Raw genomic sequence first — 48,758 nt, forward strand, 5'->3', positions numbered from 1 at the left:
CTTTCGTACTGTCCCAGGGAGTCGTAAGCATTGCCTAAATTGTTTAAGGAAATACTTTCCCCCTGAATATCCCCTATCTCCTTTTTTATATCCAAAGACTGCTGGTGGAATGCGATCGCCCTTTCGTACTGTCCCAGGGAGTCGTAAGCATTGCCTAAATTGTTTAAGGAAATACTTTCCCCCTGAATATCCCCTATCTCCTTTTTTATATCCAAAGACTGCTGGTAGAATGCGATCGCCGTTTGGTACTGTCCCAGGGAGTAGTAAGCATTGCCTAATGAAATCAGAGAAGCTGTATAATGCCAATTTTCTTTATCATTCGTTTTCGACCATTTATTTACCAACTGCCTATATAATTCCACTTGGTTGGCATAATAACCCCCCAAAGTCAAAAAATCATCGCAATGGCGAATTGCCTCAAATGCTGAATCATAATCTGCTAATTGGTAAAAATGATAAAAGATTTCTAAATATTCCTGAATATCATCTTTAGTTTGCCAAGGTTGTTGTTTAGCAATTGACTGATAATAATTAATGGCTTTTTGATGTGCTTCTGTCTGATCACCTGCTTTATATCGCACATATTCCAACACCACAGGCTGAAACTCAAACCATCTGCCATCATCAATCAATTTTTCTGATAAAAAAGAACGCTTGACAAGATTTCTTAATTCTCTCTCAATCTCTGTTTCTGAACTTCCTAAACATACAGCCATTGCGGCTTTAGCATTTACGACCCCACGATAAACACTAATATTTTGTAATAGGGACTTTTGCAACTCATTCAAACGCTCAAAACTGGCATCTAATACCAACACCATCCCCACATTTTCCAGACGGTGCTGGCCAACCACTTTTTTATCTGTTAATAATTGCTGCAAATTTCCCAAACCTAAATTTTCCAATCTTTTTAAATTCGGGTCTTGGGGATATTCTTCTATTAATAAATCTGCTACAAATCTCAACAGCAACGGATAACCGTCTACTAATTTGACAAATTCCTCTAAATTTCCTTGAATACCTAAAGCTGTTAATAGTTTGATGCCATCTTCTATTTTTAAACCTGATAAGGGTAGCCATTCCCATCTTTTCGGTAATTTTGGTCTTTCTCTCGTGGTGACAATTACCTTACTTTTACCCCCACATTCTACCCAAGTTGTAAAAAATTCCTCATAGAATTGACTTGCCCAAATTCCATCTGTTGTTAACAGACTTTCTAAGTTATCAATAATCAATAAATATTCACCTGACTGCAAACATTTCACCAAAGCTTGTACTAATTGTGTTTCTTGTTCCGGAACTCGAAAACCAAATTCTTGCAAAACTTGAGTAGCCACATCAGTAAAAATTGCCCCATAACTCACATCAGCCAAAAATCGTTTTGTCAAACCTGCTATTGTTTCATCTTCATAAAGATAGGCTGATAACATAGATTTGCCTATACCACCAATACCTTCAATACCAATTAGAGGAATATTTGGATTATTTAACCATTGTTTTAAATTGGCAATTTCTGCTGTTCTTCCTTGCCAATAAGCCAAACTTTTATGAGGATTCCCAGCTTTGAGAATCCCCGGTGATTCTAGTTTAGCAAGTTGTTCAATTCGTTCTATAGCAGGATTTATTCTGTCAACAATAATCTGTACCTGCTGGGCATTTAATTGTCCGATTTGAGTCGCTTTACCATCACCAAAAGCCGTAACATTCATTTTAATATTATTTTGGTGATTGGGGTTAGATTCATTTGTCATAGCTTACAGCAGGTAAATGGTTTATAGCTGCGAACTCGAAAGATAGCGCGACATTGTATAAATTGTATTTAGCCCCGGCGAATGGAATTCACGGCTACACAAACGAAGTCCGCCTGCGCGGACTAATGAAAAATCAAGGCTTTGAAACCCACGCAGGTGGGTTTTGTCTGTGTAGACGCGGTTTCTAACCGCCCGTTTAACTAAGGAAAATCAAGGATTTGAAACCCACGCAGGTGGGTTTTGCCTGTGTAGACGCGGTTTCTAACCGCCCGTTTAACTAAACCCCTACCTGTGAAATGTGACTGATTAAAAAGTTACACTATCAGCTTCAATTTTACCCACCTGCTTCACCGTGCTGTTATCGTAAGCGTTAGCAATCATTTGAATATTGTCACCAGGTTTATCAATCCCTGCTTGTAAAATCTTGGCTATTTCTTCAGCGAGCGCTGTATCCGCTTCCAAAATCTTCCTCAGTTGTACTCGCAAGCTGCCTTGTAAATCTTCATCATCGGGATTTTTAGCTACATCCTCCGCTGCTTCTTTTGCTGCTTCCTTGGCTTCTATCTTCGGCTGTAACTTAGCCCAAATCACTTTAGCCCTATTCCAAACATCCTCACCGACTTTTTGAGATGCCCCTTCTGCGGCTTTATTACCCATAGTCATCAGAAAAGGCAGACAGGGAGCGAGAAACTTAACAATTACAGCAATATCCATGAATTTATGTGGTTTAACTACTGTTATTTATATGAGGTTATAATAGCACATTCCTAACAGAGTCAATGTGTTTTAATAATAATTTAATATGTGGTTTAACTACTGTTATTTATATGAGGTTATAATAGCACATTCCTAACAGAGTCAGGGTTAGAACTAAAAAATATTACAAATATAGATTCAATATCACTGTAAAAAACTAATATTTTCAAGCATTCAGCCATTAGCAAGAAATTAACACTGGAGTAATAAACAGACATCACAAAACTAAAAAATGCTATAATAAATGACATCCATGAATATCATTTACATTTCCTAGGAGGAAATATTATGTTATCAACAGAACTTCAACAAGAGTCCATGATCAGCAGAATTGAGAAAATAGTTAATATTTTGATGGAAGAACGTCCTTTATTTAAGGAAGAACTTAACGCAGAGGAAATGATTCAAGAGTTATGTAATCTATTTCAGCAAAACTTACCTATTGATGAGTTTAATAGTATGAAAGATCAGGATCTAAGAACACGTTGTAGCGGGATTATGGTGACAGAAGCAGTAGCAGGAACTTTAAATGAATTAACTCCCGAACAAATAGCAATTTTTGATGAAATGATTAAACGGAAATAAAAAAATATGGCATATTTATTAGATACCAGTGTTGTCTCCTTAGAACTGAAAAATAATCCCAAAATTAAGCAAAGATTAAAAGAATTTCAATCTCAATAAGGATTATTAAGTATCACTTGCGTTACTTACTTTGAAATTAAAAGAGGTTTATTTGCAGTCAACGCAATTAAACAATTAGAAAGGGTTGATAATTTCTGTAAGGATTATCAAATTATTTTCTTGGATGATTTAGCAATTTTAGAAAAAGCCTCAGAAATTCATGCAAATCTTAGATTAAGAGGATTACCAATCCAAACAGAAGATATTTTAATTGCTGCAACTGCTATTGTTAAAGGATTTATTCTGGTTTCTAATGATAGTGATTTATTGAGAGTTGAAGGATTAAGTTTAGAAAATTGGTTACAGGAATAAATTTTCTGGGTATTTGATGAGAATAACTAAATGCAAAAAAATAAATCCCCGACTTCTCTAAGTGGTCAAGGATTTGGGTTTTAAGTGTTTTTAGTTGAGCTACTTAATGCCAACCACAAATACTAGAGATTGACTGGCTGCTTATTTTTGTTGGGTTGGGAATCGCCACTATTGTTAACAGGTTGTGTTGCTAAAAAAGCCTCTTTACCTGTAATCAATCGAGAGCGCCGATTCCGAGTAATATAATTCCATGCCCACTGAATTACTACTACTAGTTTAGTGTCAAACTCAATCAAGAAATAGATGTGAATTACTAGCCAAAATACCCAAGCAATGAAACCTGTGAGTTTGATGAAGCCTAAATCTACAACGGCTAAATTTTGCCCAATCATTGCCAAACTACCCACATCATTGTATTTAAATTCTGGCAAAGTCCGATCTTGCAGCCGTCGTTTGATGAGTTTACCTACATACTCTCCTTGTTGTTTGGCTACGGGGGCAACACCAGGTAAGGGTTTACCATTTTGATGGGAGAAATTAGCTAAGTCTCCAATTACGAAAATGTTTTTATAATCCTTGATAGTCAAGTCAGGTTCTACAACTACTCTGGCAGAGAAATCGCACTCTACATCTGTCCGTTCTGCAAGGATTTTCCCCAAAGCTGAACCTTGCACACCCGCTGCCCACAAGATAGTTTTTGAGGGAATTTCTGTCAATTCACCGTTTTGCTTGAAAGTAACAATGTCATTTTCAATATTTGTGACTCTGGTTTGAGTGTGAATAACCACACCCAACTTTTGTAAAGATTCTATTGCTACTTGCGATAGTTCTGGGGCAATGTGTGGGAGAATGCGATCGCCCCCTTGTAATAGTAAAATTTTCGTTTCTGCGGTGTCAATGTTACGAAAATCTTCTTTGAGAGTTTGGTATGCCAACTCGGCGATCGCACCTGACAATTCTACACCAGTTGGACCTCCCCCCACAATCACAAAAGTTAACAAAGCCCGCCGTTTTACCGGATCACTTTCTTTTTCTGCGGCTTCAAATGCTGAAAATATCTGCCGGCGCATTTCTATCGCATCTTCCACCGTTTTCAAACCAGGAGCAAATTCTTTCCAATTATCCTTCCCAAAGTAGGAATGATTAGCACCAGTGGCTAGAATTAATGTATCATAAGGTATGGATTCATCACCAAAAATAACTCGTTGCGCTTTAGGATTAATATCAGTTACTTCTCCTAACAACACCTTTGTATTTTTGCTTTTGCTGAATACAGATCGTAGTGGTGCGGAAATGTCCGAGGGTGATAGCGTACCTGTGGCAACTTGATATAAAAGCGGCTGAAATAGGTGAAAATTACGTTTATCAATCAGAGTAACATTTACCTTCGTGTTCGCAAGCGCCTTGGCTGCATACAGTCCACCAAAACCACCACCAACGATAACAACCTCATGTGGTGCATTCTTCTCACGGGGAACAACCATAAACAATATTTCCTTTTGTTAAGAGTAATGTAACCTTTCTTAACAAATATGTAACAATATTATAATATATTTTGCCGTCTATTGAGAACTCTTGCAAAAAGACTAAAAGTAGTCAAAGTTACGAATAAATGATGATCAAAAAATATGAGGATAAATGCTGATATAATATTCCTAGCAAATCCAGTTTTTTGATCCAAAAATGTCTGAAGAACAAACAATTAGCCCTTGGAAATATAAACCTTGGTGGTGTCAGCCTTGGTCAATTATCCTCACTGCTGTCACATTAATTAGCGTTAGTTGGTCAATATTTAAAATTATTTGGGTGACAATTTTAGTAGCTATTCCATTATTAATTTGGATGGGATTTTTTCTGTTAATTTGGCCACAAATGATGATTCGTAGTGGAGTTTTAGATAATTTGGAAAAAAATCCTTAATTCCCATCAAAATATATCCCGGTAAATCACGTACATTGCGCCAATATAGAGGGCAACTAGAGTTAATCCATCCCAGGTAATGTACATTCGTGAACCACTGACAGCATGGTAAATTAGCCCATTAATAGCTACTGAAGTCATAATCATGGCAACAATAGCAGTAAATATATGTATCTGACTGATGTTTAACCAAAGATTACCTTGTAAATACACCAAATCATAAACACCCAAAATTGCTAAATTGGTGATATTAGAACCAAAAATATTGGATACTGCTAAATCAACGGCATTAAGTCGAATAGCAGCTAATGATGCTACTACTTCAGGAAGGGAAGTGGCTGTAGCTAAGAGAATTGCACCAATAAAGCTTTGTCCTAATCCAGTTACCTCTGCAACTCTATCACCTAAAAATGCCAACCAAATACCGAGAATTACAATTATGACTGAGAGGAAAATAAACCTCAGATATGCTTGTTTTGAGGTAATATGTTGATATTGAAAAGCCTCAATTTCTTCCTCTAGCACTTGTGCGCGTCGTCTCATCTCAAATTGAGCAATCATGCGGGCGCTCAACCAATAGAGCCAGAGTAAGATGATACTAGGGATACCCACCCATCCTACAGCTAAATTCATTTCTGTTTTCGCTAGGAGTATTCCTAGAGTCGTCACACCTAGCATGACACAGCCCAAACTAGCGGCTAATCCATGACTAATCTGCGCTCGCTGTAGTACGGGTTCAGCTCCGTTGTAAATATCAAGTAATGCCAAAATGAGTAAATTAAAGAGACAACTGCCCAAGATGCCCCCTACAGCTAGGTCTGGAGAGTTAAACAGAATAATGGCACTTGTCCCTGTGGCTAGTTCCGGCAAAGATGTGACACCCGCTAAGAGAATTGTTCCTACCCAAGTTCGTCCCATTCCGGTTTTTTCTGCTAATATATCGGCACTTTGGGAAAGTGATGAGCCGATGAAAATTACTAAAGTAATACATATAATAACTTGGAGAAATAGCATGATTATTGAGAGAATGTAGAACTTGTTTAAATATTATCAGGTTTCAAGAAAATGGCAAAAGTTTACTATTTGTTGCATAAATATTTTGAAAATCATGACGGAAATCATAAATCAAAATTTTAATCGGGACTTAATTTCTATTATTATTCCCACACTCAATGAAGCTGATAATATTCAGGAGGCAGTTATTAGCAGTCAAATTGGCAGTCATATAGAAATCATTATAGTTGATGGTGGTTCACAAGATCAAACATTATTAATAGCCAAATCCTTAAATGTTCAGGTGATTATTTCTCCTCCCGGACGTGCTAATCAAATGAATGCGGGTGCTATGGCTGCTAGTGGGGAGATTTTGCTGTTTCTCCATGCTGATACTCGGTTACCGACTAATTTCGAGCAGATGATTCGTACAACCTTAGTAAAACCGGGAATTGTCGCTGGTGCGTTTGCTTTACGAATAAATGCCCCCGATTGGGGCTTGCGTTTGGTCGAATTTGGGGTAAAATGGCGATCGCATCTTTGGCAAATGCCCTATGGTGATCAAGCAATTTTTCTCACCAAAGATGTATTCGGGCAAGTTGGTAATTTCCCACAAATTCCAATTATGGAAGACTTTGAACTTATGAGAAAATTAAAAAATCTGGGAAAAATTTATCTATTACCAACACCTGTAATTACCTCACCTCGCAGATGGTTAAAAAAGGGAATTATCCGAACTACTCTTTGGAATCAAATTATTGTCATCGCTTATTTACTAGGGATATCCCCACATCGAATTCGTAATTGGTACTCTTCTTCAAAATTGTAAATAACTCTTATGGTCATGACGTTTTTATCAGCAATAGATTTAGCTTTATTACAGGAATCTATTAGTGTATCTTCTCTCGGTTTCCTGTCATTTTTACAAAATACTTTACAATGGATTAATAGTCTTGGTGCTGTGGGGGGAATAGTATTTATTGGTATCTACATTATTGCTACTTTAGCCTTTTTACCAGCCGCAATTCTCACCTTAGGTGCTGGGATAATTTTTGGGGTAATCTGGGGTTCTTTGTATGTGTTTATTGGTGCTACTTTGGGTGCTGTAGCTGCATTTTTAGTAGGACGTTATTTAGCTCAAGGTTGGGTAAAAAAGAAAATATCTAGTTATAAAAAATTTGCCATCATTGATAAAGCCGTTAGTAAAGAAGGATTAAAAATCGTCTTATTAGTCCGACTTTCTCCCCTTTTTCCCTTCAACTTATTAAACTATGCTTTTGGAATTACTAGTGTTGCTTTTCAAGACTATTTAATTGGTTCATTGGGGATGATTCCCGGAACAATTATGTATGTTTATTTTGGTTATTTAGTAGGAGATTTAGCCTTAATTGGTAATAAGAATCAACCCAATAATACGATTCTTCACTGGGTAATTCAAATCATCGGATTCATAGCGACAATTGCTGTCACAGTTTATGTAACTAAGATCGCTAAAAAAGCTTTAGAAGAGGAGATTTTATGATAACTTTCTATTTCTCATCTGCAACAATTTTAGGGAATTTGTTAAATATAAACCTGACAAATTTTTGATAATGATGTATCTATAAAAAAGATCGCCCAATCAAAAATATACTTGATACCTGACCATTTAGAGGTAATACTAATGTCAAATTCAGAATCTCCCAGAGTCACAATGCGTCCAATGGATGAGTTTAATCAAAAACTAATCAAAAATGTTCATCCTGATAACTGGCTAAATCCCCAACCGACTGATGATTATGATTTGGTAGTTATTGGTGGGGGAACTGCGGGTTTAGTTGTAGCTGCGGGGGCTGCGGGTTTAGATTTGGGTTTGAAAATAGCCTTAATTGAAAAAAATCTCATGGGAGGAGATTGTTTAAATTTTGGTTGTATCCCCTCTAAATGTTTAATTCGTTCTGCTCGTGTAGTCGAAGAAATCAAAAAAGCCAAGGATTTAGGGATTAATATTTCCCAGCAATTTGATGTAGACTTTGCCACAGTTATGGAGAGAATGCGGCGGATTCGGGCGAGTATTAGTCATCATGATTCTGTGGAAAGATTTAAAAGTTTAGGAATTGATGTTTTTTTAGGTGCTGGTAAATTTAAAAGTAACAATACTATAGAAGTTGATCAGCAAACATTAAAATTTAAAAAAGCTGTGATTGCGACAGGTGCTAGGGCTGTTAAACCGAAAATTCGGGGAATTGAAGCAGCCGGTTATTTAACCAATGAAACTGTTTTTTCTCTGACTCAAAAACCCGAAAAATTAGCAGTGATTGGTGGTGGGCCTGTCGGTTGTGAACTAGCACAAACATTCCGGCGTTTGGGTTGTGAAGTGACATTATTTCATCGCGGTTCACATATTTTAAATCAGGAAGATCCAGAAGCAGCAGAAATTTTGCAAAAAGTTTTAATTGATGAAGGGATTCGTTTAGTATTAAATTGTCAATTGGAAGAAGTAGTTACAGTTACGGAAGGAAAACGCCTCTATTTTTCTGTGAATAGTGAAAGAGATTCGGTGACAGTTGATGAAATATTAGTTGGTGCGGGACGGGCGCCAAATGTGGAAAATTTGAATTTAGAGGCAGTGAGTGTAGAATATGATCAAACCTTCGGTGTGAAAGTAAATGATTATTTGCAAACCACAAATCCGAAAATTTACGCTGCTGGTGATATCTGCATGAATTGGAAATTCACCCATGCGGCAGATGCAGCAGCGCGAATTGTGATTAAAAATACCCTGTTTTCGCCCTTTGGTTGGGGACGAGCTAAACTCAGTAGTTTAGTGATGCCTTGGGTGACATATACCAGCCCGGAAATTGCCCATGTAGGGATGTATGCAAAGGAGGCGGAAAAATTGGGTATAAAAATAGAAACTATTAAGATTCCTTATATTCGTATAGATCGAGCGATCGCCGATCATGAAGAATCTGGTTTTTTAAAGATTCATCACAAAAAAGGCTCAGATCAAATCCTGGGTGCAACCATAGTTGCTAATCATGCAGGAGAGATGATTTCCGAAATTACCACAGCTATTGTTAACAATATTGGTTTAAGTAAACTTAGCACTGTAATTCATCCTTACCCCACCCAAGCAGAAGCAATTAAAAAAGCCGCAGACGCTTATCGCAAAACTTTACTCACACCAAAAACTAAGCAATTATTGGGATTTTTAACAAAATTTTCTTAAATTAAGAGTTTCAGATCCTCGACTTCTTTAAGAAGTCGGGGATCTTGTTCTTTGTTCTTGAGACTCAAGAAAATATTCATGGTAAAATTTATAAATAGAGAGAAAAAATTGACCCATCTACGGCAGAATTATCAGGACATCAAACAAAATGGAATATAAATCTCTGGCTGTTGTCAGCAGTATCGTAATATTTGGAATCCTAGAAACCTCAATTCCTTTTTTTCCCTATCATCAAACTTTACTTAAAAGAGTTATTCACAATTTAATTTTAGGTTTAGTAAATTCTTTAGCGGTTAATCTCACAATTATTTTAATCTTAAAATTTCTCTGGAAACCAACTTTATCACAGGGATTTTTTTATGATCTAAATTCACCCTGGTTGCACTTTATTATCTCTTTTTTGTTGCTGGATTTATATATGTATACGTGGCATAGATTAATCCACACTTGGGATTTTGCTTGGCGGTTTCACAAAGTCCATCATACAGATAAATGGATGAATATATCCACAGCTTACCGCTTTCATCCAGGAGAAGTAATTGTCTCCAACATCCCCAAAATTGGGTTAATTTATCTATTGGGAATTACCCCAAATGCGTGGATATTATATGAATCTTTATTTGCTATATCCTTAGTTTTTCATCATAGTAATTTTGCTTTACCCTTCAAAATAGATAAATTTCTGAGTTATTTTATTGTCACACCTAATTATCATCGCGCTCATCATTGTCAACTAACAAAATATTTAAATAGTAATTACACCAGTTTGTTAACCATTTGGGATATAATATTTCAATCCCGTTATTATCCACCCCAACCAGAAACCATCCAATTTGGTGTACCCGAAGAAACTAGAGATTTTAATGTCATCAGTTTATTAAAACTACCGTTTGTGTCCGTTAATAAATAATCAAATTTAGGCATTGAATAATGGCGGTATGAAAATCGAAAATTCCCTTTCTCCAACTCTTACTCTTTGCGCCTCTGCGTGAGACAAATTGATACTTTCATTCAGCAACGCCCAAATTTATTGTATTATAGAAATAATTCGGCAAACGTCCTTTTTCCTAGATTAAAAATAATTATCAAATTTGGAGTTTCCTCGCTGTGCTGAGTTCACCTTTACCCACAATCAACGCCCTTAAACAACCTACCAGTGATGCTTGGGTAGAGCAAGCGATCGCTAACCTTGATATTATTTTATTAGACCACTCCCACTGTGAACGCAAAGCTGCCGGAGTAGCATTAAATATGATGTTTCGCTATCCCTCTAATGCTAAAATGGTCAGGGAGTTAACAGCGATCGCTCGTGAAGAACTCGAACACTTTGAACTCGTTAATCAATGGCTAGAACGCCGTCAGATCAAACTAGCAGCCCTATCCGCACCCCCCTACGGTGCAGGGTTAAAATCCCAAGTTAGGGGACAAGAACCCCAGAGATTTTTAGACTCCTTACTCGTCACCGGCTTAATCGAAGCTCGCAGTCATGAACGCTTAGGACTCCTAGCTGCTAACTGTCCAGAACCAGAACTAGCTCAATTTTACCGCAGTTTAATGGCATCAGAAGCCAGACATTTTGGCACCTATTGGGTTTTAGCTGACACCTATTATGACCGCAAAATCGTCATGGACAGATTAGATGAATTAGCAGAGGTGGAAAGTCAATTATTATCAACCTTACACCCAGAACCGAGAATTCATAGTTAGTCAGTTGTCACGAATTACCGTTGGACGAAACATAGCTCATTTTGAGCCAAATTAATCGTATAAATCTAACATAATATTTCTCCGGTTAAAATTCTGTTTCGGTGATTTGGATGATAAAATATAAAATGGGCGATCGCTAATAAAATTCTATAAATCTTAAAATCCTGTAGATGATAATTTTAACTATTTTCAAGTATTATGTTATAATCAATTCAGAATTAGAAGAGTAGAAATATCATGATTTTAGCTGTGAAAAATCCTTCTCCTACTATTGCACCTAAGTTAACTTATGATGTGTTGATTGAAAATCAAGCAGATGGTACTGTGAAAGCGACATTATTAAGTTTACCAGAATGTCAAGGTTTAGGGAATACAGAAACCGAAGCAATAGAAGAATTAGATAAGATTTTGCAAGTTCGTTTAGGAAATGCTAAGATTGTCACTTTAGAAATTAAATCTCCGAATTAAAGACAAAAATCCGCGTTGGTACTCAAGATTTACGCATTGCTGCAATTACATTATCAGTCAATGGGATTTTAGTAACTCGTAATTGGAAAGATTTTGAAAAAGTTCCTAATTTGTGTTTAGAAGATTGGAGTATATCTTAATTTGTATAAGTAGTAAAATTTCCGAACCAGGATTTACAGGATTAATATTGTCTGAATCAGGTGGTTATCGAGCGAAGTCAAGATAATGTCCAAGATTAAAGGATTAACAGGATGTTTTTTAGAAAATATAGGTTGTTGTGAATAATATAAAATATATTTTCCTCTGAATCATAATTTATAATCATTAAATATTCATAGAAAACCTACAAATAACAATACTGTACATCCTTAAATCCTGGTAATCCTGATATGGCTTGCGCCACGCTACGCTATCAGACAATCACGTTAATACACTTTCTTTAATTTCCAATTTATTGATAATACTCTCTTCTAAAAGATGATAGATAAAATGAGGAGTGTTTAAATTAGCTGAATGTAATAGATTTTGATAAACTTGACACCCACTTTCCGCACTTCATTTTGTAATACGCGAATATTTCCATAATTTTATTTTTTATCGTTTAATAAAACACATATTTTATCCATCATTTTAAGTATTAATATTGAACAGTTTAACCCTTATTAGGAATAATTCTTGAAAAGATGGATACTACATTGTGAAGTGCGGAATATGGGTTGACATTTTCCATATCAAAAGATTCCAGAAAATGAATTAAGCTAAACATCACTTCTGGCTGTTGACATTGATCATCTAAAACCAGATGATAGGCAGGTAAATTATTTTCATCAGAATTATCAGCTATTTCCAGGACTTACGCAAAATATCTCTCAAACCCTCTTTTCTTCGTTCCTTCGTGGTTCATTATTCCGTGACTTGTGCGTAAGTCCTAATTTCAACTAAAGCATTTTCAAAATTTGTAACTTGTTCTTCTGTTTGCATTAAGCGATTTTCTTGCAAGGTTGCCAATAAATTATTTTGATTCCTTGTTTTGTCCCTTATTTCTCAAAAGTATAACGATTACACTATAGTGGCTGAACTTACTTTGACATTCTCTTGCTGTTTAGAAATAGAATCTGTTTGTGTAAATTCATCAAATAATTTAAAAAAATCCTCAAAAGCAGTATTTTCATCTTTAGAGAAAAATAAAATTATCTGATCCCAAGTTTGATTATAAGCAACATTATATTTTTGTTGTATCCAGGTTTGAAAATTTGAAAACTCTTGTTCTTGAGAAGTTTGAGGTATTTGAATTTGACGACGTGCAAAACTGTAACCAGCGATAAAAGTGCGAAGGTTAGCTATGGTTGCCTTTCCTAAATACATAGCTGGACGTTTTTGAATATTGCGGATTAAATCGTATAAATCTAACATAATATTTCTCCGGTTAAAATTCTGTTTCAGTAATTTGAAATTCTCCACCTAAATCTTGTATAACGCAATATAAGTTATTTATCCAGTTTACCCTAGAAATTCCTTCAGGGTGAATGTTGTCAAAAATTAGTTCTTGTCCATTAATTTCTATTGCAATAGCATAATGTCTACCGTTAATGGAGATATTTTGTTGTAAAACTTCATGGTAGATATTACAGAATGGGTCTTCTGTACTCCCTGTAAACAAGTTAATTTCTCTACCAGGTATTTTCTGATTAATCAGGAATTGACGCAAAGCTATAGCACAAGGAACACATTCAAAAATATGAAATTGTTCCGCCATATCATGTAGTTGACGAACAATATTATTATTAGTCATGAGGTAGGATATTTTTAGTCAAATCAGAAAAAATATAGAAGACTATAATCAGGGTAGAAATACCATAAATTGAGGAAGTTTGGGAATAAATTTTATTATTTGTCTGAATCAGGATATCCAAGATTAAAGGATTGACAGGATGATAAAATATAAAATGGGCGATCGCTAATAAAATTCTATAAATATTAAAATCATGTAGATGATAATTCTAACTGTTTTTAACTATTATGTTATAATCACTTCAGAGTTAGCAGAGTAAAAATATCATGATTTTAGCTGTTAAAAATGCTCTTTCCACAATTGCACCCAAGTTAACTTATGATGTGTTGATTGAAAATCAAGCAGATGGCACGGTTAAAGCTACATTGTTAAGTTTACCAGAATGTCAAGGTTTTGGTGCAAATAAAGAGGAAGCATTAAATAATCTTATTCAACTTTTTCAAGCACGAAAACCAGAAATAGTAACTTTAGAAATTGAACCAGCTAAAACCGAACATCCTTGGATAAAATTCGCAGGAATGCACAAGGATAATCCTCTTTTTGGTGAAATACTAGAAGATATAGAAGCTGAAGGTAATGCTTGGGATGTGCTAGAGGCATTAACAGGAACTATTGAAGCACCAAGTGATTGGTCAAGTCAACATAATCACTATTTATATGGTACTCCTAAATATGACAATGAGATCAGAGAATGAATCAAGAAAGACTATTTTTAGATACAGTATTTATTCAGGCTTTATTAAACAAGAATGATCAATACCATACTCAAGCTAAAGCATTATTACCAAGGGTGAAAAATGCCGTTGAAGTATGGGTAACAGAAGCAGTTTTGATAGAAGTTGGTAATGCTTTAAGTGCAGTAAACCGCACAGCATCAGTTCAGTTTATTAATCAGTGTTATCAAACAGATAATATCAAAGTCGTTACTGTAGATTCATCGCTTATTATGCGTGCGCTGGAACTTTATCACAGTCGTCAAGATAAAGATTGGGGTTGAACAGATTGTATCTCATTTATTGTTATGAAAGAACAGGGATTAATTTATGCAGTAACGGCTGATATTCATTTTGTTCAAGCTGGTTTTATAGCTTTATTAAGGAAGTCAGGGAATTAATTTTCTGTGAGGATTTTCAAGATATTTTTTGTCTGATTCAGACAACCACAACAAACAATCTCCAAATAGTGAAAAAGTAACTTTACCTATTTACTACATAGCTTAACATGGATGTTTGTACGGAATCAATACCCATAATGTCTAAATATTTAGTTTCATATTTATTCTTTCCCAATATCATGGATAACGTTGCTAATAGCATTTTCACAAATCATCAGTCATCTTATTTGATACGAACCACAGAGGCACAGAGGACGCAGAGGTGGAGAGAAAGGAGACTGTTAGATTTTATTTAGCAACGTTATCTTGATAATTATTTGCTTTTTACCCCTTTACTGAAAATCCGATAGTACAACCAGGTACTAAATTCTTTGATGGGAAATAGGATATAAGTCAAAGGATTTACTGTGACAATAATATTTCTGAAATCCCGTTTGGCAAAAAATACAATTCCCTTGGCAACCTGATTTGCTGACATGACACCATAGGGATTTAATTGACTTTTGAATGGTCCTAAAATTAATTTGCGAATGACACAAGTTTGATCTAATCTTTTGAGGGTGACAATATCCCCTAATGCTCTTTTGCTGAGTTCATACAAGGGACTTAAGGCTGGGGAAACTTCCGCTTCTGAAGTATTTACCCAAATTTCTTTGGTGGCTTTGTCTTGGGGTCCTGTGACAGTTGTAGAAAAGACATCTATCAGTTCCAACGCGGAAAATGTGTTAACTTGATAGGACTTGTGAATGGCACTAGAAGTTCTATCTCCATACACATTTACGCCATGATTGATAATGAGAATGTCAACTTTATTTAAACTTTCTTTTAGTTGAGTTTCATTACCTAATTCCCATTTTACAATTTTGACCCGCTCTTGAATTGCGATTTCTTCAGGATTGGTTGTTAATGCCACAACTTTGGCATTATGCTTTAATAGTTCTGCTGCTAATGCTTGTCCTAATGCACCGGAAGCACCTGTTAATGCTACGGTTTTACCTTTGAGAGAAAGTCCTGTTCCTAGTATTTTATCCACTAGGGGAAACACACCACTATAGTAAGCATTAACATCATCAAAATGATGCCGCCAATGATAGGTTCTATTTACCCACCAAACGGAAGGAATTTTGTCTAAAGCTCCGGGTAAATGATTGTAGTCTGTGTCTATTGTTCCTTGGAAATATCGGAGTGATGCACCGTATAAAAAAGTAACAGCATAAGCGACTCCTAACCATAATCCCCATTGATGCGCTAGTAAGGCAATTATTGTTAAGATGATTACTAGGATGACTGATTCGACGATATCGTGATACAACTGGGAATCTACGTAGGCTTTTTGCGAAGTTAAAGTTAAATCTCGACGGTACACAGCATGATGTTTATTGTGCCATTTTGCTAACCATGTTATTTGATGGCACAAAGCATGATAAGCATCTCTGACAACTTCCGCCAGTAAGAGGGAGGAAAATCCCCAGGTTGTGAACTGGATACAGTTGTTTACTAAAACCGAGTCAATAGTTAAGCTTTGAGCCAAAATCATCATCTTTCTGGTGATACCTCTTTTTCTTAATTAAACCAAGTTATTAGTACGTTTGTGTATTTCTCCGTAAGTATTCAATTATAGCACTCCTGTATACCCAGATCCTCGACTTCTGACATTAATTTATAATTTGCGGACACAACAAATAAAAGAAGTCGGGGATCTTAGATTTTTCCTGATCTATATCAATGGTTATATCAATCCCTGATTTGTTCAACTAATCGCTGTTCTAGTAAATCTAACAATTCATCTATATCTTTTCCTATTTCCTGAAAACAAGTTTCTGGTGATGATTGGGGTGCAAATTGAATTAATTTAATTTCTCCTTTGCCAATGCCAATCATGACTACTTCTATTTCGGGTTTGTTGTTATCAATAATTCCTAAAATTTCTTGGAGACGATTTTCAACTCGCTCATTTAATTTTTCTATTTCGGTTTGGGGACAATAGACAAAATGGGGAGTTGGTTGTAAATCAATCCCGATAGTTCCCTGACTATTACCATTTTCTAACCACAATCCCCAAAAAAGTGCGGCTAGTTCTGGTTGATTATCTTTGACAAATCTATCTAACTGTCCTCGCCATTTATTCTCTGCTGTTTCGGGTTGGGGAATACTAAACATGATCATTAATTGGTAATTTTATTTTTGTTATTTTAACCGAGATTGCACACACTAGACTTGGCAATAAATCATATACAAGTAGGGTGTGTCAGACATAAAAATCTGTGGATATTAAAAAATATTATAACTCTGACGCACCCTACAAGATATTTTTGAGATGACATTTATTTTAACCCAGATTGCACCAGCCAGAGATTTGTATAAATGCCATTTTTCTCTAATAGTTGTTCATGAGTTCCGGCTTCGACTAATTTGCCATGTTCCATGACATAAATGCAATCAGCATTGCGAATGGTGGAAAGACGGTGAGCGATCGCTATTGTGGTCCGATTGACCGTAATCCGTTCTAAAGAACGCTGAATTGCGGCTTCGGTTTCATTATCTACCGCTGAGGTAGCTTCATCTAGGATGAGAATTGGTGGATCTTTTAATACTGCGCGAGCGATCGCAATCCGTTGTCTTTGTCCCCCAGATAACTTTTGCCCCCGTTCACCCACAATTGTCTCATAACCTTGGGGTAAACTCATAATAAAATCATGAGCCTCGGCTATTTTCGCCGCCATAATAATATCATCATCGCTAGCGGTAAAAGTCCCATAGGCAATATTTTCTCCTACTGTACCATGAAATAAAAACACATCCTGACTCACCAAACCAATAGCGCGGCGGAGATCTCGCAAATTTAATTGTTGTAAATCAATCCCATCTAAGGTAATTTTCCCACTTTGCACCTCATAAAATCGCAGCAAGAGTTTAACCAAAGTGCTTTTTCCTGAACCAGTTGCACCCACAATCGCAATTGTATGTCCTGCGGGAATTTCCAAAGATAAATTGTGAATAATTGGGTTTGTGTTGTGATAAGCAAAGCTCACATTTTGAAATTCCAAATTCCCACGAATCATATCTACAGGTAAATCAATATTTCCCGGATCAATTGCCATCGGCGTATCTAACAAATCCATCACTCGATTAGTAGAAGCCATCGCCCTTTGATATAAATCAAAGGTATCACCTAACCTGGTTAATGGCCACAGTAAAAGCTGGACTAAAAACACCAAAGAACTATAAGCACCTACAGCCAATCTGCCTTCTACTGCTGCCATCCCGCCAAATAATAGCAAGATGGTAAAAGCGATTAAAATGAACATCCTAATAATCGGAATATAACCCGCAGACAAGGCGATCGCCTTAGCATTACTTTGACGATAAGCATTACTTTCTGATTCTACCCGCGCGGCTTCATAAGCTTCTGCTGTAAAACTTTTAATAGTGGTAATCCCACTCAAATTATTAGATAATCTGCCATTTAGTAACCCTACTTTTTCCCGAACTTCCCCATAGCGAGGAGCTAGAAATTTCTGAAAAATTATCGAACCAAAGAGAATAAATGGCATAGGCAAAATTGCCATTCCCGCCACACTAGGAGCTAAAATAAAAAAGGCAGTCCCCACAATAATAATAGTAGTAGTGACTTGGATAATATCATTTGCGCCCACATCCAAAAACCGCTCCAATTGGTTAACATCATCACTGAGAATAGACATTAAACCACCGGTACTGCGTTCTTCAAAATAAGCTAACTCTAACTCTTGTAAATGCTTATATGCGTCCAGCCTTAAATTATGCTGAACATTTTGTCCCAAATTGCGCCATAGTAACTTATAGGCATATTCAAACAATGACTCCAACACCCAAGTAATCACCGTCAACAAGGATAAAATCAGAAATTGCCCATAAATATCTTTTACACCTAACCGGGCAATGATAGAATCTTGTTGCTTAACAACCACATCCACCGCAATCCCAATTAATACAGGGGGTGCTAAGTCAAAAACTTTATTGAGGATAGAAGCACCAATAGCCAGACGAATTTGTTTAATATACTGATGTCCATATTTCAATAGACGCTGGAGGGGACGAACAGAATGTTTACGCCTTTTTGATAATCGGAGAGATTTAAATGGCATAGCCACATTAATTAATAATTACTTGCAGCTAATACTACCATATAATTGAGTTAATTTCTTATCAATATTGAAGCAATAGATACAGTTATCTTGCTTTAGGAACAGCAGAGATAATTTTGAGAAATTGGTAACTTGTAATTTGGCAAACTTCACTTTTGGGAATTATATTAGAAAATATTGTCGCTAAAATTATTGTTCCCAGCCGCAAACAGCAGGGTATAATAACCTTGTCAATCAACCAGATGTGCTAATTTTCAGTGAAGACTACCAATACAGCAAAAATTCCTACTAAAACTCAGGGAATATGCCATATCAATCTTGATTTTGTTCAAAAATGCCACTAATGTGAGCAAATCCCCCTCCCGAAACCAGAACCAGACGTAAAACTAGACAAATCAATATTATGTCTACTCCCAATCATCAGCAACTCTCACTCCCAGAAGCCAAGAAAATACTCAACAAATTTAACTGTCTGGATATTGCCCCCATTCTTAAACCGTCAGAAAAAGTTCCCACTCGTGAGGCATTAATTTTTCTCACCAGCCTTACCGACTATCAAATCTTAGGTATTTGTGCTGATACAGCCGCAGAGGGAATTTTAGCCATGAAAACCTATTCTCGTGCTTTGGGTTATCAAGCACCAACTGATTTACCACATCCAGAAGGACCAGTTTATATCAAATTAAATGGTAAAAATGGCCTGTGTTATCTCGATTCCTATTCTGGGCATCATCGGGGAGTGTTAGTATCTTGCCAGTCTTATCAAGAGGGAGGAGTTAACGAGATGTATGGACATTTACCCCTCGATTTATTTGTCTAGAATTTCATTTACAATCATCTTTAGGGTGGGCAATGCCCGCCCAATTCTTCATCACTAATTACCGCATAATATGAGCATCGTTACCTTACAATCAGTTAAAAAAGATTTTGGAATTAAAGAACTTTTAAAAGATGCTAATTTTAGTCTGGATACTAATGACAAAGTTGGTTTAATTGGCACTAATGGTTCGGGCAAATCAACTTTATTAAAAATGATTGCTCGGTTAGAATCAATTGATAGTGGGCAAATTTTAGTTAATTCTGGGGCAAAAATTGTTTACTTGCCTCAACAGCCAGATATGGAGGAAAATCACACTGTTTTAGAACAGGTATTTGCTGACAATGGCGAACAAATGAACCTCGTCAGAGAGTATGAAGAATTATCTCATAAATTGGCACATTATCCCGATGATAGTCAGTTAATGTCTCGGCTTTCTAGTGTAATGCAGCGGATGGATGCGACGGGTGCATGGGAAGTAGAAACCAACGCCAAAATCATTTTAACAAAGTTAGGAATTGCTGATTTTGATGTGAAAGTTGGCACATTATCCGGGGGATATCGCAAGCGGATTGCTTTAGCAGCAGCCTTGATATCAGAACCAGATTTGTTGTTAATGGATGAACCAACAAACCATCTTGATGCTTTATCAGTAGAATGGTTACAAAGTTATTTAAATCGCTATCGCGGCGCACTTTTATTAATTACTCATGATCGTTATTTTTTAGATAAAGTTACTAATAGAATTATCGAAATTGATCGAGGTGATATTTACAATTATACAGGTAATTATTCCTATTATTTAGAAAAGAAAGCTTTAGCTGAAGAATCTGCCGTTAGCACTCAACGGAAACATCAAGGGATTTTACGACGAGAATTAGAATGGTTAAAAAAAGGACCCAAAGCTAGAAGTACCAAACAAAAAGCCAGAATTGAACGCGCTCATGCACTGCGAGATACTGAGTTTAAACAACTTAATGGCAAAGTTGATATTTCTACCGTTGGTAGGCGGATTGGCAAGAAGGTTATTGAACTCAAAGATGTTAGTAAAGGCTACAATGGTAGAACTCTCATTAAAGATTTTACTTATGAATTTAGTCCAGAAGATCGGATTGGCATTATTGGCGGTAATGGTGCAGGAAAATCTACTTTAATGGATATTATGACTGCCAAAATCAAACCAGATTCTGGTAGTGTGGAAATTGGGACTACAATTCATATTGGTTATTTTAACCAACATTCAGAAGAATTGTTAACGGCGGTAAATGAAGATCAACGAGTGATTGATTATATTAAGGAAGAAGGGGAATTTATTCAAATATCCGACGGTACGAAAATCACGGCTTCCCAAATGTTAGAGAGATTTTTGTTTCCAGGAAATCAACAATATGCACCCATTAATAAACTTTCTGGAGGAGAAAAACGTCGTTTGTTTTTATTGCGGATTCTCATTAGTGCCCCCAATGTGTTGATTTTGGATGAACCGACTAATGATTTAGATGTGCAGACATTAGCAGTATTAGAAGACTATCTAGAGGATTTTAATGGTTGTGTAATAGTAGTTTCTCATGATCGTTACTTTTTAGATCGGACGGTAGATAGAATTTTTGCTTTGGAAGAAGGTGGAGGTTTACGTCAATATCCAGGAAATTATTCCATTTATTTAGATTATAAAAAAGCTGAGGAAGCAGAAAAACAAGAGACACAAAAAACTGTAATTGTCGAAGAAAAGGTTATATCTCCAGTTACGGAAACTAAAAAACGCCGCAGATTATCCAATTGGGAAAGACGGGAATTTGAGGAATTAGAAGGAAAAATTGCCAAGTTAGAAGCAGAGAAAACAGCCGTAGAAACGAAATTAGCAACTCTGGCTGGAAATTATAGTCAAGCGCAAAAGCTATATGAAGAGGTAGAAACGCTGAAGAAAAATATTGATGTAGCGACGGAACGCTGGTTAGAATTAGCAGAAATGGAGTCTTAGTTAATAATCATGTTTGCACCTTATCAAAATCAAGGGAATCTGATATTTCATGGTGATGCTGTTAACATCGTATCAAATCATATTCCTTCAGAATCAGTTGATTTAATTTTTGCTGATCCTCCCTATAATATAGGTAAGAAATTTGCTAATTTTCATGATAAATGGGATTCAGAAGAAGAGTATGTAAATTGGTCATATAAATGGATTGATGAGTGTATCCGCACTCTGAAACCAAATGGCACAATCTATATCATGACAAGTACACAAGCAATGCCTTACTTTGATATTTACTTGAGAAAAAAATTAACTATTCTCAGTCGCATCATCTGGCATTACGATAGTTCTGGTGTTCAAGCTACAAAATACTTTGGTTCGATGTATGAACCTATGCTTCATTGTGTGAAAGATAAAAATAATTATATTTTTAATTCAGACAAGATCAAAATTGAAGCAAAAACTGGCGCACAACGTCAATTAATTGATTACAGAAAATCAGTTCCAACTCCCTATAATACAGAAAAAGTACCTGGTAATGCTTGGTATTTTCCCCGTGTAAGATATCGCATGGCAGAGTATGAAAATCATCCTTCACAAAAACCGGAGTCATTACTAGAAAGAATTATTTTGGCAAGTAGTTATGAAGGAAGTTTAATACTTGATCCTTTTGCTGGAACTTTTACCACTGCTGCTGTAGCTAAACGATTGAGTAGGAAATCTATTAGTATTGAATCTCAAGAAGAATATCTAAAAATTGGGTTGAGACGAGTTTTGGGAATGCAAGAATATCAGGGGGAAAAACTTTTACCACTAAAAAAGAGCCATAATATTAAGAATAAAAATGGTAAAAAATTAGATTTGGATTTAGATGTTATACAGGGGAGTATTTTTGATGCAAATACTACAGCATGATTTTAAACAAACAATAATTTCTATTCTTAATCAATATTTCCCTGGATATGGAGATGTCATTTTAAACAATAGTCAATTATTACAGTACATAAATATTAAAACTAAGGCTGCAAATCGTGGTTCTAAATCAAGAGCCAGCTTTGCTAACCATTATGCTATATATGTTTTGGTTGAAGATTATCTAAACAATGAATTTCATATTAATAATGCCTACGAAGATTATCAAGGCGCACAATATATGGCATTGTTAACGAGACAGAGAGAACTACCTTTTGGTAGCAAACTTCAAAATCACGCTCTCAACCATCGTTTAAATGAAGAATTTAAAAGATATTTTCGCACATCACCTTATTTACCAATAATAAGAGATTCGACAACCAATAGATATTGGATTAATGAAAATATATTGAAAGTACAAATTGATGATCAACAAATCAATATTACTGAATCTATTAAATATATCATTGATGCTTACATTCAAGCCAGAATGACTTCGTTCAATGATTTTATGATGTATTGTCAAAAAATGCTCGCAATTCAGGAACAATCGCCAGAAACAGCAATTGAATTTATTAGAAGTTTATTAAAACCGAATATAGATGCCAGAATATTTGAGATTGTTAGTTATGCAATTTTGAAACAGTATTATGCTGAACAGGTAATATACTGGGGTTGGTCACTTGAGTTTAATATGGAAAGTGAAATAGTGAACGATGAAGAATAAAAACCCCCATTTTACTTTATTGAAGATGGGGATTTTGTGCATTCTGCAATCAGTTAAATACTAATACTGTTGAGAACAAGTCTTGGTTGTAGATATTCGTAATTTACCAAACGTCCCTTGTTGTTCAACTCAATTTTTCTCTGTACCACATTCAATTCTTGCTGGAATTTATTCACAACATCGTCAGCATTGGGGTCTGCAAATTCTTCCTCTTCATAATATCCCAGTCTGTCATAACGATAGGCTGAGAGTGTGAATACAGTTGTTAATTGGCTACTTGTTGGTTTGGCAGCTGGCAAAAAATCTATCAGTTCCTTGCGGGTACAAACGCCTTCTTTTTTAATTGGTTGATAAGCAGCCAGAGGCATATTGGGAATGAAACCCATGTATTCATATTGGGGGAAATTAACAGCAGAATGTAGGGGTCCACAAGTGTAAATGATAGTAGTAACAATCTCTACTAATTGTTTCAAAGTATCAATGCGATCGCTCATCCCCTTAACTCTACCACCATCCTGAGCCACTAATTCCCGCGCCCAAGCTTGTAGTTCGACATCTGCTGTAAATCATTGTTAGCCAACATGAACCGGAAATGGGGTTTTAGTAATATTCTCAGCGGATGGTTCTGGGCTAATTGACGAGGGGTAACAACAGCAAAAGGTTCCATTACAAAGTGAGTCCGGCATAAATGGCTACTCATTTCATGATGATTAGCATCAGCAATTTGCACACAGGACTTGGCATAAAAGCACGACAGGAACTCCCGCGCAAATGGGGACGTAGTATAGCGTAAATATTACCAGCTATCAGGTTATGTTCTTCGCTTGCACCCGCCATTGCAAAAACTTGTCCAGCTACATATTCATGGCGAATATCGCTAGATTTCTCGGCTTCTAAGTATTCTTCAACCGTGAGAATATTTAATGGAGATTGCATAGTTTTGAGATAATTTTTTACGGAATGTAGTATAGATTTATTATAGCAATGTTCAAGATGCTCAGATCCCCGACTTCTTGAAGCAGTCGGGGATCTATATTCTGTTATATTTAAGTAACTTATATTAAAAAACTCCCATGAGCCAAACTGCGATAAATCTGATTGCTATATCTGTTTTTCTGATGACTTTTTCCAGCCTGTTAGGACCATTAATACATCTTTCCCCAACGATACCTGCTTTAGCTACAGTGACTTTTTTAGGAATTGCAACTTTAGATAATTTCAGCTTTCAAGGCAAGGGAGGAACGATAGTATTAGACTTGGTAGCGCGATTTTCTCCAGAATATAAAGAACGGATTTTACATCATGAAGCTGGTCATTTTCTCGTGGCTCACCTGTTAGAAATTCCGGTGACTGGTTACACTCTTAGTGCTTGGGAAGCTTGGAAAAAAGGACAACCAGGACAAGGGGGAATAACTTTAGAAGATGGGGAGTTAACAGCGCAAATAGAAAAGGGCCAAATTACTGCTCAAATGTTAGACCGTTATTGTACTATTTGGATGGCAGGAATTGCGGCAGAAACTTTGGTTTTTAACTCTGCTGAAGGTGGTAATGATGATAAAAGTAAGTTAACTGAAATTTTGCAAGTTCTCGGTTTTTCGGAAACACTTTATCAGCAAAAACAACGGTTTCATCTACTTCAGTCTAAAACTTTGATTCAGGAGAATTGGGATGGTTATCAGGCTTTGGTAGCAGCAATGAGACAACGGGTTTCTGTTGAGGAGTGTAAAAAAGCTATCCGTTAATTAGGGTTTGCTGAATAAGTTGTCTGTGAGGGAAGGTGACAGGTGACAGGTGCTACGCCACGGGGACAGTTTCAACTATCTGGATATCCTCAATTTTCTCAATCCGACAGGGAAAAATGCACCTATTTTGAGACATCATCAGCCAAAACCTGGCACTTTTTTGTGATAAAAATCCGCAAAACCCTTACTAATAAATGGTTTTAGCTTTATATGGCTAACGCTATCAGCAAGCCCTATTTAAAAAATATTAAAGCCCCATAGCCAGAGTATGCAAAACTACTCAAAAATGGCTATAAGGCTAAAATATTCCACGAATTGGAAATGATATTTTTAATCAATTTCCCAATCATGGAGGCAATCTTGCCAATTTATTGAAAATCGCCGCTATCAAGTCTAATATTGCCTATTTACAGCGCTGTAACTAAGCAGGAATCAAACCTCATTCAGCAAAGTTCATGAAACTTTCGCTGAGTTTTTTATTAAATTCTTGACAGACAAGAAGGATCTAGTTTCAGATCCCTACCAGCAGCTTTAGATTTCACCATTAACCTGCATTTGATGAACTTGATCTGCCAATTCTTGACAATTTTGATCATCTAACTTATCAATTGCCAACATTCCCATAAGAATAACTTCTTTCAAAGTTAAGCGAGTTGAATGTGCCTGTTTTTGCACAATCTCCTTAATGATGGGAGATACACCGATTGCTGTACTAGCTCTAGCCACGTTATAAAAAGAAACATTAATGACATCGGATAAATCTTAGCACTTTTCGCTAAGTTATTCTACATCCCCGGAACTGATCTACTTTAGTTTCGATAAATCTTTGTATGTCTAATCCAGACTATAAATAGCAAACAGACTCAATAATTCTGCAAATCTAACTTTTTAACTACGGGCATAACTCTTCTGTAGCAAGCATTTTAACGATTTACTTACTCTGCTACAAATAAGTATGTTACTAAAATTACACAATATAATAACGTAATTTATTTTAGTGTTAGGAACAACACTGTTTTGTAAGTAGGTGTAAATAAACGTAGCTATCTTGAAAAAAATAAATACTACTTAAACCTTATGAATTAGACTTTCTGGCGTTTTATTACTATTTTTCTATCCGCAAAAATTGATAACCATATAATTAGTTATTAATTTTTTTTACAACTCACATCATAAACAATTAATTATTGTCATCTACCAAAAGTATGAATCCCAAAATTTAGTAGATCATCAAGGGATAAGATTTTGAAAAACGATGGTAACAGCTAGATACTGAAAAAGCTATAAATCTTATAGAGTAAGGCTTTTAAAAGATAAAATCCCAAAATTTAGTGTTGATTAATCCTGACGGGAGGATATTTGTTATGATTCAATGGGTTAAATAGCATTGAATTAATTAATAATATTAAATATTGTAAACTGGTACAATAGAGCCAGTCTAACTTAACAAGCCTTCGCCATTTTTTGTAGGTTGGGCTGAAGCATGAAATGCAATACAAGCGTTAAATTGCGCTGTCCATTAACCTAACCTACAAATCGAGGCTTTTTTCAATTTGGCGTATTGAGTTGAAATCTATAGTTTTTTGATAGCAAAGCGCAAGTTGCTCAAACCCCCTATTCTGTTCCCCGTTCCCTGGCTATAACAACAATTTTTAACGCCAACCTACTTAGACAAAAATCGAAATCTTCCTGAATTCACTTAGTTAACGCTGTCATAAGGAAAAGTAGTGAATACACACAAGGAATAAAACAACGATGAGTGAACCTTATCTGTTGGCTGCAAGTTTATTAACAGGATTGGTAATGCCAATATCAACACCTCTCCAAATAACCAATCTTCCCAAAGATTCTCTATCTTTATTGGATTTAGCCGAGGGTTTCCAGGTTTACGAGGGCAAGAAAAATTCTCCACGTCAAATTGCTGTACCTGAATTTAGTAATCAAATTGAGAAGTCCTCACCAGCCAAGAAGAGTCTTGTCAAGACTGATAAATTATTACCAGAATTTAGTAGACAAACACCGACGACCGTTGAACAATCATCAGTAATCGGGAAAAACCTCCCCAGCTTAGAGATTCTCTTGTCAGAATTTAGACAGCATGGGTTATCAATACCTGTGAAATCATCCTTTAACTTCAATTCCCAAAAGACTCCAACTACATCACCTATTTCTGGTGGTCAACTCTACCAGCAAAGATTAGCATCACTTGTATCTGGTCAAATTTATACGCGCACTGATAATGATGAAAATTTAGCATTGTCCGGGGAATCAAATAAGGCAGATAAACTGACTTATCAAGATTGGAAAAGCTTATTAGCTCTGGAAGCTAAAGCTATAGCTAAAGGTCAAGGTGCGAATCGGTTGAGTATTTTAGTAGGTGATTCTTTAAGTTTGTGGTTTCCCAAGGACAGACTACCTACGGGTAAATTATGGCTAAATCAAGGTATATCTGGAGATACTTCCGAGGGCGTTTCTAAAAGATTGTCGGCATTTTCTGCCACCAGACCCGATATAATTTATGTAATGATTGGGATTAACGATTTACGGAAGGGTGCTACTGACAAGTCAATTTTGGTCAATTCCTCGCGGATTATTCATAGCTTACGTCAAAGTCATCCCAGTAGTCAGATTATTGTCCAATCTATTTTACCTGTGCGATCGCAGAAAATCCCTAATAGTCGAATTCGTCATATTAACTCCCAATTGGCTATAATTGCCCAAAAGCAGGGGGCTAATTACCTCAATATTCACAATTGGTTTACGGGTATTGATGGCAATTTGCGTCCCGAATTAACTACGGATGGATTACATTTATCTTTAGCAGGATATCAAGTGTGGCAATTTGCACTTGAGCAAATAGAATATAGAGTTGCTAAAATTTACAATTGATATATGCAAATTGAATGTATATTAACGTAAGTTCCTAGTTAAAAATGGGTAAGAGGCAATAGGCAAGGGGCAAGAGGCAGGAGTAGTTGACCAATGACCACTGACCTTTTTCCCTGCCTAAATTTAGATAATTAGTAACTTAGGTTATATTATTTCACAGGTCAGGGTGTGAGAGCTATCACTAAATATCAAATGGTAGATCGGATAAATGATATCGCTTGGCAAGCTCACCAGGGCAGCGTGGCGGCAATTATTCAAGTTTTGAATGAAAGGCTAGTTGTGTCCGGTGTCAGAACTAGAGCAGTTTTTGCGGATGGTATATTACAAATCTTATGTGAAGCGGCTACAGTAGAGCAACTGGAGCAATCTGTCTTAGTGCCAAAAATTCAAGAAATTTTGGACTCACTGACACCACGTCATATTCGCCGAGTTAATATTAATAGTCGAATTGTTCGAGAAGAGCAATTACTATGGTTGGAGGAAATTAACCGCGATACTGATGGTCAATTACTGTGGTCACGGGAAATTACTGTATACCAACCAAACTTGTTGAAGCGGTTAATTCCAGGGTTAACTGAAGTTTATACCAAATCAAGAAAACCTATTTTAAGAAAACCCCAATCTTTGCTGAAGAATCGAAATCAGGGCAAAATTTCTGTTAAAACTTTATTTGTATGGGTTGCTGGTTTATCTTCAATAATTTTACTGGCTTGGTTGCTAGATTTTCGGTTAAGTAATCCATTGAAGAAGCTGTTGCCATTAGTGGGTTCTCAATCTTCTCAAACAGTCAAGCAAAGACCGCCAGAATCATCGAATCGTCCTGTGCGCCAAAGTCTTTCTATTCCATTTGATGATCCGTTTGTTGCATCTGTGAGACTGGCTAACCAGGCGACTGTGACTGGTACAACGGCTACAACTTCAACTCAGTGGTTGGAATTAGCTGCTACTTGGCAACGGGCTTCTGATTTAATGGGTCAGGTTGCACCTAGCCACAGCCGCTATCAGGAAGCACAGATTAGAACTAAGTTGTATAAAAAGTTTAGTGAGGCTGCCCAGAAAGAAGCTCAGAAGAGTAAATCTTGATCATGTCAGAATCAGGATTTCCAGGATTTAAGGATAAACAGGATATATTTTTCCTATTCCTCCTTCTTCCTTCTTCCTCCTGACTCCTGACTCCTGACTCCTGACTCCTGACTCCTAATTAACTCATTTCTAACATTCTTTGCATGGGTCGGAGTGCGGCTATGCGGATTTCTTCTGGTAGGGTAATTTCTGGGGTGCGGTTTTTCATGGCTAGATACAGTTTTTCTAGGGTGTTTAGCCGCATAAATGGACATTCGTTACAGTTACAATCACTTTGGGGGGGTGCGGGAATAAAGTGTTTGTCAGGTGCTAGTTTTTGCATCTGGTGAATGATTCCTGGCTCTGTAGCCACGATGAACTCTTGACTAGGGCTGGTTTGACAATAATTGAGTAAGGCGGCTGTAGAGCCAATATAACTGGCATGGCGGAGGACGCTGGTTTCACATTCAGGGTGAGCGATCGCTTCTGCATGAGGATGTGTAATTTTTAACTGGACTATTTTCTTTTCGGAAAAGGTTTCATGGACAATACAGCTACCTTGCCATAAGAGCATTTCCCGTCCTGTTTGTGACCTTACATACCGTCCCAGGTTGCGATCTGGGGCGAAAATAATCGGTTGTTCCTGGGGTATTTGCTGGACAATCTTCACAGCGTTGGAACTGGTACAGATGATATCGCTCATGGCTTTAATTTCCGCCGAGCAGTTAATATAGGAAATTATCAAATGGTCTGGGTGTGCGGCTTTAAAAGCTGCAAATTCCTGGGGAGGACAACTATCTGCTAGAGAACATCCTGCATTAATATCTGGTAATAACACCAATTTATCAGGGTTGAGGATTTTGGCAGTTTCCGCCATGAAGTGAACACCAGCAAAGACAATGACATCGGCTTTGGTATTGGCTGCGGCTCTGGCTAATTGTAAGGAATCGCCAATGAAATCCGCAATATCTTGAATATCAGGATCTTGATAGTAGTGGGCTAATATCACTGCATTCAGTTCTGTTTTGAGATCCGCAATGGCGGCAAACAAATCTAAGGGTAAAATACCTGATTTTGGTTGGGTAAGTGTAGTTGTAAACACAATTAAAAACTGCTTTTAATTACAAATTATTACGTTGTGAATTTAATTATAGTAGTTTTTACCAAAAAGAGGGAGGGATTGATTCTAGCAATTTATGTCCAAATCCGGTGGAGTTTCATATCCTGGAGATATACGGCTTTTTAAAGTGGCATGACCAGTCAGAAAAATCAATCAAAACCTATCAAAATTGCTGTAATTGGCGATGTTCACGACCAATGGGAAGTAGAGGACGGCATAGCACTCCAGCATCTCGGTGTTGACTTGGCGCTATTTGTCGGTGATTTCGGGAATGAGTCGGTGGAAGTGGTAAAAGCGATCGCTTCTCTAGACCTTCCCAAAGCGGCGGTAATGGGCAATCACGATGCCTGGTACTCGGCAACTGAATGGGGACGCAAAAAATGTCCTTATGACCGCACCAAGGAAGACTGGGTACAGGAACAGCTAGATTTATTAGGTTCTGCCCAAGTCGGTTATGGTAAGTTAGATTTTCCGCAGTGGAATTTAACTGTAGTGGGTGGTCGTCCTTTTACCTGGGGCGGACCCGAATGGCGATTTGCCCAAATGTGTCAAGAACGCTATGGTGTCTCTAGTTTGGAGGAGTCCGCAGATAAAATTGTTAAGGTAGTAAAAAGTGTTACTTTTGATCATATTATTTTTCTCGGACACAATGGACCGAGTGGTTTAGGCGATCGCGCTGAGGACCCTTGTGGCAAAGATTGGCATCCTATCGGTGGTGATTTTGGTGATCCTGATTTAGCGGAAGCAATTTCTCAAAGTCTCAACCTCAAGAAAACTGTTTCCCTAGTTGCTTTTGGTCATATGCACCGCACCCTGCGCCACACGAAGAAGCTGCAAAGAAAGGCTGTGTTTAGAAGTCCAGAAGGAACTATTTACCTAAATGCTGCCACCGTCCCCCGGATTATTCACCAAGACGGAATAAAGTTACGAAATTTTTCTCTGGTTGCTTTGGAGGATGGTTTGGTAACAAAAGCTTCTTTAGTTTGGGTGGATCAGGATTACCACATCGCTACTGAAGAAGTTTTTTATAATTCTTCAGTTTCAGTAGTGCCAATTCTGTAGTTGTATGTTATGATGTTATTTGTCAGTTTTTGTATTACACAATTCTGGCAAATAATTTGGAGAGGTGGCAGAGTGGTCGAATGCGTCCGACTTGAAATCGGATGAAGTGAAAGCTTCCGGGAGTTCGAATCTCCCCCTCTCCATTTTTTTGGTTTTTATCTCACGCAGAGGCGCAGAAGCGCAGAGAAGAGCGCAGTGGTTTGACCGAGAAATATTCAATCTGCTGTAAGGTAAGTGTCAGTTTTACTATGATTCCAGATATAACCTTTTAAATATGTGATTCAGTAATAGGTATGATTTGCTGAATTTACGAATAATGGTAGGGTGTAGTCAATTGGAGATTTTTAACCCTAATTAAAATTAAATGTGCTATGAAAATACAAATTGCTAACTTAGGTGTTATTGAAAAGGCAGAAATTGATTTAAAGCCTTTAACTGTGTTTATTGGTGGTAATGGAACAGGAAAAACTTGGACAGCTTATACTTTAGCATCTATTTTAGGTGAGTATGGATGTGAGAGGTATTGCAAAGCTTATCTTGATAAAAACACTCAACAGAGATATCCAATTATAGATAATGCAGTTGAAGAATTTTTACAAGAAGGAACGGTTCGGATTGATTTAATAGATTGTGCTAAAGAATATGCTGAATTATATATTAATGATGTCTCTAATTTGGCTCATAGCTGGATGAACAAATTTCTAGCAACAGAGCGTGTTGATTTTGAAAAGATGAAAATTAATTTTGATTTATCAGAAGCTAAACAAGAAAGATTTGATAATATCAAAAGTCATGTTTCAAAACAACAATTTTCTTTTGGTTCTCAAAGTAAAAACACTCTCAATATACTTAAAGAATTAGGCGAAAATAGTATTTATTTTTACATAGTTTCAGTTTCTGAAGAAAGTATTTTGAAAAAATTGCCTAAAAGAGTATTTGAACAAATTTTGCTTCAAGAAACTTTTGGGATAATTCACAGGTCTTTCTATTCAGAAACTTATATATTACCTACAGAAAGAACAGGAGTTATACCATTCTTTTCTTCAGCCACAAAAATCCAAGATTATGAATATTTTGAAGATGTTGATGAAAATGGAGAAAATATTGTACCCAGAATATTAAGTGTACCAGTACAAGATTTAAAATTTACACTAGAAAGTGTATATACCAAGACATTTACTGATAGGGAAGAAGAAATACAAATTTACCCACAAGTTTCAGAATATATTCGATTAGCAGAGATATTAGAAAATGATATTTTGGGAGGAAAAGTAAATGTTGATGATTCTGGGTTCGATCAAGAAATACTTTATCAACCGTCGAAAAATGTTAAACTGGAAATGACAGTTTCTTCTTCAATGGTTAAAGAATTAGCTCCTTTAGTTTTGTGCTTGCGTCATTTAGCTATACCAAATGAATTACTAATTATTGATGAGCCAGAAATGAATTTACATCCAACAGCGCAAGTACAAATTATTGAATTTTTAGCAATGTTAGTACAAGCAGGTTTGAAAATTTTAATTACAACCCATAGCCCTTATATTGTTGATCATTTAGCAAATTTGATTAAAGCCTCTAAATATGAAGATAAAGAGAGTATAAAAGAAAAATTTTGTTTGGATAGGACAGATGCTTTTATTACTCAAGAAAAAGTTTCTGTATATTTATTTGAAGATGGTACAGCTAAAAATATTTTACATGAAGATGGTAGGATAGATTGGGGAACATTTGGAGAGGTGTCAGAATACATTTCTCATGTTTTTTTATAATCACTCTTATATTTTTAAATTCAGGAGTGATTGTAAAATGCCTTTCAATACTTTATTGTTATCATGTTGTTTGCTACCAGGAAAGACAAGCCTTAAAGAAAATGGAGTAGAGGTAAGTTTACAACCAGCAAGTGGTGAAACAATTCTCTTTTTTCATATAGACGAGAAATCAAACCCTAATTGTAAGTTTCGTAAACTATTAGGATTAGATAGAGAAGGAATGAAAATTTGTGATCTCATTGTATTTTATGCAAAAGACAATGAAAAGATCATCTGCTTTGTAGAATTGAAGGGTGGTGATCTCAAAACAGCAAAAGAGCAGGTTATAAATACATATATACATTTTAAAAATGTTCTCAAAAAAACTGATCCATCATTAAGATTTACGCCAAAAACTTATATTAAATCGAACGTTTCTGGTCCACAAGAAACGGGAAAGTATCAAGAAGAATTAAACACTGAGTTTGGTGAAGGTAACTGTCGCATTAGCAAAAATTCAGATTTAGGTGCTTTTTTGCGAAATATAAAGCCTCAACCTCCAGGAAAACGAAAGAAATGATTAGAGAAGATCGAGACAGACAATTAATACTTTTAAATGTGCATTAGATGTAAGTATGTGCATCTTTAAAGGTAAGAATCAAAAATTTTCGTGATTATTGACTATAATAGGTATAATCAAAATTATATCAATTATTTATGACTAATATCACCATCTCTAACATTGATGATGACATCAAATATCAGTTGCAAAAAAGAGCCGAAAAACATGGACGTTCCCTAGTGTGTTAATTTTGACAGGCAGAATTGCAGGTTATTAAATTTGCGTTCCTCAAGACTATTTTCCGGGTGTAACGTACTCCCCAATCTGTGCAAAACGTATTTCTATCCGTCTACGTTTTGGGTCAGGATCTCTATTTTTTTCTGCAAATCCCTGATCATTTGGTAACAGAAGTTGTGCTGATGAATATGCTCTAAATTGTAGTTGTTTAAAGCTTCCCGATTCTTTTTGTTTTTGTGCCTTTTGCAGTTCTTTAACTACTGCTAATGCACGCATTAAACCTAAATCAGCATTAGAACCAGGACATAAAATAGCAACACTTTGATCTCCTCTTGATACATTTTCTAGTTTTTTATCTAAATTGCCTCCTCTTTGATTATCACATTTGAGAGAACCAACCTCTTCACCATCAGTGTGTCCAATTACTTCAATAACATCAACCTGTTTATCACTTTTTTCTAATTCAGCAATATTTTCCTCAATTGTTCTTAAAATTACTCCGTCTTCACCTTTTTGACTAATATCATCCTGCAAATTTTGCGGTAAAACTGCACTACCTGATTTAAAACTATATTTATCTGCGGGAAGAGAAATAATTGTTGGTTTACTATCTTTTGGTTTTGATATTGGATCATCAGATGTTTCTGTTGATGACTTGGCTACAAAAAACAAAAGTAGTAATGTAATAATCATAAAGGCATTGGACATCAAATCTGTAAAAGAAGTCCAAATCGTAAATGTTTCCGCGCTGGTAGCACTGTTTCTATTCCTTCTTGGCATATATTTAAGTTAAATAGCATTAATTATTTGATTGCTGTGATTTTTGAGAAGCATTTAATAATTCACCCAAATTACCATTAACTTGGTAGACAATTTGACTAGTTTGATTAAGTTGACTAGTAAGAAGCTGTAATTTATTAATCTGATTATCCAACAAAGGTGTATTTCTCTCTAAATTTCCTGATACTTGATTAATATTTACATCAGCTTTTTGAATCATTGCAGTTAAATCGCGCAAAAATTTACTTTGTTGATCTATTTGGACAATATGATTATTTAAAGAAGTTGTAACTTGAGTAATATTTTGATTCAATGATTGTGTGGATATAGAAATTATTTGAGAGTTGTCCACTATATCGTTTAATATTTTAATGTGATCATTTAAAGACGTTGTAACTTGAGTAATATTTTGATTCAATGATTGGGTAGATTTGAAAATTATCTCAGAGTTGTCAAGTATACTTTTCAAGACTTCAATCATTTTTTCTTCATTACTTTTAATTAAAATCTGTACCTGTTTAGAGTTATCAATTAAAGTTTTACCCACAGCATCTAAATTGGTTGTATACTTTTGCAAATTATCTGTTGTGTTTTTCAAGGAAGATATTAACTCAGAAATTTCGGTTGTTAATCCAGTTGCGCTATTCGTAGCATCGCTTAAAGCCTTAGCTGCTATTTGCATTATAGCTGAAGATTGTTGAACAACAGTATGAAAATGATTAGCTGATGTCGTTAATGTATTTCCGGCATCAGTTACAGCATTTCTAAAATCTATAGTAAGTTGAGGAAAGGACTTGTGGAAATCACTAACGTTTGTGGCAAGTTAAAAAGTTTACTTTCTCTAGTAATAAACAAAGTGATATTGACTTAGCAAAGAATTTATTCCAAAGAGAAGTAAAAACTTTACAAAGTTTGTGGCAAGTTAAAAAGTTTACTTTCTCTAGTAATAAACAAAGTGATATTGACTTAGCAAAGAATTTATTCCAAAGAGAAGTAAAAACTTTACAAAACTTAAATGGTCATCCCCATATTCCCAGATTCGTTGAGTATATAGAGGAAAATCAAGAATTATATTTGATTCAACAATATATTAATGGGGAAACTTTGGGAGAAAAAATAAAGACTTGTAAAGTATTTGCGGTTTACGAAACAATTCAAATATTGGAAACTTTACTAAATATTCTGGTTTATATTCATGATAAAAATATTATTCATCGTGATATTAAACGCGATAATATCATGATTGATAATCAGGGTAATTTATTTCTCATAGATTTTGGTGCAGTCAAAGAAAGAATTGCTAATACAACCAAATTACAAGTACCAGCAACTCGGATTTGTACACCAGAATATGCACCAAAGGAACAAATAAATGGGTTTCCACGAAAAAATAGTGATATTTATGCACTGGGAATAACAATAATTGAGTTAATGACAGGTTCAAGACCTGAAGATATAGGTGATGATTGGCATACAAAAATTAACTCTAGTGATGAGTTGAAAGATATTCTCCGCAAAATGATTCATGATGAATATGAATATAGATATCAATCAGCGCAAGATGTAATTAATGATTTACAAAAACCTCAAACTGTTTTACAAACACAACAGGTTACTCCAACAAATCAATCTCATGATATAAGTCCACAATCAGCAGTTGATATGATTTTATTTGGTCTTCTTTTTACGGGAATATTAATTATTATTTTCAATGCAGCTATGTTACCCGGTGTAAAAAAGAAAGAAGATCAAAAACGGCAATTTTTGTCATTGGAGAAAGTAGTTGTGAAAACAATGGAGATTGATATTAGCAACTTATGTCCAAATCTAGTAAAGCTTTTTTAATGGAATAAAAAAATGTTAGAATATTCCTATCCATAATTAAAATTAAACTTGTCAGAGAACATAGAAATTGCTAAATCTTACCTAATATTAATTAACCCCCAGACTTAAATTATGAATTAGTCTGAGGGCAATTTACAAACAAGAGATGCTCCTAAATCAGTGTATTAACCACAGAAGAAGGTGCTATCCCATTGTGGGAATCATTGTTAACTGATTGCTGAGGCTGGATTTCTTCTTGTACACCCCGCATTTTAATTAACTTAATCGCCCGGTTGACGCTTTCTGGCAAAACTACTACCAAACTACCATCATTAGCCATATCTAAAGCTTTGTTAATAGCTGTGGTTTCATCCAAAATTGATTCAAAGCGGTAATTAGGCTTAACTTGGGTAATGCCTTCCACAATCAAATCTGAAGCTGAACCACGAGGTCTACCTCTAGTATCATCATCTTCTTTAACAATGATATAGTCAAAGATATCTGCTGATAATCTACCTAGAGTAACAAAATCTTCGTCACGGCGATCGCCCGGACCACCAATTACACCAATGCGCTGTCCCGTTGTCCAATTACGGACAAATGACCCCAAAGCCTCGTAACTAGCCGCATTGTGGGCATAATCTACCAAAGCATGGTATTTACCCAAATTAAACAAATTCATCCGTCCTGGGGTCTGACTTACGGAAGCACGAAAGCCTCTTAAACCAGCGCGAATTTGCTCAATGGTGACATCCTGAACAAAAGCTGCCAAACTAGCGGCTAAAGCATTAGCAATCATAAATGGCGCTCTTGCACCCATTGTCAAGGGGATATTTTCTGCCCTTTCAATGCGGTGTGTCCAATCACCTTTGACAATAGACAGATAACCATGTTCATAGACTGCGGCTACTCCACCCTGTTGGATATGTTTCCGTACCAGATCCGAGTCGGGATTCATGGTAAAGTAGGCAATGTTGGCCTTAGTTTTTTCTGCCATAGCCGCTACCCGGTGATCATCGGCATTGAGTACCGCATAACCATCAGGGAAAACAGCTTCAGCAACTACGCTTTTGAGATGGGCTAATTGCTCAATAGTATCTATATCGCCGATGCCTAAATGGTCAGCAGACACATTTAATACTACACCTACATTAGCATTTTCAAAACCCAACCCAGAGCGGAGAATACCACCGCGAGCCGATTCTAATACGGCTACTTCTACGGTCGGATCTTGAAGGATAACATGGGCGCTTTGGGGTCCTGTATTATCTCCCGATTCTACTAAGAAATCACCGATATAAGTACCATCTGTAGTTGTGTAGCCGACAACCTTACCAGTTTGCTTATAAATATGGGCTAACAGGCGCGTTGTGGTGGTTTTGCCATTCGTACCTGTAACTGAAAGTATAGGAATGCGGCTAGATTGTTCGTTGGGGAACAGCATATCCATAACTGCGCCGGCGACATTGCGGGGGATGCCGATACTGGGGGCAACGTGCATTCGGAAACCAGGGGCAGCATTAACTTCCACAATTACACCGTCTAATTCTCTCAAAGGACGGCTAATATCTGAAGTTACGATATCTATACCAGCCACATCTAAGCCGATAATTCTGACTATCCGTTGTGCTAACCAGCGATTTTCGGGGTGAATTTCGTCTGTGCGATCTACAGCACTACCACCTGTACTTAAGTTGGCTGTAGCTCTTAAATAACAAATTGCTCCCTGGGGTGGCACACTGTTGATGGTGTACCCTTGTCTATCTAGGAGTTGGTAGCTGGTACGGTCTAGTTCGATTTTCGTCAAGACGTTATCATGTCCGTCACCACGTTTAGGGTCAAGGTTTGTTTCTTCAATTAGTTCTGTAATTGTAGATTTGCCATTACCCACGACATGGGCAGGAGTTCTCTCTGCTACAGCAACTACCTTGCCATTAACTACTAATACTCGATGATCTCGTCCCACATAATATCGCTCAACAATGATTGAGCGAGAGACTTGTCGAGCCATTTCATAAGCTGCTTCTGCGTCTTCCCAGTTGCGGATATCAATGGTGATTCCTCGTCCATGATTGCCGTCTAAGGGCTTAATCACGATGGGATAACCGCCAACATATTCAATGGCTTCTTCTAAATCATCAAAGAAATTGATGACTGTACCTCTGGGGACTGGTACGCCGTTGGCATCAAGAATCCGTTTAGTAGCTTCTTTATCACCAGCTAGTTCTACACCAAGAATGCCTGTGTTATTGGTCATTGTGGCTTGAATCCGTTTTTGGTGGATACCATAGCCTAATTGAATTAAGAATCTAGCTGGTAAAGGCATCCAAGGAATACCTTTTTTCTCCGCTTCTTTGATAATGGCTTCTGTGGAGGGTCCTAGTGAAGCATCACGCCAAAAGTCTTTGAGGTCTTGAACGTCTTGCTCTAGTTCGGCTTTGGGATAACGTCCTCGGTCAATAATACTTTGACATAGCCTGACTGCTGCCCGGGCTGCATAGCGACCCGCTTCTTCGTTTAGGTACTCAATCACTACCTGGTAAATCCCAGGTGTGGCGGTTTCACGGGTGCGACCGAAACCTACGTGCATTCCCGCTAATTCCTGGAGTTCTAAGGCTACGTGTTCCACTATATGACCCATCATGGTGCCTTCTCGCACCCGCATTAGAAAACCACCACGACAGCCTGGGGAGCAGTAGTGACCCTCTAGACTTGGCAGTGCCTCTACTAATCCTTCATAGAAGCCAGATATTTCATTTGAGGGGGTTTCGGCAAAGTTATCTAAGTCTAGGCGCATAACGATCAGTTTGTGCCGTCGAATGCTCCAGTAATTTGGGCCGCGTAAGGTCTGGATCTTGAGGATTCTCATGGGAATAGGTAGATGGAGATTCGTAACCAAAATTCTAGTTTTTTGCTGGAACTGACCGCTAAATTTGGCATTTGAAGCAGTTTTTCCTTCTTAGATGGAATTGATCTAAACTCTAGAGGAAGAAATCAAGATGTGGTTAAATCAGTGTAACCTGAGATACTCAATATCTTCCTATCGTCAGCTAGAGATGCGATGCACAGCAGGTAAAACAGTACGTTGGTAAAGATGGAAGCGATCTCCGTAACTGAGGATATGTAGTCTTAAATTATGTACGGTTAAGGGTTCGTTAGCACTAACGTTAGGTTCGTTGGTGTGGGTAAGTTCGGTAGGGTCAACAATGGTGACACTGCCTTTACCCATAACCTGTAGCCAACCGTCGCGTTCAAACACAGCACAGGTATCTTCGTCTATACCAATACCTAATCTATCTGGGTGAGCGGCGATCGCGCTAACTAGTCGCCCCATCCGATTCCGGTTATGGAAATGTTGGTCAACGACAACTTCAGGAATGAATCCTAAGCCTGTTGCCATGTCCACCAGGGAACGATTTGGTGTTTCACCACTACCACCACCTGCGATCATGTGATGTCCCATCACGGCTGCTCCAGCACTAGTTCCTGCTAGAGTCAGTTGTCCGGCTCTTACCCGCTGGCGGATAATTTCCATTGCTGGTGTGTCGGACAGGACTCCACAAAGACGCAGTTGGTCTCCTCCTGTCAAGAAGACACCACTACAGGCTTCAAGAGATGCTTTAATCTCAGGATTTTCGCATTGTTCCCGTTCCCGAATGTCTAATATCTCAACCTTTTCCGCACCCATTTCTTCAAAAATGCGAACGTACCTACCGGCAATAATGGCAGGCTCACGGGAGGCTGATGGAATTATTGTAATATACGCCTTGTTACCACCAGCACGAACAAAAAAAGTTCTTAGAATTTCACGTCCATGAACTTTATCTTCTGCGCCTCCGATAACTAGTACGGCGGTTTTAGTAGCTTGGGGTGTCCTCATTTCCAGCGATTTAACTTCTAACTGCGGCATTGTGTTTCTGCTTGAGGGAGTCAACAACTTCAGGTTAATTGAACAAGGTTTGTGTTGCTTGTTAATTTTCGCCTTTGGCTTTGATGAGAGGACACTGCTTGACGCACACGATGCCTCAATTTTCTCATGTCCGTCGTTCTCATAGCCAGCATCTTGTTTTTACCTATCTACATTTTTCCAGATGGCTTTCATAGTGCTAAATTAACTATAATTCCCGTCTGGACTTAGGATTTAGTGGGTCTTGACACTCTTACTTCTGAGGCTGGTTGGATCTATCCCGGAAGTTGTTAACTTTGGTGGGATTGTTAATTTAAATTTAGTAGTGACAATATTTAAACATAAATTAAGTAATTAGAAAAACTTTTGAGGTCAGTGGTCAGTGGTCATTGGTCATTGGTCAGTGGTCAGTGGTGAAAACGATTCTTCTTCCTCCTGAACTCCTGAATCCTGAACTCTGAACTCCTGACTCCGAACTCCAAACTCCGAACTCCTGAATCCATGCTAGGTTATCAGTTATGGTATTGGCTAAGTATCTACCCTTAAAATTAGTTCTATCGAATACGAATTACTGTGCGTTTTGATATAGTTACACTTTTTCCTGACTGTTTTACGTCAATTCTCAATTCTGGTTTGTTGGCTAAGGCTTTAGCTAAACAGATTGCTCAAGTGCATTTAGTTAATCCTAGAGATTTTACTACGGATAAGCACCACAAGGTAGATGATCAACCCTATGGTGGTGGTGTGGGAATGTTGATGAAGCCAGAACCGATTTTTGCGGCTGTGGAGTCTTTGCCGATTCTACCCCGTCGAGAGGTGATTTTGATGAGTCCCCAAGGACAACCAATGAATCAGCCCTTGCTGCGCGAACTAGCCACGAATTACGACCAATTGGTTGTGATCTGTGGTCATTATGAAGGGGTAGATGACAGGGTGCTAAATTTGGTGAGTCGGGAAATTTCTTTGGGGGATTTTATTCTAACGGGGGGAGAAATTCCTGCGATGGTTTTGATTAATGGTGTGGTGCGTCTGCTTCCGGGGACTGTGGGTAAGGAGGAATCGCTGAAGACGGAAAGTTTTGAGGAATATTTGTTGGATTTTCCTCAGTACACTCGTCCAGCAAATTTTCGTGGTTGGCAAGTCCCAGATGTGCTACTAAGTGGTAATCATGCTGCGATCGCTCGTTGGCGTTTTCAACAACAAATTGAACGCACTGCTTCCCGTCGTCCCGATTTGCTCAAACTTTGGGAAGAAGAGAAGGAACAGGGGAAGTAGGGGAAGTAGGGGAAGTGGGGGGAGAAAAATATTCTTTGATAACTGACAACTGACCACTGACAACTGACAAAGGACAACTAACTATGAACATCAGAATTGGTAATGGCTACGATATACACAGATTGGTGAGCGATCGCAATTTGATTTTAGGCGGTATTCACATTCCCCATGAACTCGGCTTGTTAGGACACAGTGATGCTGATGTTCTGACTCATGCCATTATGGACGCGATGCTGGGAGCTTTATCTTTGGGGGATATTGGTCATTATTTTCCTCCGACAGATCCCCAATGGGCTGGGGCTAATAGTTTAATATTATTACATCAAGTCCATCAACTAATTCGGGAACAAGGTTGGAAAATTGGCAATATTGATTCTGTTGTTGTCGCTGAACGTCCCAAATTAAAACCGCATATTGCTAAAATGCGAGATAAATTAGCAGCAGTTTTAGAAGTCGAACCAAATCAAATTGGTGTCAAAGCTACAACTAATGAAAAACTCGGACCAACGGGGAGAGAAGAAGGGATTTGTGCTTATGCTGTAGTTTTGTTGTTAGCAGATGATTGATTCATAACTAATAGGAGAATAAGAGAATGTTTAGCTTAGACAAACCAGAAGAACTAATTAAAATCAGACTTATTTCTAGTATTTGGAATAATCAATTTGATTCACCAGAGAAAATAGAAAGTTTATTTCAACTATCTTCTCCAGATATTATTGTCTTAGATCAAAATCAGCAAATTGCATTATTAGTAGATATCACAACGCAAGAAATTCTGGAAAATCATGAAAATAATTTATCAAAAGTCAGCAACCTATATTTACAAAACTCTCAGGAAAACCCGCGATTTGTTATTTTGGCAAATTTAACGAAAATCAATGTTTTCAAGTCTATTAGTGGCGTATTTTCTGAGCCAGTGGTATCATTAAATGCGGGGGATATTCTTAGCCATTATGACTCAAGATTCAGCGAAAAAAGAATATTTAAGTTCTATCTAAAAACCCTAATAGAATCTTGGCTGAGAGACTTAGCTTATCAGTGGAAATCAAAAATACCACCTGGATATCAAGAATTAGAAAAAATAGGTATACTAACAAAGTTAAAACATGGAGAGACCTATTCACAGAATGATGAATAGAAATACATTATTTTGTGAAAATTTATAGTTAATTATCAGGAAGATTAGAGTGACCATACTTTATATAGAAACTAACTTCTTTATGTCTATTGCGAAAGGACAGGATTCGCAAGCAGAAAATTTGCTGTATAATCCGCCTAATTCAGTTAAGATATTTATACCAAATATTTGTTATATTGAAGCTGTGTCTGTTTACAAGTTAGAAAAACAAGAAAAATTGAAATTTAAACGAGAACTAGAACTAAAAATCACAGAAATTGACCGTGATAAAACTTCTAATTATGCTCCCTTATTAAGTCAACAATTACAAGAAACTATCATTACCAATAATGATTTACTTAATGATATCGAAGATCGTCTTACTAATGCTATTAATACTCAAATTACCAGCATCAACTTAGAATTTAAAAAACTTCAAGATATTTGTAAATCCATGTTGATACAGCCGGAAACATTACTAATTAAAAATGATATTATGGATAATGTAATATTACAGTGTATCCTAGATCATGCTCAATCACATCCTCAAGAAGATAAAGCATTTATTAGTAATAATAGTAAGGATTTTGGTAAACCTGAAGTCAAAGAAGTTTTACGTAATGCTGGAATTAAATATTTTACAATCACGCAGGATTTCCTCAATTGGTTTAATTCTCGTTCATCAACTTAGATAACTGTTTAATTATTAAAACTATGACATTAACAAAAAAGATAGTCAATTCCACAAAACGCCTTCTTTTATTAATAACTATTATTGCATTTGCAGCAATAGGACTTACCGCTTGTAACTCCACTAAATTAAAAACAAATGCGGCTCAAGTACCCCAATTAGTAACAAGCATTTTGAGTGATCCAAAAACATTTAATGCAGCACTGAGTTCCGAATCACCAAATATTTTTGGTTACACCTATGAAGGATTATTAACTCAAAATCCCATTGATGGCAAAATAGAAGGAGCGTTAGCCGAATCATGGGAAATATCACCAGATAAAACCAAAATTACCTTTACCATGCGTGAAGGTCTAAAATGGTCAGATGGACAACCATTAACAGTTGATGATGTTGTCTTTACCTATAATGATATTTATTTGAATGAAAACATCCCGACAGATACTAGAGATGTTTTAAGAGTCGGGAAAGATCGCAAATTACCTACTGTCAAAAAAATAGATAATAGAAGAGTAGAATTTAGTGTCCCTGAACCATTTAGACCTTTTTTACTAAATACAGGCGCAGCTATTTTACCTGCTCATATTTTAGAGAAATCAGTCAAAACCAAAAATAAAGATGGTAAAGTGGAATTTCTGAATAAATGGGGTGTGGATACTCCTCCTGAAGAAATTATTGTTAATGGTCCTTATAAATTGGAAAGATATGATACGAGTCAACGGATAATTTTTCGCCGTAACCCCTATTATTGGCGTAAAGATGCTCAAGGTAAACCCCAACCTTATATTGAACGAATAATTTGGCAAATTGTCGAATCAACAGATACTTCATTACTCCAATTCCGTTCCGGTGATTTAGATTCTATTGGTGTTTCCCCTGATTATTTTTCTTTATTAAAAGTTCAGGAAAAGCAAGGGAATTTTAAAATATATAATGGGGGTCCTAGTTCTAGCACTTCCTTTATTTCCTTTAATTTAAATCAGGGAAAAAGAAAAAATCAACCATTAGTTGATCCTATTAAATCCAAATGGTTTAATAATGTGCAATTTCGCCAAGCAGTAGCCTATGCTATTGATAGACAAACCATGTTGAATAATACTTTTCGTGGTTTAGGTACACCCCAAAATTCTCCTATTTCTGTTCAAAGTTCTTATTTCTTATCACCGGAAAAAGGCTTGAAGGTTTATAATTATAATCCTGAAAAAGCCAAAGAATTGCTACTAAAAGCCGGATTCAAATATAATGCCAAAAATCTCTTAGTAGATGATCAAGGTAATGAGGTGAGATTTGCATTATTAACTAATGCGGGTAATAAAATTCGGGAGTCAATGGGTTCGCAAATTAAACAAGATTTAAGTAAAATTGGCATTCAAGTAGATTTCACGCCATTGGCTTGGAATACTTTTATAGATAAACTTTCTAACACTTTAGATTGGGATGCTTGTTTAATAGGTTTAACAGGGGGTTTAGAACCAAATGATGGTGCAAATGTGTGGTCTCCTGAAGGGGGACTACATATGTTTAATCAAAAACCACAAGCTGGACAAAAACCGATTGAAGGTTGGGAAGTTGCTGACTGGGAAAAGAAAATTCATGAACTTTATATTCAAGGCGCACAGGAGTTTGATGAGGCTAAATTAAAGGAAATTTATGGCGAAAGTCAACAATTAACACAGGAATATTTACCTTTTATTTACTTGGTTAATTCCTATTCTCTATCAGCAATCAGAAATCGGTTTCAAGGTATCAAATATTCCGCTCTCGGTGGTGCTTTTTGGAATATTCATGAAATTAAAGTTACGAAATAGGGAACAGGGAATATTAATCTTTTGCTTTCCTTTACCAATTACCAATTACCAATCACCAAAATTGCATGACACAACCCGAAAATTTGCGATCGCTCTTAGAAGCCGTCGCCAATGGTAAAATAACCCCAGATATAGCCTTCGACTCCCTCAAAGACCTAGCCTATCAATCCGTAGGTGAATTTGCTAAAATAGATCACCATCGTCAATTAAGAACCGGTTTCCCGGAAGTCATTTGGGGACCTGGTAAAGCACCAGAACAAATTGCTCAAATCATGGAAGTCATGCGCCACCGTACTTCCGTCGTCATGGCTACCCGCATTGAACCACAAGTATATTCCGCATTACAACCAAAAGTTAGAGGTATCCAATATTACGAACAAGCCCGAATTTGTGCCATTGCTCCCCCTGTAATTGAAGTCAGATTTCCTGGTAAAATTGGTATCCTTTCCGCTGGTACTGCTGATTTAGCCGTTGCAGAAGAAGCCGCTGTTACCGCAGAACTTTCCGGTTTTTATGTCCAGCGTCTTTGGGATGTCGGTGTAGCGGGAATTCACCGATTATTAAGCAACCGTCATGTATTAGAATCAGCATCGGTTTTAATCGTTGTCGCGGGTATGGAAGGTGCTTTACCTAGTGTTGTCGCCGGTTTGGCAGATTGTCCCGTAATTGCTGTTCCTACCAGTATTGGTTATGGTGCAAGCTTTTCCGGTTTAGCACCTCTATTGACAATGCTCAATTCTTGTGCTGCTGGTATAGGTGTAGTAAATATAGATAATGGCTTTGGTGCAGCGGTTTTAGCTGGGCAAATTTTACGAACTTCAGAAAAATTACGTTTGGCGGCAGAAACATAGTAAACTTATAAAAGTAAAGATTGCGTATAATTGCGGTAGCTTTTGATTTGATTAGTTACTTCAACTCTTGATAACAGGTGATAAAATTTTTGGTAAAAGAATTATGGAACACTTGAATGATTCACTATTGCCACTACTAGGAAATCTACACGAACATATCACTCTTCTGGCTGATATTGGTAATGTTAGAGACCCAGACCTTTTAGGTCAAGTACAAGCCTCTTGGAATCACTTTGTCAAAACTGGGCAAATTTGGGCCTTGTTGATTGGTATAATTGTGGGTTATCTGTTCAAAGGTTTTACTAGTTACGGTTAAATTGATTTTAGATTTGAGATTTTGGATTTTGGATTAATTATTTAGATACTGAAGACCTTGTAATTTTGCTGATGAAACAACAAGATTTTTAACTCACATCCGGCGTATGATTCAAAATCTAATATCTACAAATTTCTTCCTTTCCCTTCAGATTTATGACCGAAAAACAAACTTGGAGTCAGCGGTTTGAGTCCGCGCTGCATCCAGCGATCGCTCGTTTTAATGCCAGTATCAGTTTTGACATTGAACTTATCGAATATGATATTACAGGTTCTCAAGCCCATGCCAAAATGTTGGCGCATACAGGTATAATTTCCCATGCAGAAGGGGAAGCACTGTTTAACGGTTTAGAACAAGTTCGTCAAGAATATCGTCAAAGACAATTCCAACCCGGTGTTGATGCCGAAGATGTGCATTTTGCCGTAGAAAAGCGCCTCACGGAAATTGTCGGAGATGTCGGTAAAAAACTCCACACCGCCCGTTCTCGCAATGACCAAGTAGGTACAGACACGAGATTATACCTCCGGGATCAAATTCAACAAATCCGCCAACAACTGCGGAACTTTCAGACAGTCTTAGTTGATATAGCCGAAAAAAATGTTGAAACCTTGATTCCTGGTTATACCCACCTGCAACGCGCCCAACCAGTCAGTTTAGCCCACCATTTACTGGCATACTTTCACATGGCACAGCGGGACTGGGAACGCTTAGAAGACGTTTATAGCCGAGTCAATATCTCCCCCTTGGGCTGTGGTGCTTTAGCGGGAACAACTTTCCCCATTGACCGCCACTATAGCGCCAATTTACTACATTTTGATCATGTTTATGCTAACAGTTTGGACGGAGTGAGCGATCGTGACTTCGTCATAGAATTTCTCTGTGCTGCTAGTATTATCATGGTTCACCTCAGCCGTCTTTCCGAAGAAATCATCCTGTGGGCATCAGAAGAATTTCGCTTCGTCACCCTTAAAGATAGCTGTGCCACAGGTTCTAGCATTATGCCCCAAAAGAAAAACCCCGACGTACCCGAATTAGTGCGCGGCAAAACCGGGCGAGTATTTGGTCATCTGCAAGCCATGTTAGTAATTATGAAGGGTTTACCCCTGGCTTATAACAAAGACCTCCAGGAAGACAAAGAAGGCATATTTGACAGCGTCAATACAGTCAAAGCCTGTTTAGAAGCAATGACAATTTTACTGCAAGAAGGTTTAGAATTTCGTCATCAACGATTAGCAACAGCAGTTACAGAAGACTTTTCTAACGCTACCGATGTCGCAGATTATCTCGCCGCTAGGGGTGTACCCTTCCGCGAAGCCTATAACATTGTCGGCAAAGTCGTCAAAACCAGTATTGCCGCTGGTAAACTACTCAAAGACCTACAACTACAAGAATGGCAACAAATCCATCCCGCATTTGCGTCCGATATCTATGAAGCCATAACTCCACGCCAGGTAGTTGCAGCCCGCAACAGCTATGGAGGTACAGGATTTGAACAAGTTAGACAAGCTCTTGTCAACGCCCGGACTCAACTCAGTGTGAAATAAAGGGAACAGGTGACAGGTTACAGGTTACAGGTGACAGGTTACAGGTGCTACGCCACGGGGACAGGTGCTACGCCACGGGGACAGGTTACAGGTGCTACGCCACGGGGACAGGTTACAGGTGCTACGCCACGGGGACAGGTGACACAAGTAAGGGTGTACTGGTGTACACCCTAAAAATTCAAAATATGAAAGAGTCAAATTTAATCAGATACATTAATCAGCAGCGTCCATTGCTGCTGCCCCTGTTCCTTCTTCCTCTTCACTCTTGGGCGTTCTTTGTTGGAATCTTCTGCCCATTCTACCTGTGGTGGTCCGTTTACGAAACTTTCGGGCGTAGGCCTGGTTTCGTAGCGCCTTTTCTTTTTTCGGGTTACGGCGCTTTGCCATATTCACCTCATTAATAAACAACAAAAAATTGGCATCTAGGCATTACTTAGGCCATATCAGCTACCGATATTATGGATATACTTTTTTAGCCTAGTGCAGCAATCAATACACTTTAAATAGCATACCATCATATCGCACTAAAAAGTCTAATGTCAACCAGAATTTAGGTTGGTAATTGGTAAGGGGCTTCTGTGATTTCCTGAATTCAATTCAATTGTACATAAACAAGTCTTGTATAAGCGAAAATTAGTAAGTACAACTTCTATTTATATAGCCACAGAATTCCATTCTGCGGCGTTAAGAATCGCCGTTTCTATCCTTGGACTTGAGACTTTTCAGCAATTTACTAAATATTCAGATTAAATCAGAGAGAAATATCAATATTAGTTTTTACCCAATCAGCAAAATCTACAACTGTCATTTCTTCAGTTAAAACCCACATTCCGCACCCCAAACTGTCACAGATCAAAAAAGCCCTTAAAGTAGTACATAATAACTAAAGTCAATTCAAAAATTAAGATGCTTAATGAGAATAAATAGCATTAAAAGCGAAATGGTGTGATAAAGTGA

At 37.1% G+C, this 48,758-nt stretch carries 49 protein-coding genes, 1 tRNA gene and 3 pseudogenes; 33 read left to right on the top strand and 20 right to left on the bottom strand.

Annotated elements, in window-relative coordinates:
* Positions 1-1,751, bottom strand: a 1,751-nt coding sequence (locus PN471_RS14430; RefSeq protein WP_271777444.1) for a tetratricopeptide repeat protein, incomplete at its 3' end; no start/stop codon positions are given.
* 306 nt (positions 1,752-2,057) lie between these two features.
* A complete protein-coding gene (locus PN471_RS14435) occupies positions 2,058-2,465 on the bottom strand; it encodes a hypothetical protein (protein WP_271777445.1) in 408 nt (135 codons plus the stop codon).
* Between the two features lie 330 nt (positions 2,466-2,795).
* Between PN471_RS14435 and PN471_RS14440 the strand changes: the two genes are divergently transcribed.
* Both PN471_RS14440 and PN471_RS14445 read left to right on the top strand, forming a co-directional pair.
* The gene (locus PN471_RS14440; protein WP_271777446.1) at positions 2,796-3,092 is read left to right on the top strand and encodes a hypothetical protein; all 297 of its coding nucleotides are present in this window, start codon (positions 2,796-2,798) and stop codon (positions 3,090-3,092) included.
* Positions 3,093-3,203: 111 nt separating this feature from the next.
* Positions 3,204-3,503, top strand: coding sequence for a PIN domain-containing protein (locus PN471_RS14445; protein WP_334311921.1), 300 nt, complete (start codon positions 3,204-3,206; stop codon positions 3,501-3,503).
* Between the two features lie 122 nt (positions 3,504-3,625).
* On the opposite strand, the gene PN471_RS14450 is transcribed toward PN471_RS14445, so the two are convergent.
* A complete protein-coding gene (locus PN471_RS14450) occupies positions 3,626-4,987 on the bottom strand; it encodes an NAD(P)/FAD-dependent oxidoreductase (protein ID WP_193893706.1) in 1,362 nt (453 codons plus the stop codon).
* 199 nt (positions 4,988-5,186) lie between these two features.
* On the opposite strand from PN471_RS14450, the gene PN471_RS14455 reads away from it, so the two are divergent.
* Complete coding sequence (locus tag PN471_RS14455) at positions 5,187-5,423, top strand: DUF6737 family protein (RefSeq protein WP_271777447.1); 237 nt, start codon at positions 5,187-5,189, stop codon at positions 5,421-5,423.
* Positions 5,424-5,429: 6 nt separating this feature from the next.
* Here the strand turns inward: PN471_RS14455 and PN471_RS14460 are convergent, their stop codons facing one another.
* Positions 5,430-6,437 carry a sodium:calcium antiporter gene (locus PN471_RS14460; RefSeq protein WP_271777448.1) on the bottom strand — a complete coding sequence of 336 codons (1,008 nt, stop codon included), beginning with the start codon at positions 6,435-6,437 and terminating at the stop codon, positions 5,430-5,432.
* Positions 6,438-6,531: 94 nt separating this feature from the next.
* Between PN471_RS14460 and PN471_RS14465 the strand changes: the two genes are divergently transcribed.
* The 7 genes and pseudogenes from PN471_RS14465 to PN471_RS14495 all read left to right on the top strand — a co-directional run.
* Positions 6,532-7,245: a TIGR04283 family arsenosugar biosynthesis glycosyltransferase gene (locus tag PN471_RS14465; protein WP_271777449.1), complete on the top strand. Its 714-nt coding sequence runs from the start codon at positions 6,532-6,534 to the stop codon at positions 7,243-7,245.
* 9 nt (positions 7,246-7,254) lie between these two features.
* Entirely contained in the window at positions 7,255-7,938 is a 684-nt protein-coding gene (locus PN471_RS14470; protein WP_271777450.1) for a TVP38/TMEM64 family protein, read from the top strand.
* 141 nt (positions 7,939-8,079) lie between these two features.
* Positions 8,080-9,627, top strand: a complete 1,548-nt coding sequence (locus PN471_RS14475) for a mercuric reductase (protein WP_271777451.1) — start codon at positions 8,080-8,082, stop codon at positions 9,625-9,627.
* Between the two features lie 148 nt (positions 9,628-9,775).
* Entirely contained in the window at positions 9,776-10,537 is a 762-nt protein-coding gene (locus PN471_RS14480; RefSeq protein WP_271777452.1) for a sterol desaturase family protein, read from the top strand.
* Positions 10,538-10,734: 197 nt separating this feature from the next.
* Entirely contained in the window at positions 10,735-11,334 is a 600-nt protein-coding gene (locus tag PN471_RS14485) for a tRNA-(ms[2]io[6]A)-hydroxylase (protein WP_193893688.1), read from the top strand.
* Positions 11,335-11,571: 237 nt separating this feature from the next.
* Complete coding sequence (locus PN471_RS14490) at positions 11,572-11,802, top strand: hypothetical protein (protein ID WP_271777453.1); 231 nt, start codon at positions 11,572-11,574, stop codon at positions 11,800-11,802.
* Positions 11,803-11,807: 5 nt separating this feature from the next.
* A pseudogene (locus tag PN471_RS14495) lies at positions 11,808-11,942 on the top strand (type II toxin-antitoxin system VapC family toxin); the annotation flags it as partial.
* Between the two features lie 512 nt (positions 11,943-12,454).
* Here the strand turns inward: PN471_RS14495 and PN471_RS23475 are convergent.
* The 3 genes from PN471_RS23475 to PN471_RS14505 form a co-directional block, all read right to left on the bottom strand.
* A complete protein-coding gene (locus PN471_RS23475) occupies positions 12,455-12,652 on the bottom strand; it encodes an Imm30 family immunity protein (RefSeq protein ID WP_442867159.1) in 198 nt (65 codons plus the stop codon).
* A gap of 209 nt (positions 12,653-12,861) precedes the next feature.
* Positions 12,862-13,215 carry a hypothetical protein gene (locus PN471_RS14500; RefSeq protein ID WP_271777454.1) on the bottom strand — a complete coding sequence of 118 codons (354 nt, stop codon included), beginning with the start codon at positions 13,213-13,215 and terminating at the stop codon, positions 12,862-12,864.
* Positions 13,216-13,228: 13 nt separating this feature from the next.
* Positions 13,229-13,594, bottom strand: a complete 366-nt coding sequence (locus PN471_RS14505; protein ID WP_271777455.1) for a papain fold toxin domain-containing protein — start codon at positions 13,592-13,594, stop codon at positions 13,229-13,231.
* 266 nt (positions 13,595-13,860) lie between these two features.
* On the opposite strand from PN471_RS14505, the gene PN471_RS14510 reads away from it, so the two are divergent.
* On the top strand, positions 13,861-14,289 hold the full coding sequence (locus tag PN471_RS14510) for a type II toxin-antitoxin system HicB family antitoxin (protein ID WP_271777456.1): 429 nt from the start codon (positions 13,861-13,863) through the stop codon (positions 14,287-14,289).
* The gene (locus tag PN471_RS14515; RefSeq protein ID WP_271777457.1) at positions 14,286-14,591 is read left to right on the top strand and encodes a type II toxin-antitoxin system VapC family toxin; all 306 of its coding nucleotides are present in this window, start codon (positions 14,286-14,288) and stop codon (positions 14,589-14,591) included. The genes PN471_RS14510 and PN471_RS14515 overlap by 4 nt, the downstream gene beginning before the upstream one ends.
* A 430-nt stretch (positions 14,592-15,021) precedes the next feature.
* On the opposite strand, the gene PN471_RS14520 is transcribed toward PN471_RS14515, so the two are convergent.
* From PN471_RS14520 to PN471_RS14530, 3 genes are all read right to left on the bottom strand, one after another.
* On the bottom strand, positions 15,022-16,245 hold the full coding sequence (locus PN471_RS14520; protein WP_271777481.1) for a bifunctional sterol desaturase/short chain dehydrogenase: 1,224 nt from the start codon (positions 16,243-16,245) through the stop codon (positions 15,022-15,024).
* Between the two features lie 197 nt (positions 16,246-16,442).
* Positions 16,443-16,868 carry a beta-carboxysome assembly chaperone CcmS gene (gene ccmS, locus PN471_RS14525; RefSeq protein WP_271777458.1) on the bottom strand — a complete coding sequence of 142 codons (426 nt, stop codon included), beginning with the start codon at positions 16,866-16,868 and terminating at the stop codon, positions 16,443-16,445.
* A gap of 164 nt (positions 16,869-17,032) precedes the next feature.
* The gene (locus tag PN471_RS14530; protein ID WP_271777459.1) at positions 17,033-18,835 is read right to left on the bottom strand and encodes an ABC transporter ATP-binding protein; all 1,803 of its coding nucleotides are present in this window, start codon (positions 18,833-18,835) and stop codon (positions 17,033-17,035) included.
* 403 nt (positions 18,836-19,238) lie between these two features.
* Between PN471_RS14530 and PN471_RS14535 the strand changes: the two genes are divergently transcribed.
* From PN471_RS14535 to PN471_RS14550, 4 genes are all read left to right on the top strand, one after another.
* A complete protein-coding gene (locus PN471_RS14535) occupies positions 19,239-19,655 on the top strand; it encodes a DUF1824 family protein (protein ID WP_193898579.1) in 417 nt (138 codons plus the stop codon).
* Positions 19,656-19,725: 70 nt separating this feature from the next.
* The gene (locus PN471_RS14540; protein WP_271777460.1) at positions 19,726-21,633 is read left to right on the top strand and encodes an ABC-F family ATP-binding cassette domain-containing protein; all 1,908 of its coding nucleotides are present in this window, start codon (positions 19,726-19,728) and stop codon (positions 21,631-21,633) included.
* Positions 21,634-21,642: 9 nt separating this feature from the next.
* Entirely contained in the window at positions 21,643-22,542 is a 900-nt protein-coding gene (yhdJ, locus tag PN471_RS14545; RefSeq protein ID WP_271777461.1) for an adenine-specific DNA-methyltransferase, read from the top strand.
* Positions 22,523-23,266, top strand: a complete 744-nt coding sequence (locus PN471_RS14550) for a hypothetical protein (RefSeq protein WP_271777462.1) — start codon at positions 22,523-22,525, stop codon at positions 23,264-23,266. The genes yhdJ and PN471_RS14550 overlap by 20 nt, the downstream gene beginning before the upstream one ends.
* 53 nt (positions 23,267-23,319) lie before the next feature.
* Here PN471_RS14550 and PN471_RS14555 read toward each other — a convergent pair whose 3' ends face one another.
* The 3 genes and pseudogenes from PN471_RS14555 to PN471_RS14565 form a co-directional block, all read right to left on the bottom strand.
* Positions 23,320-23,790, bottom strand: coding sequence for a lipoxygenase family protein (locus PN471_RS14555; RefSeq protein ID WP_271777463.1), 471 nt, complete (start codon positions 23,788-23,790; stop codon positions 23,320-23,322).
* Positions 23,790-23,966 carry a lipoxygenase family protein gene (locus PN471_RS14560; protein WP_271777482.1) on the bottom strand — a complete coding sequence of 59 codons (177 nt, stop codon included), beginning with the start codon at positions 23,964-23,966 and terminating at the stop codon, positions 23,790-23,792. The genes PN471_RS14555 and PN471_RS14560 overlap by 1 nt, the downstream gene beginning before the upstream one ends.
* A gap of 41 nt (positions 23,967-24,007) precedes the next feature.
* A pseudogene (locus tag PN471_RS14565) lies at positions 24,008-24,202 on the bottom strand (Uma2 family endonuclease); the annotation flags it as partial.
* Positions 24,203-24,339: 137 nt separating this feature from the next.
* Here PN471_RS14565 and PN471_RS14570 point away from each other — a divergent pair.
* Complete coding sequence (locus tag PN471_RS14570; RefSeq protein ID WP_271777464.1) at positions 24,340-25,008, top strand: ATP-dependent Zn protease; 669 nt, start codon at positions 24,340-24,342, stop codon at positions 25,006-25,008.
* A 531-nt stretch (positions 25,009-25,539) separates the two neighbouring features.
* Here the strand turns inward: PN471_RS14570 and PN471_RS14575 are convergent.
* On the bottom strand, positions 25,540-25,734 hold the full coding sequence (locus tag PN471_RS14575; RefSeq protein ID WP_015083627.1) for a hypothetical protein: 195 nt from the start codon (positions 25,732-25,734) through the stop codon (positions 25,540-25,542).
* A gap of 1,029 nt (positions 25,735-26,763) precedes the next feature.
* Here PN471_RS14575 and PN471_RS14580 point away from each other — a divergent pair.
* Positions 26,764-27,897, top strand: a complete 1,134-nt coding sequence (locus PN471_RS14580) for an SGNH/GDSL hydrolase family protein (RefSeq protein WP_271777465.1) — start codon at positions 26,764-26,766, stop codon at positions 27,895-27,897.
* A gap of 192 nt (positions 27,898-28,089) precedes the next feature.
* Positions 28,090-28,980, top strand: coding sequence for a hypothetical protein (locus tag PN471_RS14585; RefSeq protein ID WP_271777483.1), 891 nt, complete (start codon positions 28,090-28,092; stop codon positions 28,978-28,980).
* Positions 28,981-29,098: 118 nt separating this feature from the next.
* On the opposite strand, the gene nadA is transcribed toward PN471_RS14585, so the two are convergent.
* Complete coding sequence (nadA, locus tag PN471_RS14590; RefSeq protein WP_271777466.1) at positions 29,099-30,061, bottom strand: quinolinate synthase NadA; 963 nt, start codon at positions 30,059-30,061, stop codon at positions 29,099-29,101.
* A gap of 150 nt (positions 30,062-30,211) precedes the next feature.
* Here nadA and PN471_RS14595 point away from each other — a divergent pair, with 150 nt between their 5' ends.
* The 5 genes and pseudogenes from PN471_RS14595 to PN471_RS14615 form a co-directional block, all read left to right on the top strand.
* A complete protein-coding gene (locus PN471_RS14595) occupies positions 30,212-31,141 on the top strand; it encodes a TIGR04168 family protein (RefSeq protein WP_271777467.1) in 930 nt (309 codons plus the stop codon).
* Between the two features lie 58 nt (positions 31,142-31,199).
* Positions 31,200-31,284 (top strand) — tRNA-Ser (locus PN471_RS14600).
* Between the two features lie 228 nt (positions 31,285-31,512).
* The gene (locus PN471_RS14605; protein ID WP_271777468.1) at positions 31,513-32,910 is read left to right on the top strand and encodes an AAA family ATPase; all 1,398 of its coding nucleotides are present in this window, start codon (positions 31,513-31,515) and stop codon (positions 32,908-32,910) included.
* Positions 32,911-32,947: 37 nt separating this feature from the next.
* On the top strand, positions 32,948-33,469 hold the full coding sequence (locus tag PN471_RS14610) for a hypothetical protein (RefSeq protein ID WP_271777469.1): 522 nt from the start codon (positions 32,948-32,950) through the stop codon (positions 33,467-33,469).
* A 137-nt stretch (positions 33,470-33,606) separates the two neighbouring features.
* A pseudogene (locus PN471_RS14615) lies at positions 33,607-33,690 on the top strand (FitA-like ribbon-helix-helix domain-containing protein); the annotation flags it as partial.
* Between the two features lie 55 nt (positions 33,691-33,745).
* Here PN471_RS14615 and PN471_RS14620 read toward each other — a convergent pair.
* Together PN471_RS14620 and PN471_RS14625 are read right to left on the bottom strand one after the other, a co-directional pair.
* The gene (locus PN471_RS14620) at positions 33,746-34,468 is read right to left on the bottom strand and encodes a flagellar motor protein (RefSeq protein WP_271777470.1); all 723 of its coding nucleotides are present in this window, start codon (positions 34,466-34,468) and stop codon (positions 33,746-33,748) included.
* Positions 34,469-34,487: 19 nt separating this feature from the next.
* Positions 34,488-35,150: a hypothetical protein gene (locus tag PN471_RS14625; RefSeq protein ID WP_271777471.1), complete on the bottom strand. Its 663-nt coding sequence runs from the start codon at positions 35,148-35,150 to the stop codon at positions 34,488-34,490.
* A 131-nt stretch (positions 35,151-35,281) separates the two neighbouring features.
* On the opposite strand from PN471_RS14625, the gene PN471_RS14630 reads away from it, so the two are divergent.
* Positions 35,282-36,313: a serine/threonine-protein kinase gene (locus tag PN471_RS14630; protein ID WP_271777472.1), complete on the top strand. Its 1,032-nt coding sequence runs from the start codon at positions 35,282-35,284 to the stop codon at positions 36,311-36,313.
* Positions 36,314-36,464: 151 nt separating this feature from the next.
* On the opposite strand, the gene cphA is transcribed toward PN471_RS14630, so the two are convergent.
* Together cphA and PN471_RS14640 are read right to left on the bottom strand one after the other, a co-directional pair.
* Positions 36,465-39,161, bottom strand: coding sequence for a cyanophycin synthetase (gene cphA, locus PN471_RS14635; protein WP_271777484.1), 2,697 nt, complete (start codon positions 39,159-39,161; stop codon positions 36,465-36,467).
* Positions 39,162-39,338: 177 nt separating this feature from the next.
* Positions 39,339-40,202: a cyanophycinase gene (locus PN471_RS14640; RefSeq protein ID WP_096667964.1), complete on the bottom strand. Its 864-nt coding sequence runs from the start codon at positions 40,200-40,202 to the stop codon at positions 39,339-39,341.
* A gap of 570 nt (positions 40,203-40,772) precedes the next feature.
* On the opposite strand from PN471_RS14640, the gene trmD reads away from it, so the two are divergent.
* The 8 genes from trmD to argH all read left to right on the top strand — a co-directional run bounded on the left by trmD (position 40,773) and on the right by argH (position 47,801).
* Entirely contained in the window at positions 40,773-41,474 is a 702-nt protein-coding gene (gene trmD / locus PN471_RS14645; RefSeq protein ID WP_271777473.1) for a tRNA (guanosine(37)-N1)-methyltransferase TrmD, read from the top strand.
* Between the two features lie 83 nt (positions 41,475-41,557).
* Positions 41,558-42,040 carry a 2-C-methyl-D-erythritol 2,4-cyclodiphosphate synthase gene (gene ispF, locus PN471_RS14650; RefSeq protein ID WP_271777474.1) on the top strand — a complete coding sequence of 161 codons (483 nt, stop codon included), beginning with the start codon at positions 41,558-41,560 and terminating at the stop codon, positions 42,038-42,040.
* A 26-nt stretch (positions 42,041-42,066) separates the two neighbouring features.
* A complete protein-coding gene (locus tag PN471_RS14655; RefSeq protein ID WP_271777475.1) occupies positions 42,067-42,612 on the top strand; it encodes a hypothetical protein in 546 nt (181 codons plus the stop codon).
* Between the two features lie 49 nt (positions 42,613-42,661).
* Complete coding sequence (locus PN471_RS14660) at positions 42,662-43,282, top strand: PIN domain-containing protein (protein WP_271777476.1); 621 nt, start codon at positions 42,662-42,664, stop codon at positions 43,280-43,282.
* Between the two features lie 23 nt (positions 43,283-43,305).
* Entirely contained in the window at positions 43,306-45,090 is a 1,785-nt protein-coding gene (locus PN471_RS14665; protein ID WP_271777477.1) for an ABC transporter substrate-binding protein, read from the top strand.
* A 65-nt stretch (positions 45,091-45,155) separates the two neighbouring features.
* Positions 45,156-45,941: a nickel pincer cofactor biosynthesis protein LarB gene (gene larB, locus PN471_RS14670; RefSeq protein WP_271777478.1), complete on the top strand. Its 786-nt coding sequence runs from the start codon at positions 45,156-45,158 to the stop codon at positions 45,939-45,941.
* A gap of 103 nt (positions 45,942-46,044) precedes the next feature.
* Entirely contained in the window at positions 46,045-46,257 is a 213-nt protein-coding gene (locus tag PN471_RS14675; protein WP_039199529.1) for a hypothetical protein, read from the top strand.
* Between the two features lie 155 nt (positions 46,258-46,412).
* Positions 46,413-47,801, top strand: a complete 1,389-nt coding sequence (gene argH / locus PN471_RS14680) for an argininosuccinate lyase (RefSeq protein WP_271777479.1) — start codon at positions 46,413-46,415, stop codon at positions 47,799-47,801.
* Between the two features lie 213 nt (positions 47,802-48,014).
* On the opposite strand, the gene PN471_RS14685 is transcribed toward argH, so the two are convergent.
* Positions 48,015-48,188 (bottom strand): hypothetical protein, encoded by a 174-nt coding sequence (locus PN471_RS14685; protein WP_271777480.1) that lies wholly within the window; start codon positions 48,186-48,188, stop codon positions 48,015-48,017.
* Positions 48,189-48,758: the final 570 nt, after the last annotated feature.

This window comes from Aphanizomenon sp. CS-733/32 (assembly GCF_028330045.1).
GTDB classification, from domain to species: Bacteria; Cyanobacteriota; Cyanobacteriia; order Cyanobacteriales; family Nostocaceae; genus Dolichospermum; species Dolichospermum gracile.

What these genes read in the sequence shown, in the direction of transcription:
- PN471_RS14435 (WP_271777445.1), bottom strand. Translation starts at nt 2,465, where the DNA reads ATGGATATTGCTGTAATTGTTAAGTTTCTCGCTCCCTGTCTGCCTTTT.
- PN471_RS14440 (WP_271777446.1), top strand. Translation starts at nt 2,796, where the DNA reads ATGTTATCAACAGAACTTCAACAAGAGTCCATGATCAGCAGAATTGAG.
- PN471_RS14450 (WP_193893706.1), bottom strand. Translation starts at nt 4,987, where the DNA reads ATGGTTGTTCCCCGTGAGAAGAATGCACCACATGAGGTTGTTATCGTT.
- PN471_RS14455 (WP_271777447.1), top strand. Translation starts at nt 5,187, where the DNA reads ATGTCTGAAGAACAAACAATTAGCCCTTGGAAATATAAACCTTGGTGG.
- PN471_RS14460 (WP_271777448.1), bottom strand. Translation starts at nt 6,437, where the DNA reads ATGCTATTTCTCCAAGTTATTATATGTATTACTTTAGTAATTTTCATC.
- PN471_RS14465 (WP_271777449.1), top strand. Translation starts at nt 6,532, where the DNA reads ATGACGGAAATCATAAATCAAAATTTTAATCGGGACTTAATTTCTATT.
- PN471_RS14470 (WP_271777450.1), top strand. Translation starts at nt 7,255, where the DNA reads ATGGTCATGACGTTTTTATCAGCAATAGATTTAGCTTTATTACAGGAA.
- PN471_RS14475 (WP_271777451.1), top strand. Translation starts at nt 8,080, where the DNA reads ATGTCAAATTCAGAATCTCCCAGAGTCACAATGCGTCCAATGGATGAG.
- PN471_RS14480 (WP_271777452.1), top strand. Translation starts at nt 9,776, where the DNA reads ATGGAATATAAATCTCTGGCTGTTGTCAGCAGTATCGTAATATTTGGA.
- PN471_RS14490 (WP_271777453.1), top strand. Translation starts at nt 11,572, where the DNA reads ATGATTTTAGCTGTGAAAAATCCTTCTCCTACTATTGCACCTAAGTTA.
- PN471_RS14500 (WP_271777454.1), bottom strand. Translation starts at nt 13,215, where the DNA reads ATGTTAGATTTATACGATTTAATCCGCAATATTCAAAAACGTCCAGCT.
- PN471_RS14505 (WP_271777455.1), bottom strand. Translation starts at nt 13,594, where the DNA reads ATGACTAATAATAATATTGTTCGTCAACTACATGATATGGCGGAACAA.
- PN471_RS14510 (WP_271777456.1), top strand. Translation starts at nt 13,861, where the DNA reads ATGATTTTAGCTGTTAAAAATGCTCTTTCCACAATTGCACCCAAGTTA.
- PN471_RS14515 (WP_271777457.1), top strand. Translation starts at nt 14,286, where the DNA reads ATGAATCAAGAAAGACTATTTTTAGATACAGTATTTATTCAGGCTTTA.
- PN471_RS14520 (WP_271777481.1), bottom strand. Translation starts at nt 16,245, where the DNA reads ATGATTTTGGCTCAAAGCTTAACTATTGACTCGGTTTTAGTAAACAAC.
- ccmS (WP_271777458.1), bottom strand. Translation starts at nt 16,868, where the DNA reads ATGTTTAGTATTCCCCAACCCGAAACAGCAGAGAATAAATGGCGAGGA.
- PN471_RS14530 (WP_271777459.1), bottom strand. Translation starts at nt 18,835, where the DNA reads ATGCCATTTAAATCTCTCCGATTATCAAAAAGGCGTAAACATTCTGTT.
- PN471_RS14535 (WP_193898579.1), top strand. Translation starts at nt 19,239, where the DNA reads ATGTCTACTCCCAATCATCAGCAACTCTCACTCCCAGAAGCCAAGAAA.
- PN471_RS14540 (WP_271777460.1), top strand. Translation starts at nt 19,726, where the DNA reads ATGAGCATCGTTACCTTACAATCAGTTAAAAAAGATTTTGGAATTAAA.
- yhdJ (WP_271777461.1), top strand. Translation starts at nt 21,643, where the DNA reads ATGTTTGCACCTTATCAAAATCAAGGGAATCTGATATTTCATGGTGAT.
- PN471_RS14550 (WP_271777462.1), top strand. Translation starts at nt 22,523, where the DNA reads ATGCAAATACTACAGCATGATTTTAAACAAACAATAATTTCTATTCTT.
- PN471_RS14560 (WP_271777482.1), bottom strand. Translation starts at nt 23,966, where the DNA reads ATGAGTAGCCATTTATGCCGGACTCACTTTGTAATGGAACCTTTTGCT.
- PN471_RS14570 (WP_271777464.1), top strand. Translation starts at nt 24,340, where the DNA reads ATGAGCCAAACTGCGATAAATCTGATTGCTATATCTGTTTTTCTGATG.
- PN471_RS14580 (WP_271777465.1), top strand. Translation starts at nt 26,764, where the DNA reads ATGAGTGAACCTTATCTGTTGGCTGCAAGTTTATTAACAGGATTGGTA.
- PN471_RS14585 (WP_271777483.1), top strand. Translation starts at nt 28,090, where the DNA reads ATGGTAGATCGGATAAATGATATCGCTTGGCAAGCTCACCAGGGCAGC.
- PN471_RS14595 (WP_271777467.1), top strand. Translation starts at nt 30,212, where the DNA reads ATGACCAGTCAGAAAAATCAATCAAAACCTATCAAAATTGCTGTAATT.
- PN471_RS14605 (WP_271777468.1), top strand. Translation starts at nt 31,513, where the DNA reads ATGAAAATACAAATTGCTAACTTAGGTGTTATTGAAAAGGCAGAAATT.
- PN471_RS14610 (WP_271777469.1), top strand. Translation starts at nt 32,948, where the DNA reads ATGCCTTTCAATACTTTATTGTTATCATGTTGTTTGCTACCAGGAAAG.
- PN471_RS14620 (WP_271777470.1), bottom strand. Translation starts at nt 34,468, where the DNA reads ATGCCAAGAAGGAATAGAAACAGTGCTACCAGCGCGGAAACATTTACG.
- PN471_RS14625 (WP_271777471.1), bottom strand. Translation starts at nt 35,150, where the DNA reads ATGCAAATAGCAGCTAAGGCTTTAAGCGATGCTACGAATAGCGCAACT.
- cphA (WP_271777484.1), bottom strand. Translation starts at nt 39,161, where the DNA reads ATGAGAATCCTCAAGATCCAGACCTTACGCGGCCCAAATTACTGGAGC.
- PN471_RS14640 (WP_096667964.1), bottom strand. Translation starts at nt 40,202, where the DNA reads ATGCCGCAGTTAGAAGTTAAATCGCTGGAAATGAGGACACCCCAAGCT.
- ispF (WP_271777474.1), top strand. Translation starts at nt 41,558, where the DNA reads ATGAACATCAGAATTGGTAATGGCTACGATATACACAGATTGGTGAGC.
- PN471_RS14655 (WP_271777475.1), top strand. Translation starts at nt 42,067, where the DNA reads ATGTTTAGCTTAGACAAACCAGAAGAACTAATTAAAATCAGACTTATT.
- PN471_RS14665 (WP_271777477.1), top strand. Translation starts at nt 43,306, where the DNA reads ATGACATTAACAAAAAAGATAGTCAATTCCACAAAACGCCTTCTTTTA.
- larB (WP_271777478.1), top strand. Translation starts at nt 45,156, where the DNA reads ATGACACAACCCGAAAATTTGCGATCGCTCTTAGAAGCCGTCGCCAAT.
- PN471_RS14675 (WP_039199529.1), top strand. Translation starts at nt 46,045, where the DNA reads ATGGAACACTTGAATGATTCACTATTGCCACTACTAGGAAATCTACAC.
- argH (WP_271777479.1), top strand. Translation starts at nt 46,413, where the DNA reads ATGACCGAAAAACAAACTTGGAGTCAGCGGTTTGAGTCCGCGCTGCAT.
- PN471_RS14685 (WP_271777480.1), bottom strand. Translation starts at nt 48,188, where the DNA reads ATGGCAAAGCGCCGTAACCCGAAAAAAGAAAAGGCGCTACGAAACCAG.